Origin of the sequence: Xenorhabdus griffiniae, from assembly GCF_037265215.1 — a bacterium.
Lineage (GTDB): Bacteria > Pseudomonadota > Gammaproteobacteria > Enterobacterales > Enterobacteriaceae > Xenorhabdus > Xenorhabdus griffiniae.
In genome coordinates, this window is sequence record NZ_CP147737.1 from 4,038,507 (window position 1) to 4,095,721 (window position 57,215).

Here is a 57,215-nt window from a genome sequence, read left to right on the forward strand (position 1 = left end):
TAGAAGAGGATTATCTTTAAATGATAAAAAGAGAGTTGCACTTACTATTATGATGTATACCACTCATCTATTTGAAGCGCATCAAGATTCATTTCCCTTTAATTGGTATACAGATAGTGGGTACAGTGGTGAGGATTTGGTTTCAAATCTACTTGGTTTTTATCAGGCTATAAATGGAATTGATTATTTACCTCAGCTTCAATCTATAAGTAAAGAAGATGCACTAAAAAGATGGGATTATTATGGCGCTATAGGAAAGTATAAAAATAAAATGTTTAAGCCTTTATTGTTCCCTGATCCCAAAAAATACCCTAATAATGCTAGACCATATTATTCTTCTTTGCCTACATTTCTTAATACTATATCACCGATCACTGATATAGATAGGAGTCATTTGCTAATACATATTGAAGATAGAACAGGATATAACATACATGCAGTAAGAGATGTGGGGATTGAACTTGAATAAGATTATTAAAATTACATTTATAGCTCTGTTTTTTTTAGGGCTGATTTTTACTATCCCTATTTTATTTGTAGATAACCATTTTTCATATACAAAAAATGACTTTATTAGGTATAATTTATTTACCTTTGATGAAGTTAAAAACATTCCTATCATTTCAAATGATTATATCATATCCTATGACTCACCAGATGGTGTAAAACCAATGGCTAATTCAATTCTATTTTCAAATGTAAATCCAAATAGTAAAGTAGAATTAATAAATTATATTGAAAAATTAGGTTATATAAAAGATATAAACGCATATTGGAATACAAATGGAAGCGAATCTTGGAGTAAAGGGAATTTGTTTATACAGATAAAACAAAATGATACTGACCGTACCATTTTGTTTTTAGTTGAGAAGAATTAAAATACATTCTCTTCTCTTATACTGTAGCCTGATGTGCCAGCGATGTGATGTGTCCATGTTATGCTATCATATGAAATTGTTATACTTTCATATGGTTGCATATCATTATGGCTTAGTGAATTAGGATAATGGCTGGAGATGTTTTTTATAGTGGCATTCGTTAATTTGATAGAGTAAAATTTTTCTAATCCCCCGGCTGAACTATTCCTATATATATCAAGAAGACAGTCTAAATGCTCATTATTTGATATTGAAACTCCTAATAATGGCGATGATTTATCTATTGGCTTTGTTATTATTATAGGTTGGTGATTTACATTCTGTTCTCTACTGATATCGTGATCTATAGAGTAAACCAATATTTTATCTTTATTTTCTTCTTGATATTTATTACCTATTGAATCATAGGTTGAACAACCTGCTGATATCAACCCTTGCTTTTTGCCGTTTAAGGTCATGTAAATAATGTTAGCCATTTCCTTTCCTTATGTTTGTTATTTATTCAATCCGAAATATATAACTATTCTCTTGTTTGTCAATAGCCGCATTCATAATTTACTATAAAACAAAATGACAATGATAAAAAATATAACTTAGAAATCAAAAACACTATAACTTAACAAGAGTTATATATTACTTTGAGTGATTTTGATAATTATTATATGAAATAATATTTTTCCAGATAGTTCTTAGTGAGTTATTTAAACTGATAATTTTAATTATGTGTTGATGTATATCAAGACATAAAAATATTTTTATGCGCTAATTACTCTCTTAAACAAGAACAATGATCACTTAAAATTAGGAAATTTAGTCTTCCTACCAGAGATAGCCCCCTATAAATCTTTTTCATCCTCTCAGTTATGCACCCTGTGCGCAATCCTCTGAAAGCCTTGCTACATCTGGATTTACGGTAATTAATATAATATTCATTCACTGTACCCTCTGTTCACCCCCTTTTTTTACACTAATGAAGAGAATGTATAGTTGATGTATAGCTAAGAAATAACTATACATCTATTATTTTCTTTTAAATACAGATAGATATTTAAAATGGTGCATAGAATGCAGACTTAAACCCAAAAGTTTTATAGAGAGGATTTAAAGCCTCGGCACTCAGGCACTGACGGCAGCCACTCTTCGGCTTCTTCGGACAACTCAACGTTATAAGAATAACCTTTCTTGGTTCGCACTTTCCGATACTCTTTTTTATACTCCAGCATAATTTTGGGAAGAGATTCGCCGAACTTGGTCAGTGTGAGCGGGCGTTCAAAGCCGTGCGCTTCCATAAAAGAAAGATAAGCATGATATAAATACATTCTCGGTGCCCGTGGACTGATATTCTTAGTGCCCATCTTCATCCCAGTTGCATCATTGACAGCGACCAGATAACCGCAAAAGCGATACAACGGATCGGAATTGCTTTTTACCGTTAACGCCTCGTTAGAATCGCGTTGCGCCTGTAGCAGCTTTTTAGCCTCGTTCTGGTCGGCAAATTCGTTTAATAAATGGCGGATAATAATGGGCAGTTCCCGACTGATTTTCTCCGGTAAGTGTGGATCTTTAATAAAATGAAAGCGGTCAGTACCGCCGCAAATCGGGCAAGCGCCGTGTTTGCCTTTTGCCGGAACATCAACACCACAAGCAGGCAACAGGCTTTGCCAGTGATTGATGGCTGATGTTTTCACTGTTCGAATCACATCTAACGGGCGGCTGTTCTGATTATTATTTCCCTGACTCATGATCACTCATCCTCGCCATTAACCGCTGCATAGAGCGAATAGTAAACTTCCTGATTAATATCACAGGCTAGCGACAGCAAATCGTGTAACTCTTCCGAACAGTGTTGGCTTGCCTGTTCAAGAATGACCTCATATAAAGAGGTACATAAACCCGCACGAAATGAAGCCTGACCTAATGGATCGGATTTTCTGTATACAATGCAATTAACTAATTTATTCACTGGATTCTGTGGGGCATATTTCGACAGGTCGCGATAAACCTCCTGATGAATGCCGTGTGCCAATGCAATCAGGTTATTTAAATTGATTTCACAGCGTTCATCTTTGGCTTTTTGGGTAATGAATGTGAAAAGTGAAATACCCAGACCAGCACGATATAGCGCCTGTTTCAGTGAGATAGGGTTATTACTCATGGTATGCCCCCTGAACGGAGGTCAAGCACATAGGGAAGATTTTAGGCAAACAGACTTTGCCCTTTCTGGTTAGAAAGGTATATTGATACATAGCTACCTCGATACTGTTATTATCGTTGGTTGTTAGCCCTCGTTCAGTGTTGGTAGCACTGTTCGGGGGCGTTGATTTTATAGGTTTTACCATGTTAAGGTGGTCACCTATTAAAGATAAAACTAATTCAATAGGTGGTCACTTGTCAACAATAAAACGAGACAAAAGCCCGAAAGGTGATGGGCAATCCCCACAATTTAGAATGCGTATAACTCCAGAACTGAAAGAACAGTTTGAAGATGCAGCCCTAAAATCAGGAATGAGCCTAGCTAATTGGCTTAAAACTTTGGGACGTAATGAACTAGAACGATTAGGAATTAAACCTAAAGGCTGAGCTGAATAAATTTTATTAATTCGGTTCATAGGTCTTTTATCCTAAAAATTAATTATTTCGAAGGTGACTTTTGCAATGTCACCTTTTATTTTTTTATTAGGCTGTCTGAACACGGCGAGTTGAAACCAAATAACCATCAAGATCTGATTTTAAATAAATAACTTTACGGCCTACCTTATGATATGGAATTTTTTCTTTTCCGGTATATGCCCAATTAGCGAGAGTTTGAGCAGTAACACCAAGATAAGCAGCGGCTTCTGCTCTGGTGAATTTATCTAAAATTGCTGAGGTAGGATGTGTTTTCATTTTTATCACTATGTATTATTGATTATCAGTAGTGATAGATTACTTATAACTAACTATTAAAAATAGTAGTCCATTTTGTATAAAATCTTATACAGAAATCGCCACGATCTTGTATATTGATTGCTACTAATTAAAAAAATAGGTAAATGTAAACTAAAACAATCTGATTGACATTTACCTAATCAAAATTCAGAATAATAATTCTGTAAAATTTATCTTTTTTGGTTAATTATTTTGGATAAATCTTTAATTGAAATCATCGGTTCTTTTCTATGTATCATTCTATGACAGTTAGAGCAAACTATTGCTAAATCAGATAGTTCATTTCTAGTTTCACCATCACTTTTATGTAATGGATTTAAATGATGGACTTCACAAAAATTCTCACCAATGTCACCATAAAACTCAAAAAAATTAAAATCACAAACTTCACATCTTAGAACGCCTTTCTCATCTAAAACGCTTTTTTCTTTTTCTTAACAAGGTCGTAGTTTCTTTCTCTTATAATATGAGATCGTAAACGTGGATTACCTTCAATTCCAAAATAATCTAGATCAATATCTGGAATGTTATTATCTACTTTTCTACCATAAATTAAGTCGAGAACTTTTTTAACATGTTCTTCACTCTCAGGCTTATCTGCATACCAAATAAGGCTTTGCCCAATCCCTCCTTCTACTTTTCTAGGTATTAGCAGAGTGCGTTTTTCAACAGGTAATAAAAAAGCATCATCCCATAATGCCTTTATACGAAATATATTTATATCGTTTCTTTTCTGCTTTTCAGAGGGAGTATCTAATTCCTGTGGTTCACGATATACAGTTGCATTTTTATACCAACCAACAACAACCGTTCCGCCACGTTCATGGCGGGCGAGCCAAACAACTGTGATATTATCAATTTTGTTATCAGATTTACCAGCCCTAGCCTCTCTATATTAATGTTACCCGGTGATTGAACATATCCATAGACAAAACCATTCACATTAGTGAAATTACAGACTTCAAGCCCTATGTTCTCTTCATTATAAGAGCCACCATCTCGAAGAGAATCACCATCAATTCCATCATATTGATTCATCCAACCAGTATTACAAAAAATAATCGTCATATATGCCTCTAGTATATTTGATAGATATAGCTAAACAAATTATTTTAATATTTCTTGTATTTTTCTATTCGGATAATTGAAAAAGAATTCTTCTTTTATCTTCTTCATTCATTCCAGACAGCATAGAAATAATTTTTTGATCTAATGCTTTTGTATTCTCCATCAGGCCAGCATGTTCCAGTATAGCTTGCTCAATTTTTTTAGCCGGCTCTTGCAATTCGTCAGCGCCAAAATGCAGATAGCCCTGAGTTACATCAGCACTGCGAAATGTCCGATGATTCAATAGCCGTTTTAAAATATAGCTACCGACTCCATTTAATTCAGCAATTGTACCAAATGTACGGCGGGCATCATGCCATTTGAAAGGTATAGGCTTGAGCATATCCAAATTTGGCTCAGGAACAGTAGCAGCGCTGATACGAGAAATAATGTGGCGACATTCTTTGATAACACCTTTCCGACCGGGGAAAACAAGTTTTTGTTCTCCTTGCTTCATCGTTAAGCGACGACGAAATAAATTCCTTAAAGTGTCAGTAATAGGAAGCTCAAGCGGATCACCATTTTTGGTGGTTTCTATCCAGAAATAACGACCGCCCATGTTTACACGTTCCCAAGTAAGGTTAAAAATCTCTGCTTGGCGTAATCCAGTAAACATAGCCATTTCAACCGCATCACATACAGCCGCTGCGATATCATCTCTTTCATTTTCCGCTTTTACCCGCACAATCGTTATAGCACTGAACCAGCGCTCAAGTTCATGTGTGCGAATACGCTCTATTTTTCTGACTGTGCCATGCCATTTACATTTTGTGCTCAAAACTGCTGTAGGCGGCTCAGGTAGCAAAACTTTTTCTTCCTCATCTCGATAATGGTCATGTGCGAAACGATAAACAGCCCTTAATGCTCTCGCCCATAAGTCAGCTTGTGCTTTGCTACCACTTCCTACACCCTTACGCAAGGTTGCTTTATTAGCTCCAAACCAAACCGTACCATCGGTGATAGCTTTGTGCCTAAGTTCGACACGTTCCCTATTTATTGATACGAGTGATTGTTGCATCCAATCACCAGAAAAGTTTGTGAGTATGGAGCGATATTGATTAGCTGTAGAGGGCTTTAACCGATGCCCTCGATTCGAAATATAAGTTTCTATAACATCCGATAATGTCACTGTGGTTTTTTTACTGACACGTTTAATCACATTTGGATTCTGGCCTGTAGTAGCGACTTCACCAAGAACTTCTAATGCCTTTGCTCTTGCATTATCAATTGTAAGATCAGGAAAACGCCCCAATGTGGCACGGATAAATTTTCCATTTCTCTTTCTGGAGATGCAAAAACTTTTAACACCGCTAATGCCAATACGAATACGTAACCCGTTTACCAGTGTGTCCCCATATTCAACTTGCCCACGTTTTGCGGGTGGTAAGCTCTCTAATTTAGCTTTCGTAAATTTGAAAGTTTCCACGTCTTCCCTCTTTATATTAAAAAGTGAAATTCCACTTTTCTGTGTTTACCAAGCGATTAGAGTATCCTGTGAATCGTTTTCAAGTTCTAGGATACCTATAGGATGCCATAGACAGGTATTTTAGGTTATTTCTGGTTATTTATACAGTTGTTTAATTGTTCATAATTAATTGAAAATTAAGAATAAGTATAAATGAGTAGAGCGTTAATTCCCGCCTCATAATCGCTTGGTCGCTGGTTCAAGTCCAGCAGGGGCCACCAGATTTATCAAGGGGTTGCATCAAAAGTGCAACCCCTTAGTTTTTTCTAGGATACCGTCACGTATTCAACCTGTTGATGATTGCGTATAATCGCCATTTTTTCGGAGAAATCACATGGCGACTGTTGAAGTAAAATGTCGGTTTTGTCAGCAAACTGAATACGTCAAAAAGCATGGCAAAGGTGAGGCCGGACATCAACGCTATCGTTGTTTCTCCTGCAAACGAACCTTCCAACTGGATTACGCTTATCGCGCCTGCCAAGCGGGTATAAAAGAACACTTTATTGATCTTGCCATGAATAATGCGGTTGTCCGTGTTTTAAAAAACTTAAACCACGAGGCGTAACGACACTCCCACTGGATAATGTCAACGTTCAACTCATGTGTGAAGTTGATGAAGTGGGGTCATTTGTCGGGATAAAAAATGCCAACGTTGGTTATGGTATGCCTGGGAGCCTCGTCTAAAACGCATCATCGCTCATACGTTTGGAGCGAGAAGCAAAAAAACACTCAAGAAACGCTGGCTTCGTTCAATGTTGTTTTCTGGTGTACAGATAATTTCAAGGCTGACAATCTATTACCCAAAAGCCAGCATCTTGTCGGAAAAACCTTCACTCAACGTATTGAGCGGGAGAATTTGACATTGCGCAACCGACTTAAGCGACTCAATCGTAAGACGTTGGGTTATTCGAAGTCACCGGAAATGCATGATAAAGTCATCGGGACTTTCATTGAACGTGAATACGATGTTTAACACAAATCAACGGATTGAATACGTGACGACCCCAAATTCGAAGAGATGCATGACAAAGTGATAGGGACATTTATTGAGCGTGAAAACTATATTTAATAAATAATCTAACTATTCAATACATGACCTTCTGTTGAGCAAGCATACAAATATAGAAATGGCGATGTGAATCGCCATTCTAATAATAAAAATCATTCCTTCACTTTTATTGTGTAGGCCTTATTAAATTTACCTACTTTTGTAAACATATTACCATAAACACCACCAGATATTTTTATAGTTATTTCTCCAGCATGTATAGGCGTTCCTTGAATCTGAATACGGCTATAGTCTTTTTCTGTTGCTGGCAAAACAGGGGTTGTATAATCGCTAGGATTCCATGTTAGACCTGAGTTTGAAGGTGTTATTTTGGCTGAAAAACCCATATCTATAACACCCGGTATATTTATTATTTCATTATATGGAACTCCTACCTGAGCATCTTTTAAATAGTTTCCATCGGGATAAATGGAAACAGTTTTTCCTGTACAAGCAGAAACAAGTAAGATAGATATAATGAAAAAAATCTTTCTCATTTTTATTTTATTGGTTTAAAAACCAACCCTCCAAATGTATGTTTTAAAAAATAATTTAAATCATTATTAGGTTTAACCCGCTCACTAATCCCTCCCCAAGTAAACATATTTAAATTAACTATTTCATTTTCACTATCTAGATTTATTGACTTTCCTTTTGAGCTAACTTCACCTTCCCATACAATCCAATGATTTTTACCTGAAGTTTCACCAACTGATCCTTTTAGCATTCCAACCGATATTAAACTTACAACAATATATCCTTTTCTTATATAATTGTTTAAAGTTATTATATCATTGATATTACTATGGGAAAAAACACTTATATTATCAAAAATTTTCTCATAACCTGCTTTCTCAAACCATTCGGTTAATTTCCCCCACATTGTAACTCCAGCTGTTTCAGCTTCAACTTGATTATAGCTAAAAATAGCATTTTCTGAGTCTCTTAAGCTCGCTAATGTTATCCAATCTAAACCTGAAATTGTTGGTTCTTCATTATTATAGAAAGAACCGCTAGGGTGGCGGCAACCATCACCCGGTTTAATTTCTAATCTACCTATTTTAGTCTTGCCATATTTCCATAACTCACGGGCAGATTGCTCATAAATATCTGGCCTATCCTTCTGTAAGCAATAAAAAAATGCCGCAGGGCCACATAAACTAGCCCATCCTTGTCTTGGATAAGTTTTTTTGCAATTCTATCCTGAATTTCCGATTCAATTTTACTTTTTTCAAATGGATCTTTTTCGTGGCCAACTGGATATTCTTTTGCAATAAACACCCTTTCAGGAATAGACAGTTTTAATTCAACAGTATTATCACCTTCGCTGACAGGTTTTGTTTCGATCGTGCTTTCAAAATAACAGGCATTTTCACGTTTGTTATCCGAACAGGCTTTACCTGCTACAAATTCACCAAGCGTATACATTTTTTTAAACGGGGTTTGCAATGCCTGTGTTGTATTCGAACCATGCTTACGGTAAAGCATGATTTGCATAATATACATGACTGAAAGATCATCATCTGTTTCCTGAGTAATATGTTTTTGAGTTTCATAATTACTCTGTAATTGCGCTTTTTCAACATCCAATAATATATGATGATTTCCTTTTGCATCCTGACGAAAAATAATTAAATCGTAAAGTAAGTTTTCAACAGGTACATTCGATTTAATTTGGGTGTAAACGGTATAAGTTGGCATGGTATTAATCCTTTAAAATATGAAATTCAAGTTTCTTTTTGTCATCAGTGAGATGCCATTGGGTATAACCTTGTTTATCCGTCTTTCCTTCTTTTATCTGTCCATCCGGCAGGCAAACCCGATACTTGCATTCGGTTAAAAGATTGCCGTCATCATCCACACAACGATAGCGGGCATGATGTTTAGCGGGTTTTACCGGAGTCTCTTCAACCAGCGGCTTCTTAAGTGGCTTAACATTCGAGAACCCAGACAATAGTGGCCTGCCTTCTTCACGCCTGGATAATTGCGTAATGCTATAACCCGATGTGCCCGCGGTAAGATGTCTGCATGAAATAGACTTATAATCAATCTGCACTGTTTCATACGGGATCTGGTCATTACTGTCTATCAAATGGGGATAATGACAGGAAAAATCAACAATGGTTGCCTCTGTTAGTTTGATTTCATAAAAGGCTTCTAATTGTCCTAACTGGCTGGTGCGATAGCACAAAAAAACAGCTTCTAACAATTCGTTACCATCAATTGCCATCGCTAAGAGCGGCGAGGATTTATCAATAGGCTTGGTAAAGCTAACGGGGTGATGATGTGCGTTCTGATCGCGGCTCACTGAATGACTGATACTCAATATCTGTATTTCGTTTTCCCGACCTGCCTGATAGCGGTTTCCAATGGACTCAGGCGTTGAGCACCCGGCTGAGATTAATCCCTGTTTCTTGCCTTTGAGTGACAAGTAAATAATATGCGACATCTTGTCCCCTGTGATTTGGCTTCCGAAAGTACCGAATAAATGAAGCAAAATACAACAGGATTATTTATCTATTCCAGCTTGAGTGAAAGCGCAGCAATGAATTTGTGATTAATCTCTGTTTTTAAAGTAAATCAGAAGATTACATCACTTAAATTTCTGGTAGCACCAAATCAGGCTGATATCGTATTTTACATCTTTTGATTTATCAGGCTCTTATTTACCTGCCAGAGATACCCCCCTATAAATCTTTTTTGCCTTCTCAACTATACACCTTCTGCACATTCCTTCGAAAACCTTGCTACATCTGGGTTTGCAGCAATTAACACCGTATTCATCAACTGTATCCCCCGTACACCCTTTTAAATGATGTAGAGTATGTATACTTGGTGCACAGTTAAAAGATAACTATACACCTGTTATTTTTCCTTAAATACAGTCAGATAATTAAATAGGTGCATAGTGTGTATACTTCAATGCAAAAGTTTTATAGTACGGACTCAAAGCTATTACGCTCAGGTACAGACGGCAGCCATTCTTCTGCTTCTGCTGATAATTCAACACAATACGAGTAACCTTTCTTGGTGCGTACTTTTCGATATTCCTTGCAGTACTCCAGCATGATTTTAGGCAGTGATGCGCCAAACTTGGTCAGCGTGAGCGGGCGCTCAAAACCGTGTGCTTCCATATAAGACAAATAAGCGTGATACAAATACAGCCTCGGTACACGTGGGCTGATGTTCTTATTTCCCATCTTCTTCATCCCAGCCGAGTTATTGACAGAAACCAGATAACCGCAAAAGCGGTACAACGGATCAGAATTGCTTTTCACCGTTAACGCCTCGTTAGAGTCGCGTTGCGCCTGTAGCAGCTTTTTAGCCTTCTTCTGGTCGGCAAATTCCGTTAATAGATGGCGGATAATGACAGGCTGTTCCCGGCTGATTTTCTCCGGTAATTGTGGGTCTTTCTCAGATTCTTTGACCGGAATATTAAACGGGAATATATCCCCGTGCAAAATATGTTTATAAATGCGATCAGAAATATTACATATCCGTTTTAAGCAAGATAACGTGATTTCAGGTAAAGAATGAACATATTTAACCTCAGCTTCGTTTAAAAATAGCGATATCATTATCCCGTAAATTCAAGCTCGGTTTTTTAGGTTGGAATGTATAAGCAATGAGACCTGCGGCGATTTCCAGCAGAAAACCGAGCGGACTACGATGTCTTGAATGCTCTATCTGAGAAATATTTTTGAGCTGATCAATGACCGTTTCTATCAAAAATCGTCTTCTTAACATCAACCTATCCCAGAGCGATAACGCTTTGGCTTTCATGTTGCTACGGACATTCGTAATTAACGTAACGCCTTCCGCTTCCAGCTCATCGCATAAAGCCTGTGATAAATACCCTTTATCGCCATATAAACATCCCGTTAACCCTCTTGCCAATGCTTTGACAGGGTGACGATCATCCTGATTTCCTGCGGTTAATTTTACGGCCAAAAGTTCACCGCAATCATTGATAACCAGATGAAGTTTAAAACCATAGAACCCGCCTGTACTGGTTTTTCCTCGTTGTGCCATTCCCTCAAATACGCGATGACGGGGGATCCGAAGATGGTGACAAATGGCAATTTTGGTGGAATCAATAAAAGCGATCCCTTGAGTTTTCGCTTTACGTGACGAAAGAAAAGCGCATAAAGGAATCAGTGCCCTTTTCTTCAGGGTGAGGATACGGGTATAGCTGACTAATCCGGGAAAATCTGCGGTAAGATATTGTTTTACACGTTTATTATAAAACGTTTTAAAATCACGATAATGGCTCATATGAAATAAAATAAGGATCATCATGACTTCGCTGAGCGAAAGGGAAGCTTCGCGGTGCCGTTGACGTAATCCGTTTTCAATGAGCTGTTGATGCCAGAGAGGAATAAATTTTTGGCAAAAGTCATCGACGCAGCAGTAAAGTTCTTCTAAATTAGACATGCCTGAGGATCTCCACGATTTTGTTTTATTTAGCAAAAACTTTGATCGTGCCTCAGGCACTTTAGTTCCCTTCTTAAGCGAAGCTCAGGTTAAAAATGGAAAAATCGCGTAAATTCGAGACATTAGGAATGAGGAACATCCGCGTATTAAAAATCATCTGCCCTGAGTGCGACGCTAAGGCCATCATTCGTAAAACCAACCGGATGCATCGCGAGATTGCTGATATGTATTGTTCATGCCCTGATGTTGAGTGCGGCCATATTCTTATGATGAACCTGACGTTCTCGCACACCATCAGCCCCAGCGCGAAAACGGGGAATATTTTGCTGCGAAATGTGATTAATAACCTCAGTTCGCAGCAACTCCAGATGGCGTTAGACTTGCTGCAAGCCAGTGCAGCACGATTTCAGTTTTAAGGAACCACTAAGTTATTTGAGCTTCCAGATCACTTTTAACCTGCTTAATCAACTCACCAAGCCAAAACAGGGCAATCTGCCTGTCATTATCATTTAAATATTCCGAACCTCCCATTTTGCAAATTAATTCAATACGTTCTAAAAGAACGGAGGTGTTTAAAGCGTCTAACATTTTATCCCTACTATTTGAAATACCACACTCAAAATACTGTATATATAAACAGGCTACAATTAATATAATTGCTCTCTGAATTAATTGCATTAGGCAATATCTTATTGTGTGACTTACTCGATATTTCTAGAATTTTTCACTAAAAACATAACACAAATTGATTTTTTATTGGGAAAAAAACTTTTAAATCAATAAGTAATATCAGGTGACAGCTCAACGTGTTTAATGTGTTTTTTACCCTTTGTTAACGTACTCAGATTGCTAATCCTCTGCTGTAACTTGTCGCGGCGTACTTCCTATTATCGTTCCGAGTCCATAGGAATAAAATGCCATTCATCCATAACTTAAAGGGCTGCCCACCAATGCTGATTCTTCCGCCCATGATTAAGGACTTCGCAATAAATCAGCTGAAATCCATACCAATGGAGTCTGCATAATCAATGATTTTCTCAATGAGTCCGTCACTACTGCCAGACCGTACCAGACCCCCTCGAACAGTTATTGGCGGTGCGGAAGCACCGCTAACACCCACCTCTGCTATCATTTCGGCCAACTTCGGCACAATCTTCCAGCTCTTGAGCCTCGTGAAAATTGGGGTACCGTCTGGCAGTAGCGTGAGGTATAACTGATTAACACCGCTACTGTAATGAGCCGTTGTCTTATTTCTCTCTATGGTGTTTATCCAAATCGCTAAAATCGATAATTTTCTGTGTGGTTTTAGAATAGGCATAAATCGGAAACAGCTTGATGCTCACTTCTTCCACTTTCGGCGTGGCAGTCTCACTACGTGCCTGACCTTCTTCCCCGAGAGCCACCGCCGACCAAAACAAGCTGCTTATATTCGTTGCTGCACGTGGTTTTGATGGTACAAATCCAGCGCATGACGGACCCATCAGCCAGTCGCTGCATGATTTGTTTATTCAACTCAGGGATAACGGTATAGCCGCCATCAGCCGGAACGCCTGTAGACAATGAGCGTGTTTCGCTGGTCAGAATATAATTGCGTAGCTCGTTATTGCTGAGCCTATCGCAGGCAGATGTATTCTTGGCCTGACTTCGTTCCTCATCGGATAACACTTCATAACGGGCAATTCGGTACTGAGAGTGCAGTTCGTCGAACTGTTTAGCTTCATCCGTAGTTAAAGCGCGTTTTCCTTCTTCCGCTTTGGTGAGTAATAAGCGCATTTGCTGAGTTAAATCAGCTTTTGGTTGGCGTAATTCGAGTAATTTTTTCATGGTGTTTTTCAGAGTAGTTATTATTTCAGTAAATAAACTTTTAACATCATGAAAATAATAAGGAAGAATTCTGCCTCTGTTGAAGAGGCACACACTTTGTATGCCATATCTACACAATCTGGTAATTAATTCTATATACCAATCTAACTTCAAGATGCGTGTGATTTTATTATATACGTTCAATATATGGGGAAAGGTCTCAGCTATGGAATAGCTATAAAAACAAAATTGAAAGAAAGGAGAAGGTTATCTTTTCCTTATAATATTCCCTTGCCTGATGTTTTAAATACAATAACGCCTATAGGAAATATAAAAACGGAGCAGGACGTAATGCTTATTGAAGAAGCTAGTTGATTAATATAGGTAAAGAATATGCTGAGATTGCGGTTGAATAACTGAACTCGTATATGTATGGTTATAAATAGTTTTCATAATCATGATACACTCATTTTTCTCACTTTGTTGCATATTGATAAATAAATCAGCGTTTTTGTTGTCCTTTTAGACACCAGTCTGCCCCGATTTTAGGATTCAGATCGATATCGACTTCATATAGTATTAAGATTGCCATAAATCGGCGGGCATAATTTTTATCCCAGGCTTTATGAATAAATTTTTTCATCTGACGTCGTTCATTTCGGGGGATTGGTGTTATGATTCGCATCACTCAGTCCATTTTGGGATTTTTTTGATTTGGCGATTAATCAGATCGCAAAAAATTGCGGCTGAGTTCCCTCCAAGTGAACTACTATTTTGAAAGCCTATTTAACACGAGAGAAATAATGAAAACTTCACATAAGCTACTAATCAGTCTGGCTTGCGTCGTTGCCCTTGCAGGTTGCGCTCGTACTACACCCATATTAACGCCACAAACCACCATGATAAAGGAGAATTCACTGGCTCACGTAAGAAAAGCCATTTTTGAAGCAGGTAAGGAACACAAATGGGTAATGACCGAAATTTCTCCTGGGCTTATTGAGGGTTTCCGGAAAAAACGTAATTATGACGTGCAAATACGCATCAACTATACCGCCAAAAACTACGTCATCAATTATGTCGATAGTCATAAATTAAGAGAGAGTGATGGAAAAATTCACCGCAACTATAATCGTTGGGTCGATGACCTGGATAGAGATATTCAGTTAAACATAGCTCTGCTGGCTAATCAATAAACATCCACTTTAAAGCCTATCCCAGTTGATGTAACCATCTGATGTGATAGGCTTTAATTTGTTAATCTGCTTTCTGAACTATAGACATGTCGGATATCTGGATATATGCCTGCTGGATTAAAAGTGTTTGGAGAATGGTCAACTATCTTATCCTGCCTTAAGTCAATACCCGAACCAAACAAGTTGGTTCACATTTAACCATTTTTATTCTGATACCGCCTTTCATGCAGCATTAAAAACGGTTTTCCCCATAAAGCCTAAAGTGATTTATGATATTGGTGGCAATACAGGAAAATGAGCATTGCGCTGTTACCAATATGACAGTAAAGTCAGCGTCACTATTCTGGATTTACCCCAGCACATAAAATTAGCTAAAGAAAATGTACGTAATCCGGGAATGGCTGATCGTATTTTCGGCTATCCTGTTGACATGTTATTGGATAACAACTTACCCACAGAACCTTAATGCCACCTCGCTTGATTTTACTTGTATAGCAAATGGTAATAGTCGTTTTTACAGCATTAATAATTTCACCCAATTTCTCAATAAGACTGGGTTGGTTATAGAAAACCACATTGATCAGTTGGGATTGGGCCACACATTATTGATCTGCAAAAAACAGTAACAAACGGTATTTCATGAAATTGACATTGGATATTACAGACTGGCAAGCCATCGCTCCTGGCCTTTCTCTTACTGAAGATTGGCTAGAATGGTCCGCAACATTACCGGCCACTATTGATAAATCACGTCCATTACAAAAATGTGCCCAATTACCGATGATGACAGCTCGCCGCTTAAGCTCTGGCAGTCGCCTTGGCGTGGATTGTGGTTTGAGTATCCTGCGTCGCAATCAAGTCGGTGCCATTGTCTATACCAGCCGTCATGGCGAGTTAGAACGTAATTATCAAATATTGCAGAACCTGGCGCAAAAAGAGAATGTTTCTCCTACCAATTTTGCCATGTCAGTTCATAACTCCGCTGTCGGCAACTTAACCATTGTCGCGAAGGCTCCTCTGGTTTCTTCTTCCGTTTCGGCCGGTATTGACAGTTTCCAGCAAGGGATATTTGACGCGTTGACACTGCTTCATGCCGGTTATCGTAAAGTCTTGCTTGTCGATTTTGAGGGGGAGATCCCCAGCTTTTATCACAATGTCATCGATGCCAATACCCCAGCCTATCCATTTGCGGTCGCCCTGCTGCTGGAGCAAGGCTCTGGTTTGCGTTGTACAAAACAATCTTCAGCGAAAACAGAACCAAGTCTTCCTCAAAGTCTCCAGTTTCTTCATGGCTGGTTACGAGGTGAACAGAATTTCACTGTTGCAGGGGATCATTGCCAGTGGCATTGGAGCCGATAAGATGATGAAGAGGATTTCCGTCAATATTACTGAACGCATTAACTGGCTCTGGCGTCTGCTCATGACCGGATTTTGTTTTATCCTGTTTGGCGCAGGCGGATTACTGCTCTCTCTTATTTGGTTTAATTTATTGCTGGTTTTCCAACGTAATGACAATAAACGTTGCTACCTTGCACGCCATAGTATTTCATTTAGTTTTCGTTTGTTCCTTTTTTTAACCAGAAAATTGGGGGTGCTGGATTACCATTTCAATGGATTGGATAAAACCAGGGCGGATAAAGGCTGCTTGATTGTTGCTAATCACCCTACTTTGCTGGATTACGTTATTCTGGCATCGAAATTGCCAGACGTGGATTGCATTGTAAAATCAGCATTACTGCGCAATCCCTTTGTCAGCGGCGTCATTCGTTCTGCACGTTACCCCATTAACAGCGATGCAGAAACTTTGCTCCTTGTTTGTCGCGAACGACTGGCTTCTGGTCACAATATCTTAATTTTTCCAGAAGGAACCCGCACGACACCCGGCCAGCCTATTTCACTACAACGTGGGGCCGCCAATATCGCGGTGCGATGTGAATGCGATTTACGGATAATACATATTACTTGCAGCCAGAAAATGCTGGATAAAAAAAGCAAGTGGTATCAAATCCCACCGAAAAAACCGATTTATACGATCACTATTGGTGAACACCTCACCAATGAAAATTTTGCTGTTGATACAGAAAGCGGGCATACCATCGCTGCCCGCCAACTTAATCGCCAGCTGACTCAATTACTAACACCATCAAACTCATAGATGTCGGATAAGATGATGCAAAAGTTACATATTGAAATAAAACAATTAATTATAGATACCCTGAATCTGGAAGATCTTACACCTGCGGAAATTGAAACCGATGCCCCTCTGTTTGGCGACGGCTTAGGCTTAGATTCAATCGATGCTCTGGAACTGGGGCTGGCAGTAAAAAATCGTTATGGCATCGTATTATCCTCTGAAAGCGAGGAAATGCGTCAACATTTCACTTCTGTCGCCACATTGGCCGCTTACATCCAGTCACAGCAAGCATAAGAACAGGTGTCATCATGGAAAAACAAGCAATTTTTCAGGAAGTCTCCCAATTATTGGTTCAGTTGTTTGAACTGTCTCCCGAAGACATTACACCCGAATCACGGCTTTATGAGGATTTGGAACTCGATAGTATTGATGCCGTTGATATGGTTGTACATTTACAAAAGAAAACTGGGCGCAAAATCAAACCCGAAACATTCAAATCTGTACGCACCGTACAGGACGTCGTGGATGCCGTAGAACAATTGTTGCAATAACAATAATCAGAAAACATTTGGGTAGTTAATTGAGTCCGTTGCTTTTATTGCTCCGTATTGCCAATACCGTCATGTTAATCGCCTGGCCTTTCTTGGTCTGGGCGATGGTTAACTATGGGCAATTTCATGCCATGTTGATTGTCATTATTCTGTTTTTTGTTTTGCGCTTATTAGCAAGCAAACATCAGATTCACCGGCAGCAAAAAATTGGCTGGATATTATCCATTGCAGGAATAACGTTGGGGCTAGCCAGCTTATTTCTGCGCAACCACCAACTTCTTATGTACTACCCTGTAGTCGTTAATGCCGTTTTACTGATTCTGTTTAGCAGTTCATTACGTTACGGGCCACCTATCATTGAAAGAATGGCGCGTATCAAAGAACCTGATTTGCCGCCAAAGGGTATTATCTATACACGTAAAGTTACGTATATCTGGTGTCTGTTCTTTCTGTTCAATGGTGCAGTGTCACTGGGAACCTGCCTCTATAACGATATGCCCCTATGGGCATTGTGGAACGGCATGGTGAGTTATCTATTAATTGGATTGCTCATTTCCATTGAATGGCTGGTACGCCAACGGGTAAAAAAATGATGAAAGCACAACCCCTATCTCAATGGCTATCAGAGGATAATTGTCCCAACCGGTTAGTCAGTTGGGGCAATCACGCTATCAGACTGAATAAACTTCGCCAAGATGTGACCGCGTTATATTTACGCCTGAAAAACCTGCACCAAGAAGATCAAAAACACACAGCTTCCCGCTTGGCTCTCTGTTTTGACGATAGTTATGACTTCTGTGTCGCACTACTGGCAACACTTCATGCTGGCAAAACCCCCGTTATTCCCGGTCATTGCCGCGAAGCGCAATTACAGGAGCAGCTGCCTCTGTTTGATGGTGTGTTGACAGACTTACCCCTGACGTTGTCCTGTCCTTGCTGGCAGGTCACATCGTCTAACCCGGGCATTGATACTAGTGAACAAGCTCCATGTCACATCACATTGCCAGCCATTTCATCGGATGCCACTTTGGTGATGTTCACTTCTGGTTCTACCAGTATTCCTCAACAAGTGTCCAAATCCATTGCCGTCATGGATCTTGAATCCCAGTGGCTGGCTTCGCTATGGGGAGATAAGTTGCAATCCTGCGTGATCAGAGCTTCAGTCAGCCACCAGCATTTATATGGTTTGACGTTCCGCATCTGGCTTCCCATGTCATTGGGTTTACCATTCGATCGCAAAATGGTGGAATTTCCTGAGCAACTGACCAATAGCCCACATTGTGCACTGATCAGTAGCCCTGCCTTTCTGCAACGACTAGATGAAAAACTCCCCGCTCCTGATTGCACATTTGTTGTTTCTGCGGGTGGGCCTTTGCATTTTTCCGATGCGAAACGAGCAATGCAGTGGTTCAACACGCCTCCTTATGAAATTTATGGCTGCACCGAAACAGGTATCATAGCCTGGCGAAGCCATAAAACGGACAATGAGGTCTGGACAACATTTGCAGGCGTGTCACTCCAGGAAGATAAAGAAAAGCATGTGCGCGTCTATTCCCCTCTTCTTTCTGAGCCTTTTGGTCTGGTTTTGGACGATCAATTTGCCTTTGATGACCGAGGCAATTTTGCTTTACTAGGCCGTCGGGATCGTCTGGTAAAAATTGAAGAGAAACGTATTTCGCTGTCAGAAATCGAGCGCCGTTTGTGTGAAATTTCTGGGATCACTGACGCTGCTGTATTACCTGTTAATCGAGGTAAACGCAATAACATTGGTGCGGTCGTCGTTTTAGATCATGAAACCGACAAACGTTATCAGCAACAAGGAATTCGTAAACTGTCACAAGATTGGCGTCACCAATTAAAGCCCTGGCTGGAGCCTGTCGCATTGCCACGTTATTGGCGAGTCGTCGAAGCCATTCCCTTGAATGCTCAAAGCAAGCGCTCATGGCCTGCATTACAGGAACTATTTAATGATGAAACCCATTGAAATTCACCGCGAGCAACCTGCTCCAAATGAGGTCGTTGTACAACTGTCTTTAGATCCCGATTTGGATTGGTTTCGGGGACATTTCCCCATTCAACCACTTCTGCCGGGAATGGCTCAAATCGATTGGGTCATGCATTATGCCCAAACCCTGCTGGCACCGGACTGGTCTTTTTCTTCAATTGAAATGGTGAAATTCCAGTTTCCCCTGCAACCAGGCGATAAACTGCTATTGAAAATCAAATGGGACGAAACAAAACACCTGCTGACCTTCCATTATGACGTAACCGCCCAGAACGGAAGCGAAGGCCAAACTGCAAGCCAGGGAAAAATAAAGCTATGTCGTTGAGTGTGAATACGATTACGCCTTGTGTGATTATTCCTTGTTTTAACCACGGCATAACCATGCCTGCGGTATTGGAAAGATTATCCCCTTATCATCTCCACTGTTTTATCGTAGATGATGGCAGTGAAGCTGATACTCAACATCGCCTTGAACATTTAGCTCAGTCCGTTCCTAATGTGACACTTATCCGCCTTGCACATAATCAGGGCAAAGGTGGTGCCGTCATAGCAGGCATTCGGGCAGCCGCAGATTCAGGATATAGCCATGCCTTACAAATTGATGCCGATGGACAACATTGTCTTGACGATATTCCCCTGTTTTTGGCAAAGGCACAGCGGTATCCCGAGCACTTAATTTCCGGCAACCCTATGTATGATGTTTCCATACCCAAATCCCGCCGTTATGGACGCTATATCACCCATTTCTGGGTTTGGGTCGAAACACTTTCCTTGTCCATTAAAGACAGTATGTGTGGTTTTCGTGTCTATCCACTGGCACCAACGCTACAACTGTTGGCTAACAAAGAAGTCGGCCGTCGCATGGATTTTGATATCGAAATCATGGTGCGACTTTATTGGCGAGGAACAGAAAGTGTATTTGTACCAACAAAAGTTATTTATCCTGAAAATGGCTTATCCCATTTCGATGCCTTGAAAGATAACCTCAGCATCTCATGGATGCACACCCGCCTGTTCTTCGGCATGTTACCGCGCATTCCTTCACTATTATGGCGTAAGCGATTATCGCGCAATCACCGTCATTGGTCAGATATCCAAGAACGCAAAGGATTACTTGGCATGAAGTTCATGCTAGCGATCTATCGATGGTTCGGACGCAAGCCTTTTGAATGGTTGCTCTACCCTGTTGTTGGTTATTTTTGGGGAACGGGTGGTCCACAACGTCAGGCATCCAGCCAATACCTTGAACGGCTAAAACAGACCTTGCAGCATAAAGGCATGGCTATTCCTCAAGGTCTTGATAGCTATCGCCACTACCTGCGTTTTGGCAAAGCTATGTTGGATAAAATTGCAAGCTGGCGTGGTGATCTGAAATGGGGAAAAGATATTGAATTTGCGCAGGGTGCAGAACAAACGCTTTTGGATGGCGACTCAGGTGGGAAACTGCTGCTGGTTTCACATTTAGGCGATATTGAAGTCTGCCGGGCACTGGCGCAACAAGCGGGTAAACAGACGATCAATGCACTGGTTTTTACCGAACACGCTCAACGTTTTAAACAGATTATTGCAGAAATTTCACCACAAGCAGGGATCAATTTATTACCTGTCACGGATGTAGGCGCTGATACCGCCATTATGCTGAAAGAAAAAATTGACGCTGGCGAATGGATTGCCATCGTCGGTGATCGAATTGCCGTTAATCCCTCTAGAGGCAACACTCAACGCGTTGTCTGGAGTCAATTTCTTGGTCATCCTGCCCCCTTTCCGCAAGGGCCGTTTATCCTCGCTTCCGTGTTACGCTGTCCAGTGCTGTTGATGTTTGCGCTTTGGCAAAATAACCAATTCAAAATTTATTGTGAGCACTTTGCCAATCCTCTGGAACTGCCTCGTAAACAAAGAGAACAAGCGTTACAGCAAGCTGTAGATCGCTACGCTTCCCGACTGGAACATTATGCTCTGCAATCCCCGCTCGATTGGTTTAACTTTTTCGATTTTTGGCAATTACCGTCTGCCCGAACCAATAAGGAATAAAAAATGCTGACTGATCCTCGTTTTACCGCCGAGGTTGAACTCACTGTGCCATTTCATGATGCTGATCCCATGGGCGTTGTTTGGCATGGAAATTACTTTCGCTATTTTGAAATTGCCCGTGAAGCACTGATGAACCAACTCAATTATGGTTATCAAGCAATGCGTGAGTCCGGCTATGTTTGGCCTATTGTTGACGCCAAAATCAAATACCGTGCCCCTGTGCTATTTGAACAAAAAATACGCATCAGAGCGTCCATCGAAGAGTTTGAAAACCGTCTGAAAATTGCCTATCAAGTTTTTGATGCAGCCAGCGGCGAAAAAACAACCGTCGGCTATACCATTCAGGTTGCCGTTTCTAAAGAAACACAAGAAATGAGCTTTGTCAGCCCGAATATTCTATTCGAACGTATGGGAGTCAAGCCGTGAAAAAATGGCGCTGGATACTGCTGTCTCTGACAACAATTTTCATTATTATCAATAATACGTCATATGCTGTTACCCTTGAGGAATTACAACAGCGGTTTGCACACCAACCTATTGTGCGGGCGAACTTCACACAAATAAGGCAAATTCAGGGTATTCCTCACCCCCTGTCTTCCAGTGGCCAAATGCTGGTTTCACAGCATAAAGGGCTATGGTGGCATCAACAAAAACCGTTTCCACTGACGCTGTTACTGGATGACAACCATATGGTGCAAGTCATGCCTGGGCAAACACCCCAGGTGATCACCGCTGATTCCAATCCACAACTGTTTCAGTTCAACCACTTGATGCGGGCTCTTTTTCAAGCTGATCGGGCTGTACTGGAAGAAAATTTCAACATCGAATTTAGCGATCTTGGGCAGGAAAAATGGCGCTTAATACTGACGCCGAAAACGTCGCCTTTGGATAAACTGTTCACGGCAATTACGCTCAACGGCCAAACTCACCTTGATGCTATTTTACTGACTGATCGCCAGAGTGATCGTACAGAGCTCTCTTTTAGCCACCACCAATTAACACCAGAGACGCTGAGTCATGAAGAAGAGCAATACTTCAAATTCTGAGCCACGTCCGCTGGCACTACTCTGGCTGTTAACATGCTCTATCCTGCTGATATTTTTGGCAATCTTGTTACCTCAATCTCGCTTGTCTACCAGCGTATTAGCGTTATTGCCTGCACAAAGTACCGGAAACATGCCACCCGCCTTGCAAGAAGAGTTTATGCAACGTCTTGATCGCCAATTAGTGTGGATGGTCAGCCCTACAAAAAACGAGGATATCGCCCCCGCTGAATACTGGCTGGAGCAGTTGCAAAAAACACCATTTTTAACCAATGTCAAAGGACCAATGACCGCAGAGCAACAGCAAGCATGGGGGCGTTTTTACTATGAACACCGTAATGCAATGCTCGATCCTGCTACCCGTGACAGACTGAAAGAGGGTGGCAATCAACAGGCAAACTGGATCTTGTCTCAGGTTTACTCCGCATTCTCTGGTGTCAGCGGGCAAGAACTCAATAATGATCCCCTGATGCTAGTCAGAGGATCACAACTGGCACTCCAGCAGACAACCAGCCAATTGAGACTCCAGAATGGCTGGTTAGTTGCCAAAGATAATGCTGGCAGAAGCTGGTATTTACTTCACGGGGAGCTAAAAAGCGCTTCTTTTGATATGCAGCAAAGCCATCATGCTGTCACTGAATTGAGTCAGTTACAGCAGTCTCTGGAAGCCCGATTTCCTGGTAGCGAAGTGATTTCACGGGGCACTCTGTTTTACAGCGATTACGCCACCCAGCAGGCAAAACACGATATTTCAACATTGGGCAGCGCCACAGTGCTCGGTGTATTGCTACTCATCTATGGTGTTTTTCGCTCCCTGAAACCTTTATTGCTGTGTGTGCTATCCATCAGTATCGGCGCCCTGGCAGGTACTGTCGTGACTTTGGGGATCTTTGGCGAACTTCATTTCATTACGCTGGTAATGAGCATCAGTATCATCGGCATTTCTGCTGATTACGCTATTTATTATCTCACAGAGCGCATGGTACATGGTCAGGAAGTGACATCATGGCAAAGTATGCGAAAAGTTTTGCCTGCTTTATTAATGGCATTGGCAACAACCGTCATTGCCTATCTCATCATGATATGTGCACCTTTTCCAGGCCTGCGCCAATTGGCTGTATTTGCTGCCGCAGGTTTAACCGCATCCTGTTTGACTGTCGTCTGTTGGTATCCGCAACTTGCGAAAAACCTGCCCGTGCGCCCGATTCCGGCGATGTTCATACTCATGCGTTGGCTAGCAATATGGAGACACAATCGGCTCTTTTATATGGGAATTCCTACAATATTGGCGATTTTTGCCGTACTGGGAATTTCCCGTTTGCAAATCAATGATGACATTGCCCAATTACAGGCTTTGCCACAGGAGATCCATCAACAGGAAAACCGCATTGCAGTGCTAACCGGACAGCGAAGTGATCAAAAATGGTTTGTTATTTACGGTGATAATGCAGAACAAACATTGCAACGACTGGAATCCTTTATTCCCAAATTAGATGCAGAAAAACAGCAAGGGAATATCAGTCATTACCAACGATTCCCTCTCTCCTCTCTTGCTCAGCAACATAAGGATCTGGCTCTGCTCAAGGCGGCTACACCCAATATCGTTACTCGCCTGACAGAAGCCGGTTTAATAGTGAAACAACCCGATATTCACGCTATGACTGTCACGCCGGCTGACTGGCTCAATAGTGTCGTCAGTGAAGGTTGGCGTTTGATGTGGATAACTCTGCCAAATGGTCACAATGGCGTTTTGCTTCCCGTCAATGGCGTTAAAAACAGTGTATTGATGCGCCAATTAGCAGAAAATCAGGAAGGAGTGAGTTGGGTTGATCGCAAACTGGCTTTCGATGAGATGTTTCAGTTTTATCGAACCCTACTTGGCTGGTTGCTGACAGGTTCAGTCATACTGATCACTCTCAGTTACATAGCGCGGCTTGGCCCGCGTCGTGGTGTCATCAGCATATTGCCATCACTACTGTCCCTTGGCTGTGGACTGGCCGTTCTCGGTTTTAGTGGTCATAGCCTTAACTTATTTTCAATATTAGCTCTGGTTCTCGTGCTTGGCATTGGCATCAACTATACCCTGTTTTTCAGCAATCCTCGTGCTACTCCGCTGACCTCTCTATTGGCGATCAGCGTAGCAATGTGTACTTCCTTACTCACACTAGGCATGTTGATGTTTAGTAGCACCCAGGCAATCAGTAGCTTTGGTATCGTGTTATGCAGCGGGATCTTAACGGCTTTCCTGCTATCACCATTGGCAATAGCGAAACGCCAAAAAAGGAAAAAACAATCATGATACGGTTATTCATCCTGTCTCTGGCCTGCCTGCTGACAGCTTGTACAAACGCTCCGCAAAACGGTACACCCAGTGCTTGGCTGAAACCCGATGTACGTGTTTTATTGCCCAAACCGGCCATAACGCCAGCCATTAGTGAACAGCAACTGTTAACAGCCACAGTAAAAGGCAAACAGCAATCATTGATTGTGCTGCTTACTGCCAATGAACAGCATCTGTCACTGGCTGGGTTGTCTTCGCTGGGTATCCGGTTGTTCAAATTAGATTACGATAAAAATGGCATTCATACTGAACAATCCATTATCTTGCCGGAACTTCCCCCTGCCAGCCAAGTCCTGGCCGATATTATGCTCAGTTACTGGCCGACTTCCGCCTGGCAGAGCCGTCTACCCGATGGCTGGCGGCTCAAAGACAGCGGTAATTTCCGCCAACTGAATGATAAAAAAGGAAAATTAATCACAGAAATTCATTATGATACCCAAAATGGCAAACGACGCCCGATTCGCATCCAACAATTCGTTTTCGGTTACGACATCGCCATTCAGCATCTGGAAGAGTAAAACATGATTTATATTTCTGCCGTGGGTATGCTCAATGCCTTAGGCAATAATGTGGATGAGATTGAGCAGAATCTTTCGCTCAACCAAGCACCTGGCATGTATGATCGCACAGGCTGGTTACAACCTGATAAAACCTGCTGTCTGGGCGGCGTTGACGGTGAGCTTCCCGTCATCCCTGACAGCCTGTTGCAACATAACAGCCGTAATAACCGGTTGTTACTGGCTGCCTTGAGGCAAATAAAACCACAAGTAGACGAAGCCATCGTCCGCTATGGACGAGAACGCATTGCTGTCATTATGGGAACCAGCACATCCGGCCTCGACGAAGGTGATCAGCATGTCAGCCGCACAATTCATCAGCAATCCGATGAGCATTACCATTATTACCAACAAGAATTGGGCGATCCTTCCCGTTTTCTTGCTAGTTACCTGCGTATTGATGGGCCAGCATTTACCCTCTCTACTGCCTGTTCATCCAGTTCACGGGCGATTATCAGTGGCCAACGTCTAATTGAAATGGGACTGGTGGATGTCGCCATTGTTGGTGGGGCGGATACATTGAGTCGTATGCCAATTAATGGGTTCAATAGCCTGGAATCCATTTCTCCAACCTTATGTGAACCCTTTTGTGAGGATCGCCAGGGCATTACCATTGGAGAAGCCTCAACATTGCTGCTGCTAACACGGGAACCCCAGCCGATAGCCTTACTTGGCGTAGGCGAATCAAGCGACGCTTGGCATATGTCAGCCCCTCATCCTGAAGGAAAAGGCGCCATTGAAGCTATCACTATGGCACTGGGAAATGCCGGACTCTCTCCAGCCGATGTCGGTTACATTAATCTGCATGGGACAGGCACGAAATTGAATGATCAGATGGAAGCAATGGTTATCCATCAGATTTTCGGTGAAAACACACCATGCAGTTCTACGAAGTTTTTAACCGGTCATACCCTTGGCGCCGCAGGTGCCTGTGAAGCGGGACTTTGTTGGTTACTGTCAACACGTAATTTACCACTGCCTGCACAAGATTTTTCACGCTCCAGTATTGATAGCTCATTGCCTGCTTGTGGCTTGCTAACCCAATCACAGCCACTAAAAAAACCGATTGTCATGTCAAATTCTTTTGCCTTTGGTGGCAACAATACCAGCCTGATATTGGGAGTAGTATAATGTCTGACTACTTACCGATAGATCGTTATCTCCCGCATGAAGCCCCCATGGTATTACTGGAAAAAGTGATCAACGTATCCAGCAATCATGTCCATTGTCAGGTCACGGTCAGCCAGGATGGGGTTTTATCTCCTTTTCTCAATGCAGAAGGCCATATGCCGGCTTGGTTTGCCATTGAAATCATGGCCCAGACCATTGGTGTCTGGTCTGGCTGGCATCGCAAGGAAAGAAAAGAAGAAGATTCCACATTGGGTATGTTATTGGGAGGGCGTGCGATACGGTGCCAAGTCCCTACTTTCACACCAGGTAGTGTATTAGATATTCAGATGAATTTATTACTGCAAGATGAAAAATTTGGCAGTTTTGAAGGTGAAATCAGTTGCAACGGCACCGTACTGGTGACAGGCCGACTGAATACCTACCAACCTAACAAAACAGAACTCACACAACTCATAAATAAACAGGATGGAGTAGCATAATGCGTTCAGTTCTAGTGACCGGTGCCAGTAAAGGGATTGGCAGGGCAATTGCCTGCCGACTGGCAGCAGATGGTTTTACTATCATCGTGCATTATCACCGCGATGCTAAAGGTGCAAAAGAGACACTGGAACACATTCAGGCAAATGGAGGCAATGGCCGTATCCTGAATTTTGATGTTGCGGATCGAATGAGCTGCCGTGAAAAGCTAGAAAAAGACATCAAAACCCACGGCGCTTACTATGGCATCGTCTGCAATGCAGGGATTGCCAAAGATGGTGCATTCCCAGCCCTCGAAGGCAATGACTGGGACAGTGTCATTCATACCAATTTAGATGGTTTCTACAATGTTATCCATCCTTGCGTCATGCCAATGATCGGCTTACGTCAGGGAGGACGTATCCTCACCTTATCATCCGTATCTGGTTTGATGGGTAACCGCGGACAAGTCAATTACAGCGCAGCTAAGGCAGGAATTATCGGCGCAACAAAAGCGCTGGCAATCGAATTAGCGAAAAGAAAAATCACTGTGAACTGCATTGCACCCGGCCTGATTGGGACAGATATGATTCAAATGGAAGAAGTGGCTTTGAAAGAAGCGATGAACATGATCCCAATGAAACGTATCGGACAAGTGGAAGAAGTGGCTGGTCTTGCCAGCTACCTGATGTCTGATATTGCGGGATATGTCACCCGTCAAGTTATCTCAATCAACGGAGGAATGCTATGAACCACAATGCGCTATTCCAGCCCCGCAGGGTAGTGATTACAGGAATGGGTGGCATCACCGCATTGGGGCACAATTGGCAATCTGTTTCCGCGGGATTGCAAACGGGCATTAATGCCGTGCAACAGATGACTGCGTGGGCAGAATATGATGGGCTTAATACCCATCTTGGGGCGCCGGTTACGGATTTTATTTTACCCGAACATTATACCCGTAAACGCATTCGTTCTATGGGACGTGTTTCCCTGATGTCAACGCGCGCCACAGAGCTCGCTTTAGAGATGGCAGGCTTGCTTAATGATCCAATACTAACCAATGGGGAAACAGGGATTGCCTATGGTTCTTCTACGGGCAGCACCAAACCTGTCAGCGAATTTGCCACCATGCTGACGGAAAAACACACCAATAACATCACAGGCACAACCTATGTGCAAATGATGCCCCATACCACAGCAGTCAACACAAGTCTGTTCTTTGGCTTGCGCGGCCGCGTGATCCCAACCTCAAGTGCCTGTACATCTGGTAGTCAGGCAATTGGGTACGCGTGGGAAGCCATCCGCCACGGTTATCAAACTGTTATGGTCGCAGGTGGCGCGGAAGAGTTATGTCCATCCGAAGCGGCAGTATTTGATACGCTGTTCGCTACCAGCCAGAAGAACGAAACACCGAAGAACACACCATCTCCATTTGATGTTAACCGCGATGGATTAGTGATTGGTGAAGGTGCGGGGACATTAATCCTTGAAGAATTGGATCACGCCAAAGCACGTGGTGCCAAGATTTATGGCGAAATTATCGGATTTGCCACTAACTGTGATGCTTCCCATATCACCCAACCAAAATCGGAAACCATGCAGATATGCATTGAAATGGCACTGAAATCCGCGGGCTTACAGCCAGCCGACATCGGTTATATCAGCGCTCACGGTACTGCAACCGATCGAGGAGATGTGGCAGAGAGCCAAGCGACTGCCAATATTTTTGGCAACCAAACACCTATCTCTTCACTGAAAAGCTATTTCGGCCATACGCTGGGGGCGTGTGGTTCCCTTGAAGCATGGTTAAGCCTGGAAATGATGAATGAAGGTTGGTTTGCTCCAACAATCAATCTCAACGAAATTGATCCCGCTTGTGGTGAGTTGGATTACATCATGCACCAACCTCGTAAAATCCAAACCGAATTTATCCAAAGCAATAATTTTGCCTTTGGTGGAATTAATACCTCGATGGTGATCCGTCGTTGGAATTAATTTAAGCAACTTAAGGCCACTATCTGGGGGATGGGTGGCCTCATAACCATTTCGCTTTTCCATAAATCTTTTCATTCATAAGTATCAGTTTTTCTCGTTGTATCTCTTTGTAAGAAAGGTCTATAGTCCGCACCATTCAAGGTCATTGAGTGACTTACCTACTGCTTAAATCATCAAGATATATTCCAGTCCTTGGCCTATATCGTGACCGCCATTCGGCAAAAACGTGATGAAAAGCAGCGCATCTGGCTGATTTTTTTATGTGGAGACGACAGTAGTGAAACTGCTGCGCAAGAGTGACAGTGCATTTGTACCTGTCGCCGGCTTGACTGTTTTTGCCATTGCTTCTGGTTACCTAATGAGCTTAATTCCGCTGTCGATGGCAAGTTTCAGCATTGATACGGTTTATGCCAGTTGGTTAGCCAGTGCTTATTATGCCGGTTTATTAATTGGCTCAATGATGATTGAGCCTGTTATCGCCAAAATAGGTCACCGCCTTTCATTCATTGTTTTTTTGTTGCTTTTATCAACGACAGTTATCGTCTTGCCTTTTTTTCCAAATAAAGAAATTTGGTTAGTTGTACGGTGTATTGCTGGTGTGGCCGTTGCCGGTATCTTTGTTGTGGTCGAATCCTGGTTATTGATCGGTGACAACGCCAAAGAACGTGCCAGACGTCTGAGCTTTTATATGACGTCTCTTTACGGTGGAACAACTTTAGGACAATTATTGATCGGGCCTATTGGCACACAGGGAATGATCCCCTTTATGGTCATTTCGGCACTGCTGTTTGTCGCAATTTTGCCTCCATTATTCGTGCGTCATGGTCAACCTCCTGCGCTCCACCACCAAAGTCTATCGCTAAGAAAAATGGCTGAATTCAGTAAACCTGCGATCGTTGGTTGCATGACATCGGGTATTGTTATGGGCACTATCTATGGTTTGATGCCTTTATCACTCAGCCAAAGTCATTTCAGTGCCGATCAAGTCGGTGTATTAATGGCAGCCATTATTCTAGGCGGAATGGTCATACAACCCATTATCAGTAAACTGTCCGTCATCATGAGCAAAACTTTTTTATTGGCAATAGTTTCATTACTGGGTGTATTTGCCGTAGGAATGACCTATCTCTTTGAACATTATATTGTCATGATAGTGTCACTGGCTCTTTTGGGAATGTCATCTTTTGCGTTGTATCCCATTGCGATTACCCTTGCTTGTGACAAGCTGGATGCGTCCTATATTGTAGCGGCAAGCCAGGTTATGTTGTTAAGTTACAGTGTCGGTTCTGCCGTTGGGCCACTGGTAGCAGGGCATTTTATGCTACAACACTACTTTAAGGTGCAACACAATGGATTGATGAGTTTCTTTTTCATTGTGTTATTAGCTACCGCGATTTATATGCTGCTGGCGAGCTTGTACCGTAAAGACCGTGTACTGGTAAGCTAGTTACAAAATAAGCTGGATTTATATGAAAGCGTCGCAACTTGCGGCGCTTTTTTATTTTTCATCTCTTAATTTACCCTGATCAAACAACAATTATTTTGGTCTATTGCCAATCTCAGTGGCAGGCATTTTCTTCCTGAGGAGAACGTTATGACGTTTCACAATAAATAGGTCGATTTTTATATGAGTCAACGTCATCAAGATCTTACACAACAGATCACTTCAGCAGCCATCTTTATACAAATTAAGCGCATTATTTTCTGATTTTAAAGACTAAAAAGATTGTTTTTCGCGAAGTGCGAAGCATTAGATTTTTTTGATATGGAGTAAAATTGAATCAATCTGATATTTACGTAAGACAATTCTACATTAAGTTTTTTCATGAGCTATTTGGAGAATAATATGAAAATTGCCTTCCTTTTATATCCCGCAGTCACTCAGCTTGATTTTGCTGGCCCCGCGCAAATTCTAACTCGCCTTAAAGATGCTTCAGTGCATTTTGTCGCCAAAACAAAAGAGCCTGTTGCCACAGATGCTGGATTTTCAGTCATACCAACAGATTGTTTTAGCGATATACACTCTGCCGATATTTTATGTGTCCCTGGTGGCTTGGGCAGTACTGAAGCAATGGAAGATGAAGAAACCCTAGCTTGGGTTGCTAAAATTGGTGAACAAAGCCAATGGGTTACAAGTGTTTGCACAGGTTCTATGATTTTAGCTGCCGCCGGACTTTTAAAAGGATATCGTGCAACATCACATTGGGTGGTACGTGATGATCTAGCATTTTTTGGAGCAATTCCAACACAGGAACGTGTTGTTTTTGATCGCAATCGTGTAACGGGGGGTGGCGTCACTGCAGGTATTGATTTTGGTTTTGCGCTTTCTGCTACCATTCAGGGGGAAGATCACGCCAAGCTGATACAACTTGAATATGAATATGACCCCGCAATGCCTTTAGCTGGAGGTACACCTGAAACTGCCAATGCGCATATTTTAGCTCAAGCTAACAACAATTTAGCATATATGTTACCAAACCACCGTGAACGCATTGTCAAGATCGCTGAACGCTTTGGATTTCAGTAATAGTTTTATGTCAATAACCAGTTCACATGATGATGCAATGGTGCGGCTTCTCAGTACACATCTCGGAGTTCAATATGTCTGCGTCAAACATTTGTTGTTCTGGTCGCATTAATGGCTTAATTCTGCCAAGTTATCATCGAAAACCGTCCGATTTGAGATCACCGACGGTTTTCAAGCCCCATGTTATGCATCACTTAGGATGTGGTGTATATTGATTATCTTAACTGACGTAAACAAGAACAATTATTCTGCCAGTGTTGGTTTCGTTGAGGTTGGTATTGATTGCTGGTCATGAGTACACACCATCCGTGCTTAAGGACCAATTGTCAGCGTATTGTATTACATCATTTTTAACTTCAAGATAGCTGAAAAAAACATTCTGTCTGAAGCCGAAAACTACAGAAAAATTTAGGGTTATGAAATGCAAATACAACAAGCCACCAAAGCAGATTTTTCGACACTAATTCAAATTTGGGAGGCATCTGTACTTGCTACTCATGATTTCTTGCCCAAGTCTATGATAGAGATTTTACGCCCACAAATCCTTAACGATTATTTACCCCATCTCACTGTTTATAAGGCGGTAGATGTACAAGATAATATCGTAGGATTTATTAGTACCGATCAACATCGAGTAGAAATGTTGTTTATTGCGCCACAAGCGCGAGGAACAGGAATCGGTAAGATGTTATTACAATTTGCTATTAACGAATTACAGATCAATGAGTTGGATGTCAACGAGCAAAATACACAGGGCGTCGGCTTTTACCAATATATGGGATTTCAGGTATTTTCTCGTTCAGAGCTTGATGGACAAGGGAATCCATTTCCTCTATTACACATGAAACTAAATAGAGTTTTAAAATGAGATGCATGTGATATCTCCCCTTTTCGCGGGGGGAGATATAAGACTCATCTTGAAAAGCGATTGGTATAATCCATAAATAAGATAACTATATATACCAATCTAACTTCAATATGCGTGTGATTTATTCCCGCGAAGCGGGAAAAAATCAGGTTTCATAGAGTATTGTAAATTGCAACTTGAAGTTTAATGTGTATAGAATAAAATAAAAATATTATTTAAAGCGTTATTTATTAAATAATAATAGGTATTATTTAATAAAAATGATATACCAATCTAACTTCAAGAATAACACTCTTTACTATAAATAAAATTAAAGTAAATGCATATTTTGCAAACATATGGGTGGAATTTGATAAATCAATGATATAATGCCATCTTGTCTATTCCCATCACCTTTCAAGTTACAGCTTTGCTGGCTACGTCCATATCTCTTAGTCACGTAGTTATAAACACAGAGTTCGCTCTGCTCTTGGGGATTTACCCTTTTGCCACTGTGCTGCAACTTGAAATCTAGTGGATATAAATATTTTTTACTTTTGTTGAGCTTGAGTTAATGAGTTACTTACAGCAACCTACGTCTTCAGGAATAAAGCTATTTACTGATCTTGTCGGAAAACGTATTATCCTAGGGGAACTCTGGTATTCTTCCGGTACCCGCACTAAATTTGCACTACGCAGCCTTCTGACTCCCATTTCAACATTAAAACTGTTGAATGGCATTACCAGAACGCCTCATTATCTAGATATTCTGAAAAAACAACCCAGTTGGCCTTGTAAATTACATCGTCCATACTTAAGCATTAATTTTAAGCGCAACCAGATTGTCGGCGCTCTGAATGATCATTATCAAATATTATTCAAACAGTTAGAATCTACTGTTATTAATCGGATTTTTTCTGTTCATACTTATTTACTGGCAACCATTCAAGGGAAAAATGAAACTTTTCTGATATATATTGATGCACTGGACAACCTGAATAAAGAAGGTGAACTCTCTCTCTATATTACTACTGCGGAGAATGTTACTCTGGCCAAGTGTGCATTCACTTTATTAACGATTGATGGCAAACAGACACTCTTTATTGGTGCACTACAAGGGCCAACTAAAGGAGATAATTCTCTGGAGATTATCCGCCATGCAACTAAAGAGTGTTATGGCTTATTCCCTAAACGCTTGTTGATTGAGGCTATTTGTCGTTTTGCTGATCATATGAATTGTGAACAGATCCAAGCAGCCAGTAACGAAACTCATATCTATCGTAGCATCCGTTATTGGCATAAAAAGAAAAATAAGATGGTGGCCGATTACAATTCTTTCTGGGAATCGCTAAATGGCATCAGAAAGGAAAATAATGATTTCCATTTGCCATCATGCATAGAAAGAAAATCGTTGGATGAGATCCCCAGTAAAAAACGCGCCGAATATCGCCGCCGCTATCAATTACTGGATGATCTGGAAAACGATATCAAGGCATCCCTGACAACCGACTGATTTCCTGTCAAAAAATATCAATTATGCCCTCAACGTGGCTTCGTCATTAACCATGTAAGATGCGTTTTAATGGCGGGCCATTCATTGAACAGAATGCTATAAACGCAAGTATCCCTTATTGAACCATCTTTGGCTCGCAGGTGATGACGCAAAATCCCATCCAGTTTTGCTCCCAATCGTTCAATCGCCTTGCGGCTTTGATGGTTTAAAAAATGGGTACGGAGTTCCACGGCAACGCATTCCAGTTCCTCAAATGCATACTGCAACAGTAAAAACTTGGCTTCCGTATTAATCGCTGTGCGTTGGACAGAATGCGCATACCATGTAGAACCAATTTCCAATCTGGGAATATTCGCATCAATATTCATATAAGTTGTCATGCCAACCGCTATCCCCGTTGCATTGTTGATGACAGCAAAAGGTAACATGCTGCCCTTGCCATGCAGGGTTAAACGACGTTCAATTTCCGCCTGGACATTTGCAGGATCAGGCACACTGGCATACCACAGCTTATGTAACTGCCCATCCTCAATAGCACGAACAAATTCATCATGTCTGTCATGTGATAAAGGTATTAAAGTCACACTTTTTCCGGTTAACGTCACCCAATCTGTTATTTTTCCCATAATTACATCTCTCCCCACTTATTTCTCTCACACCTGTTTCCTGCCAAGGCTTAATTATTCATCATTCCGTAAGAATATATTCACAGTATGCACCGTTAAAAACATGAGACAATCATAAATAAGAGGAATTTCTCGCCTCAATAGATTTTCATTAAGGGACGATTGAAGCTCTATTTCATGATATTTGTCACAATCAATTAACAAAGTGGTTCCAATAATGGCGGAACTGTCTACATTTAATCATCATCTCATCCGACCACTTAGCCTATTTAGATTCATACGGAAAACAATAATATTTCTTGAGCTACCAAATATTTGATGGAGAATGCAATGAGCAATTACCCTCACCTGCTTGCACCGCTGGATTTGGGCTTTACCACATTAAAAAACCGTGTATTGATGGGTTCAATGCACACGGGGCTTGAAGAACATCCCGACGGTGCCCAACGTTTGGCCCAATTTTATGCAGAACGGGCAGCGGGAGGCGTCGCACTGATTGTGACCGGCGGTATCGCACCAAACCCGCAAGGCGTTGTTGCGGCGGGAGCAAGTATCCTGAATAGTGAAGCTCACCTGCCTCATCACCAGCTTATTACAGAAGCGGTACATCAGGCAGGGGGAAAAATTGCTTTACAAATCCTGCATGCCGGACGCTACAGCTATCAGAAAAATTCTGTTGCACCTTCAGCCATTCAAGCTCCGATTAACCCCTTTATGCCGAAAGAAATGTCTGAGAATGACATCCGGCAGACAATCAAGGATTTTGCCTACTGTGCGCAACTGGCACAACAAGCCGGCTATGATGGCGTGGAAATCATGGGCTCAGAAGGTTATCTCATCAATCAGTTTCTGGTCACTCGCACCAATCATCGACAGGATAAATGGGGGGGAACTTTCGAAAATCGAATGCGCTTTGCACTAGAAGTTGTCAAAGCGGTCCGTGCTATCACGGGAGAGCGTTTTATCATCATCTATCGCCTTTCTATGCTGGATTTAGTGGAAGATGGCTCCAATTGGCAAGAGATAGAACAACTGGCACGGGAAATTGAAAAAGCAGGGGCATCCATTATCAATACCGGCATCGGCTGGCATGAAGCCCACATCCCAACGATTGCTACGATGGTACCCAGAGCCGGATTTAGCTGGGTTACGCAAAAGTTGATGGGGAAAGTCAGCATTCCTTTAATTACAACCAACCGCATCAACAGTCCCCAGGTTGCTGAACAAGTGCTCAGTGAAGGCTGTGCCGATATGGTTTCGATGGCGCGTCCATTTCTTGCTGATGCCGAATTTGTATTGAAAACCGCACAGGATCGTGCTGATGAAATCAATACCTGCATAGGCTGTAACCAAGCCTGTCTGGACAGGGTCTTTGTCGGCAAGCTAACGTCTTGTCTGGTCAATCCACGCGCCTGCCATGAAACGGAATTCATTGCCACTCCTGTAAAAGCCCCCAAAACCATCGCTGTTATCGGTGCCGGACCGGCGGGATTATCCTTTGCTGTCACAGCAGCCAGCCGAGGACACCATGTCACACTGTTTGAACGGGAAAACCAAATCGGCGGGCAGTTTAATATCGCCAAACAGATCCCTGGCAAAGAAGAATTCCATGAAACTTTACGCTATTTTGAACGCCAGTTAGCATTGAACGGCGTCGAAGTATGCCTCAACCATACGGCAACTGCCGACCAACTTTTATCGTTTGATGAAATTGTCATTGCAACAGGGATCATGCCACGCATCCCCAATATCGATGGTATTGAACATGAAAAGGTGCTGACTTACCTTGATGTATTGAAACATAAACGGCAAGTTGGAAAACGCATCGCCATCATTGGTGCTGGAGGCATTGGTTTTGATACTGCTGAGTATTTGAGCCAAAGCGGACAAAGCACCAGCTTAAGCAGCCATGCTTTTAGCCATGAGTGGGGAATTGATCGGACAATTACGCATAGAGGAGGATTACGGCCAGAAGGTGCACAGGTCGAGCGTTCTCCTCGTAAAATCTATCTGCTGCAACGCAAAGATACCAAAGTCGGGGATGGCTTAGGAAAAACCACAGGTTGGGTGCATAAAACCAGCCTGTTAATGCGAGGCGTAACCATGTTAAACAGCGTTCAATATTTGAAAATTGATGATCAGGGATTGCATATCCGTCGTGGTGATAAACAACAATGCCTGGAAGTGGATAATGTGATTATTTGCGCAGGACAGGAACCCTTAAAAGCACTCTATCAACCATTACAGGCAATGGGAAAAAATGTGCATATCATTGGTGGAGCAGATATTGCTGCCGAACTGGATGCGCGCAGAGCAATCGCTCAAGGAGCCCGATTGGCACTTAACATATAACGCCAATTCTAAGAGCAAGAACGGTGATAATTATACCCAACTCATTATCACCGTTTTATTCCCGCTATTCTTACAATTAACGCTGCGCCAGCCGATTCGCCGCAATACGAGACTCTTCGGCCTGACAAGCGGCGGCGGTAAACAGCACATCGGTGGAAGAATTCAGGCCCGTCTCAGCAGAATCCTGCAATACCCCAATAATAAAGCCCACAGCAACAACCTGCATGGCAATTTCATTGGGAATACCAAACATACTACACGCCAGAGGGATCAATAATAATGAGCCACCAGCAACCCCTGATGATCCACATGCAGCAATAACAGAAACGACACTCAGTAATATCGCGTTAGGAATGTCCACCACCATACCTAGTGTATTCGCCGCCGCCAGTGTCAATACAGTGATCGTGACGGCCGCGCCCGCCATATTAATGGTAGCGCCCAAGGGAATGGAAACGGAGTAAGTATCCTCATCAAGATTCATACGGCGGCACATTGCCATATTCACCGGAATATTGGCGGCTGAACTACGAGTAAAGAACGCCATTACGCCACTTTCACGCAAGCAAGCAAATACCAGAGGATAAGGGTTGCGACGGATTTTCCAGAAAACAATCAATGGATTGACAACCAGTGCAACGACAATCATGCAACTAATTAGCACGATTAACAGGTGGGCGTAGCCGAACAAGGTTTCAAAACCTGTCGTCGCAATCGTTGAGGAAACCAGGCCGAAAATACCAATAGGTGCCAGACGGATAACAACACGTACAAGCTGTGTCACTGCCCCTGACAGGTCTTGAATCAATGTCTTCGTTGATTCATTGGCATGACGTAAAGCAATACCCAAACCAATTGACCATGCCAGGATCCCAACGTAGTTTCCTTTTAATATCGCATCAATCGGGTTAGCAACGATATTGAGCAGTAATCCTCTTAACACTTCAACGATATTTGAAGGGGATGACACATGAGTGTCACTCGTCACCAAAACCAAGGTTGATGGGAACAACAAACTGCCAATGACAGCCACAACCGCAGCGCAGAATGTGCCTATCAGATACAAGACCAGAATGGGGCGAATATTGCTTTTCTGGCCTATTTTATGGTTGGCTATCGAAGACATAACCAATACCCACACCAGAACAGGAGCTACCGCTTTTAACGCCCCGACAAAGAGTGTCCCTAGCAATTCAACGGATTTGGCCGCGGAAGGCACCAGCCATGCCAGCAATATCCCCAGTATTAACCCGACAAGGATTTGTTTTACCAGGCTTCCTTGTACAATAAATTGCACAAAGTTTGTTTGTTGTTTTTTCATAGCCTACCCATCAAGAAACGACAAATAATAATTCATTGCAATATTACAGAGAACCCAACAATTTATAACAATTCAGTTACATTTGTGTGATCGAAACTGCAATTTTCTCATCCACGACATTCTTAAAGTATTCATGATGTATACGCATTAAACTTCAAGTTGCAATTTACGACACGATATGAAACCTGATTTCTCCCCGCTTTGCGGGAGAGAAATCACTTTCCACCATTAATCAAATAGCAAGCGTGAAATAAACTGACAAAAGATATAAATTCAGCCCATCCACATGAAAAATTGCTTATTAATGGTATTTTGTAAAATTTCACCTCTCGATTAATTCATTGAGATATCTGAATGAATTAATTTTTACATTTAGGTAAATGTTCAATTGATCAACAAAATTTTCTGTCTCGATACAGCTGATTTTGTTAAAGTGTGCCAGTCGATCTTTAGGCCATCTTGAAGGGATTTCGAGATCATTTTATGACAACTGATATTAATTACTTTTTATTACAAAGTATTTAATAGAAATTAACCATAAATGCACCATAAAAGTAAGATGTAATCCTTAATCCGTGTTTTAGGAACATTTGATGGAAATTGTAACAGACCTTATTTATGCACTCTGGCACCAAGATTACGAAACATTGGCTAATCCGTCGTTGGTATGGGCAATCTACATACTGCTATTTACCATCCTGTTTCTGGAAAATGGGATATTACCTGCGGCCTTCCTACCGGGCGATAGTCTGCTCATATTAGTCGGTGTTTTAATTGCAAAAGAGGCCATGAGTTTTCCTATAACATTAGTCATTCTCACCACTGGCGCCAGCCTCGGCTGCTGGATCGGATATCTTCAAGGAAGGTGGCTTGGCAATACAAAATTAGTTCAGGGCTGGTTGTCACATCTTCCTGCACATTATCATCAACGCGCACATAACTTATTCCATCGTCATGGCTTATCTGCCTTACTGGTAGGGCGTTTTCTCGCTTTTATCAGGACATTACTGCCCACACTGGCAGGCCTTGCGGGGCTAAAAAATGGACGATTTCAAATATTCAATTGGCTTAGCGGGTTCCTGTGGGTCATTATTCTAACAACATTGGGTTATGCCCTTGGTAAAAGCCCTCTGTTCCGCCAGTATGAAGAATATCTGATGAGTTTTTTGGTGCTGCTACCTGTAGGTCTATTACTCATTGGCTTAATTGGCAGCCTGACTGTTATTTGGCGCAAAAAGCGCGCTAATAAACCTCTATTATAACGTTTTATTTTTCCTTTAGTTTCCCTGTGGTATGGTCGCGAAATATACCACAGGGAATTGATCTTCTGGTTCATCTAACTTTATCTATTCATCTTTGTCTCACAGCGACAGTACTACTGTACTGCAGAATGCTTACTTGGATATCTCAACCATATTACTTAGTCTATCGTTCGGGAGTATTATGTTCTCCTTTTTGATGGTAAACTGAATTTTTTCACCTATACATTTTGCTCTTCGCAGAATCCGATAGGAGCAGAGAGGAATATCGGTCCAGTTTTGGCTGGCACCGTTGGTTTGCTGGTAGGTCTGGTACATCACGAACTCTACTTCGTCGGAATCTCTAAGTTTCAGCACATCAGGAGAAAATAGCCTGACTGCATCATGGCTATCGCTGCTTCGACCAACCCAACCTTGCGTCTCGACAGCATTACCCACACCATAGTGCTTTCCCTGCCTACGGTAATCCTCGATCACATAGGGTTGTACACTATCGTCAGGGGCTTTCCAGTAAACCTTTTCGCGCACACGAACGTTTTTATGTCTTAGGTCCTCCAATACACCAGTACTGCTCGTCCAGATCAAATCGTGAATAATGTGGCCACCGGCACCTTTTCTCATGTTGAGTGTATGGAATTCGATTATCTTGGGAGCTAATAGTTCAAGCAACCTAGGGCATTCTCTGATCAAATAGCTCCTCGTTTTTGAGTACTTCTTCCACCGCTCGGGTGATACTTTACTCATCACTGATACCAACTGTTCCACCCGGAAAGTATTCCCCCTACTGACCAGATTGACGACATCATGTAACTCACTATGTCGGATACGCTCATAGTGGGGGTTATCAGTTCTTAAAACTTTTTCAAATTCGGTAACCTGGAACATATGTTTCCTCCTGCAAACTCGTCTGGTTCACTGTCATTCAGCCAAAAAACATTATCACTTAATGTAAATCCGTGACAATTTTTCACCCACTTCACTTTCATCTCTTGATAAAAACGTCTATGTTTGAAATTCATCCATCGTATATTTAAGGAGACAGGCAATGCCACAAAGGAAAAGCTCTGAAGATCTACGTGCTGAATTACAATCTCTTGCGGATACGCTAGAAGAAGTCCTCAATAGCTCCGGTGATAATTCAAAAGCGGAACTGGAAAAACTACGCAGCAAGGCAGAAAGAACGCTGAAAAACGCGCGTACTACGCTCAGTGAAGCGAGTGATAGACTGGTAGGTCAAACCAAAGAAATTGCAGGTCATGCGGATAATTATGTTCGTGAAAATCCGTGGGCCGGTGTCGGTATAGGTGCAGCAATTGGCGTTGTATTGGGCGTTTTGCTTTCAAGGCGCTGATATGACTCAATCCCCTCACCCAAAAGGCCCAGGAAAAGGACTCTTTGATACTGTACGGCGAGTAGCAGCCATTGCTGTTCACATAATTGAAACTCGTATCCAACTCGTTGCTGTTGAGCTGGAAGAGGGAGCGGCAACACTGGTACAACTGCTACTGCTGGTAGGATTGACATTACTATTCGCGGGCTTTGGCCTGATGTGCCTATTGGCACTAATATTCTGGGCCATCGATCCAGCCCACCGGATAATAGCAATAGCTGTCACTGCCGGAATATTACTGCTCCTCGCCGTATTTAGTGCAATATGGACGATAAAAAAGGCGCGAAAACTGACCTTTCTTAACGCAACTCGAACACAATTGCATGTTGATCGCAAAATGCTGGAGGATGATTCTCATGAATAAATCGGGGTATCACCAACGGAGTTTGCGCAAGCAGCAGCTATTAAAAGAGATCCAGCAACAACGACAGTTACTAGCGACTTATAGCCAAAACTGGCTTGACGTGACACAGCCCTATGATAAAGGCTGGCAAACCCTCATGGCTTTCAAGCCTTATATCGCCATTGGATCTGGCCTTGCCCTGCTTTATGGACTCCGCCATCCCAGGCAGCTTCATCGCTGGTCACGTCGTATCATCAACATCTTCGGGATTATAAAAATCGTACGAAATACACTATACAAAAATTAATACCTACAAATTCCTTCAAAAAAACTGCATGAAATAGTTAATATTCCTTACTATCAACTCATGATACCTCTCCATAGAATACTTCCCATCAGATAATGACTAACAAATCGTGCTATTCAGTCCGTTTTTTGAACAACAAAAGCTAAACAGATAGTTTATTTATCGCGACCAGCGGTATTTGTGGAGACAATCATGAAAAAATTTGAAGATAGTGGCCTGTTGGTTGCCCGTATTTTAATATCCGTTCTTTTCATTATCGCAGGATATGGAAAACTAGGTGATGCCTATGCAGGAACGCAGCAATTTATGGAAGCCATGAAAGTGCCAGGAATTCTATTGCCACTGACCATCTTACTTGAACTGGGGGGCGGACTTGCTGTGATGTTCGGCCTGTTGACCCGCACCACGGCGGTGTTTACATTTATTTTCTGTATTCTGACCGCGCTCCTGTTCCATAGCGATTTTTCAAATGACCTGAACCTGACTATGTTCCTGAAAAACGTCTCCATCAGCGCAGGCTACCTGCTACTGGCTATGATGGGACCAGGAAGATTCAGTATTGACCATGTAATGAAGAAAAATTGGTAATCAAAGAAAAACAGCTTATTTCCCGTTCTTTTTATCGCCCCTTTCTGTATTCGCAACAAGGGGCGTTATGATATTCACTATACGTATTAAACTTCAAGTTGCAATTGACAACACGATATGAAACTTGATGTCTCCCCGCTTTGCGGGGAGACATCAGACGCATCTTGAAGTTGGATTGGTATACACGCTTTTTATCTTGCAGCATGAACCTGAATTATTTTTTCTTACATGTTATTGCTTTGCAAATAATTTAGGGATTTCACGCAAGCACCAGGATTTGGCTTCGCCCATGCTATCACGCCGCCATGCCATGATAATGGTGGTTTCATGGCTGTATTCCGAACCAATAACCCGTAAATGACCTTCGGCAATATCTTGTTCCACCATAGGGTATGGCATGGTTGCCACGCCTAACCCAGCCAAAAGTGCCCGACGTTTATCTTCCAGTGAACTCACGGTCAAGCGCGGTTGTTTATCCAATAATTTAACCGTCAACACCGGACGTTCTCTTGCCGTATCAGCGACAGCTATTCCACGATATTTCACCCGTGTAGCATCAGACAAGGGTTCGGGTTCATGATGAATAGGATGATCTGCACTGGCAACATAGACATTGTTAACAGAATAAAGCACCCGCGAATTCACTTCGGCTGACGCCCTGAAATGCAGATCAGGTGCAATCACAATATCAGCATATCCTGTTTCCAGACGTTCCCAAGCGCCTGCTAATACTTCCGTCATTAGCGAGAGTTGCGTATTCGATTTAGCCGCCAATTTATCCACAAGAGGAAACAACGATGCTATTGGGAACAACGCTTCACACACAATAGTCAGGTGGGTTTCCCAACCACGGGCGAGCGCTTCTGCATCTGCGGCCAATTTATCTGCAGCTTCAAGTAGTAACCGTCCTCGTTCCAGTAGCATCCGGCCAACATTGGTAAATTTTGTGCGGTGGCCAGAGCGATCAAACAGCACAACATCCAATTCATCTTCCAATTTCTGCATAGTGTAACTCAACGCAGAAGGCACCCGACCCAACTCATCCGCTGCCGCAGCAAAACTTCCCCGTCGGTCTATCGCATCCATTACCCGCAGGGATTCCAAAGTAAGCGCACGTTCTTTACCCATATTTTTCTCAATCAGGAATTTTGAATATAGCCACCAGATTAACTGGCTAACATTTCAACGTCCAGATAATTAAGATCGACAGTCATAGATCTATAGTTAAAGAGATAACAGCATGATAACAATGAGAACAGCAAATCAATGCGGAAAAGCCGATTATGGCTGGTTACAGGCTCGCTATACTTTTTCATTTGGTCACTATTTTGACCCAAAATTTTTGAACTATAGGACATTGCGTGTTCTTAATCAGGAAGTTTTGGCACCGAAAGCCGAGTTCCAACCCAAATCTTACCCACATGTTGATGTCCTGAATATTATCCTGCAAGGAGAAGCCCAATATCGAGACAGTGAAGGCAATAGCTTCCATGCACGCCAGGGAGATTGTTTGTTATTTTCGGCGCGTCAAGGGATCCGTTACAGTGAACACAATACCAGTGACACACGCTCATTGACACGACTGCAACTCTGGCTCAATGCCTGCCCTCAGCAAGAAGCACGGCCATTACAGCATATAACTTTGCCAAACAAACCACTGACCTTACTGGCCTCTCCTACGTCAGAAAATCACAGTATGCATCTGCGCCAACAAGTATGGATAAGCTATCTCGTACTTAAACCTCATGACAGCCAAATTTTGGCTTTACGTGGCAAACATGCTTACCTGCAATCCATCAGTGGCAATGCAATAACTCACGGCAACCAAAGCAGGGATGTAAAGATTAACTGTGGGGATGGTGTATTTATTCAGGAAGAGCAGGAGGTGTTGTTACAAGCGGAGACGCCATTTCGGGGCCTGCTGATTGATTTAGCTGATTGATAATTTCTTATTTATAAAGAAAAAGCCCTATAAAGCATCTGCTCTATAGGGCAAAATCTGTGAAGTTGACCGATAAGCCGGGTTCTGTCTTGGACAGCCATTCATCTAGGCCAGCACTTGCGCACTGGCTCAAGCAACCTACCCGGGTTCGGTACGGGCCGTACCATGCGAACCCCTATTTGGTCTTGCTCCGGGTGGAGTTTACCGTGCCACGAACTGTTGCCAGTCGCGCGGTGCGCTCTTACCGCACCCTTTCACCCTTACCTGATCCCAAACAAAGCTGGGCCATCGGCGGTTTGCTCTCTGTTGCACTAGTCGTAGGCTTTCGCCTCCCAGACGTTATCTGGCACCCTGCCCTGTGGAGCCCGGACTTTCCTCCCCTTTACTTCTCCCGAAAGAGCGGTAAAGCAGCGACTGTCTGGTCAACTCCGGCGCGGATTATAAGAGGTTTAATACCCAATGTATAGGGTTTTCACGCGTCTTCTTCAATTTGTCCCAAGGCCGTGTTTTGATCGAGCGAATAACGGTACAAGGCATTTTTCTTCACACCGTGGATCTCTGCCGCCAATGCCGCCGCCTTTTTCAATGGCAGCTCTTTTTGCAACAATGCCAGTGTCCGCAAAGCTTCCTGTGGTAAGCTATCCTCGGCGGGCTTCTGATACCCTTCCACAATCAGAACCATTTCGCCACGGCGACGAGTTTCATCTTCCTTAACCCATGCCAGAAGCTCACCTGCGGGCATTCCTTGAATCGATTCCCACGTTTTGGTTAATTCCCGAGCCAACACGATATAGCGATCGGCTCCCCACACTTTCACAATATCTTCTAAACTGTCTAACAGACGATGTGTCGATTCGTAGAAAATCAGCGTACGCGGCTCTTGCGCTAATTCACGCAAGGTATCCTGACGTCCCTTACTTTTAGCCGGCAAGAAGCCTTCATAACAAAAACGATCTGAAGGCAAGCCGGCAGCAGACAATGCTGTAATGGCCGCACAAGGACCTGGTAGTGGAACCACATTGATACCGGCTTCACGGCAACGGCGCACCAGATGATAACCCGGATCGTTAATCAACGGTGTACCGGCATCAGATACCAATGCGATACTCGCCCCTTGTTCAAGTTTCGTAATCAATTGATCTGCTTTTTGCTGTTCATTATGATCGTGAAGTGCGAACATGCGCGCATTAATGGCAAAATGTTGAAGCAACAAGCCAGTGTGTCGCGTATCTTCGGCAGCAATCAGATCGACATGTTTAAGAACTTCAAGAGCCCGCTGAGTAATATCCCCCAGATTTCCAATAGGGGTTGGCACAACATATAGCGTGGATGTCGTAACCACTGCTCGATTGGTTTGATTCATTGTTTCATCCGAATGACCGATTTAAAATTGAGCATCTATGAAAAAAACATCACTGGATACAGTATGCTTCCCTCAATTTTTGTGCGTTTAAAAACTGGTTTAATTTATACAGCGTTGCTGTCAACTATCATTATTGCAGGATGTACCATGCCCGAACAGCAAGGGCAACCAACTTCTAAGCCTCAGGATAAGATCAGCGCAGAGATTAACCGCTACCAAGCTATTATTGACGCAGCACACAATCAACCATCGTTGGATGTGATCCGTGCTTACATTGCATTGGAATCTTTCGCAACAGATGAAGCTGCCCGCCAGAAAAACTTTGATGAAACCTGGCAATTACTGACGCAACTTTCCCCGCAGCAAATGAATGAATTGGTGATTAATGCCAATGAGTATACGTTGCAGGGCTGGCTTGATTTACTCAATACCTATCAGACCAATAAACAGGATCTCGATAAATTGCGTCTCGCTATTCACGATTGGCAAATCCGTTATCCAAATAACCCTGCGGCCCACAGTTTACCCACAGCTCTGCAACACATGTTGCAAGAAACTGAAAACAGCCATGCCACAATTGGGTTATTTCTGCCTTTGAGCGGCCAGGCCAAAATATTTGGTGACGCCATTCGCCAGGGTTTCCTTGATGCTCAAAAAGGCCTGCCAAAGCCATCGTTGCCAGAATCACCATTGCCAACAAATGCTACCGATCCAAATGGTATTATTAACGCCGAAGAACCCTCTACCAACCTTGAAAATGCCAACACGGCAAATTCAGGGAATGCTGATACCACCACAATTGAATCAGAAATGGGGGCGATTAATGATATACCTACCAATGATCAAACCGTAAAAATCTATGATACCAACAGCCAGCCTCTTACCGAACTGCTGGAACAGGCTAAACAAGATGGTGTCACTCTGGTGGTTGGGCCATTACTGAAGCCCAATGTGGAACAATTAGCTCAAATTGAAACGCCACTGAATATTCTGGCGCTCAATGAACTCGATATGCCACAAAAACGGCCGAATATTTGTTATTTCTCACTCTCTCCTGAAGATGAGGCGAAAAATGCCGCCATGCATATCTGGCAACAGCAAAAGCGCAGCCCTTTGGTGTTGATACCTCGTACTGACTTAGGCACGCGAGTTGCACAAGCCTTTGCACAAGAGTGGCAAAAACTGGGAGGTCAGACGGTATTACAACAATCTTTTGGTACGCCGGCAGAAATGAAGCAATCCATGAACCGTGGAATTGGCATTCGTTTGTCGGGTACGCCGGTTATTTCCACCAATCCGGCCACAGATCCTGTTGATGCCGTTTATATCGTTGCGACAGCAAACGAACTGACAATGATCAAGCCCATGATCGATATGGCAATCAGCTCCCGTAAAAAGCCAGCACTTTATGCCAGCTCGCGTAGTAATAAAGCCGGTTCAGGCCCTGACTTCCGCCTGGAAATGGATGACATGCAGTTTAGTGATATCCCACTGCTGACTGGTGTAAATGTGCCGTTAATGCAGCAAGCAGCCAAAAAATTCACCAATGATTATTCCCTGATGCGCCTCTATGCAATGGGCATTGATGCATGGTCACTGGCCAATCAATTTACGCAAATGCAGCAAGAGGTGGGATTTCATCTGAGTGGTGCTTCGGGGGAACTCTCCGTGCTGGATAACTGCACTATCTTGCGTCAGTTACCCTGGATGCAATTCAATAATGGTCGCATAATCCTTGAAAATACCAACACCACCGAAAATACCAAGAGCACGGAAGGTATCGATAATGCAGAAAATACCCATAACATAGAAAACACCGATAGCACTGTTCAGGGAGATCATCCCGGAATTGAATAATTTTCTGTGATTAAAGGTATCGTGGTCATTTCAGGATGAAAAAACCAACAGGCAATCACTACGCGCTGGGGCGCCATTATGAACATCAGGCTAAACTGTTTTTACAAAAACAAGGGCTTGTCTTTATTGCTGAGAATGTAAAAATTCGCGGCGGGGAAATCGATCTGATAATGCGTGACGGGCATATCTGGGTTTTCGTTGAAGTTCGTTTCCGCCGACATGCACAATATGGTAGCGCCATTGCTACAATTACCCACAGTAAGCGCAGAAAGCTTTTGTATACGGCTGCTGTCTGGCTGTCCCAACGCAATGAATGTCTGGAAACAGCATCATGCCGCTTCGATGTTTGTGCAATAACAGGACAGAAATTTGAATGGCTGAAAAATGCCTTCACCCTGAATGAGAGTCTATTTCAATAGATTCTCAATTTTCTCGCTAAGTAAATAATTCCAATATACATAGGTCATAACGTGCTGGATAGAATTAAAGTCTGTTTTACAGAAAGTATTCAAACTCAGATCGCAGCAGCAGAAGCATTACCCGACGCAATATCACGCGCTGCGATGATGATGGTTCAATCACTGCTGAGTGGCAATAAAATTCTTTGCTGTGGTAACGGTGGCTCGGCCGCAACAGCACAGCGTTTTACTGCCAGCATGATCAATCGTTTTGAAACGGATCGGCCAAGTCTGCCAGCTCTGTCATTGAATACTGATAATGTAGTGATCACCGCTATCGCCAACAGTAAACAGCCTGACGAAATTTACGCCAAACAAGTCAGGGCACTGGGGCAAGCAGGGGACGTCTTGCTTGCCATTTCTACGCATGGAAACAGTCGGGATATTATCAAAGCGGTGGAAGCTGCTGTTACACGTGATATGACGATCGTTGCGCTGACGGGTTACGATGGCGGTGAACTGGCGGGCTTACTGGGGCCTCAGGATGTTGAGATACGTATTCCCTCACATCACAGCGTCAGAATACAAGAAGTTCATATGTTGACAATCAACTGTCTGTGCGACTTAATCGACAACACGTTATTCCCTCATCAGGATGAATAAGGAGCCAACTCATGCGGTTATTTTCTCTATTACTGGTCTGTTTCAGTGCAATGCTATTACAAGGATGTATTGGTGCCGCCGTCGTGGGCTCCGCTGCAATTGCTACAAAAGCCGGCTCAGATCCACGAACCATTGGGCAACAAGTTGACGATACTACGCTGGAAGCTCGTGTCAGCAATGCTATCAGCAAGGATCCACAAATTAAGGCACAAGCCCGTGTGTCAGTGACTGTGTATCAAGGCAAAGTTCTTTTAACCGGACAAAGCCCCAATATGGCTCTGGCTGAGCGGGCAAAACAGATTGCGGCAAAGGTTGAAGGCACAGACGTGGTATATAACGAAATCCGCCAGGGCAGTCCCGTGACATTGGCGACGGCCTCTGCTGATGCCTGGTTGACGACCAAAGTACGCTCCCAAATTTTAACCAGTGATGAAGTGAGATCATCGAGCATCAAAGTGGTAACAGAAGATGGTGAAGTCTTTTTGTTTGGCATAGTCACACGGCAAGAGGGAGCTGCGGCGGCGAAAATTGCCAGCGAAACTAGCGGCGTAAAACGTGTAACCACTGCATTTACCTACCTCAACTGAGAACCATCAAGGCGGCGTTAGTCAATGCCGCCCAGCCTCACACTTTGTATTTAACGCCCATTCCAACTTATTTTGCTTTAAGTAATTCACGCCCCCCATTAACTGCATTTGCCGCAAAATCCATTGCTGGCGTTGTAATACATACCTGGAGGGAGCATTCACTTTATAGCGATGAGGATTTGGCAATACAGCAGCAAGTAATGCAGATTCAGTCGCTGTCAATCGGCAGGCAGGCTTGCCAAAATAATGCTGGGCTGCTTCCTCGGCACCAAAAATACCATTGCCAAACTCAGCAATATTGAGATAGACCGTTAAAATACGTTTCTTTGACCAGAGTAATTCCAGTACGACAGTCATTCCCGCTTCTAATCCTTTTCTTAGCCAACTACGCCCTTCCCATAGAAATAAATTTTTGGTTGTTTGCTGGGAAATTGTCGATGCTCCCCGAATTCGCTTCTCATATTTTTTGTTATATGCCATAGCAGTTTCGATAGCCTCAAAATCAAATCCCCAATGTTTTGGGAATTTTTGATCTTCTGCTGCAATGACGGCTAACGCCATATAGGGTGAAATGTGATTCTGTTCCTTCCATGAAGAATGAGAAACATAAGACAAATTAATTGACATTAAGGCAGCGAGTTGTTTCTCTATCATTATCATAGAAAACGGCACTGGCAAAAATGAGAAGGCAATTACAGCAACGAACCACAAAACCGTGATCGACACGACAATTCTTTTCAGCCAGCGCCACAATATTGAAAAAGGATTTCTCATCCGATTACTCAATCATTTCCAATATTTTTCTAACCAACTTATCAATTCCTTTTTCTGCCTGCGCCAAAGATTCTGCGAGCATATAAGCCGGCGTTGTTACAATTTTATTTTCAAAATCAACGACAATGTCATCAACCGGACACTCAACATGTACCCCTCCCATTTTTGCTATTTGAGCCGCAGTTTCTGGATCATTACCGATAGTTACTTTTATCGGTTTGTCTAATATTTTAGGCACCATAACAGGAGCAATACATATGAATCCCATCGGCTTGCCCTGCTGGTGCATATTTTGCACTATACTTAATAGTTCTTTATTTATTTCACAATCTGATCCTTTGAATGCGAAATTACATAAATTCTTGGCCACGCCAAAACCACCAGGAATAATTAGCGCATCCAACTCATCAATATTAACTTTAGATAAAGGCTGTATATTTCCCCGTGTTATACGGGCAGATTCTTCCATTATGTCGCGACTCTCTTGTTTCTCTTCTCCGTTAAGGTGATTAATAACATGATGTTGTACCTCATCAGGCGAAAAAAAAGACACTTTAGCGCCAAGACGACTTAAAGAGAGCATAGTGAGAACTAATTCGTGAATTTCACTTCCATCGTACACTCCACATCCACTTAATATAATGGCAACAGATTTCATATTCCTCTCCATTTGTAGTAGATTAATGCTTAACCCCTTAGAGGGTTAAACACCAATCTTCATCACAGATTTTAATGAATCTTGTAACAAAAAATCTTATCTTTGCTATGTTGGTACTTGAGTTAGGTATAAAAGAATTCTTTAATTACTCGCATCGAAAATAAACCTTAGATAAGCGGGTAAACAGATTTCCCTGGTGTTGGCGCAGTATTAGCGCACCCCAACTTCGGTTGGGGTTATTTTTTTGTAACGCTTGATAACCAATTTCTTAATATTTCTATATCTTGTTTCCACTCCAACTTTAACTCGTCCACCCATTCCTGAACATTATCCCACCATGCAGGTAAATCCGGTGACTGAATCTGCTGAGCCAATTGCTGCAAATGGCGTAAACCGACTGAACCCGCCGCACCTTTGATTTTATGCGCCTCTTCTGTAATGCCTTTTTGATCTTTGGCGGTCATATTGGAGTCCAGCAAAGCAAGATAATTTGGCATCATGGTTTCAAAAATAACCAGGTTGTCTGTGATCATTTTTGGTCCAACCAATTCGATATATTGATTAAGCATCTCCGTATCCAGCCGTTTTTCATCCTGACTGACAAGATCAACGTCCACTAAAGCAGTGTCCGATTCAGAGCCTTTACCCCAATATTTTTCTATCACGGCAGTCAACGCCTTGACAGATAATGGCTTATTGAGCACATCATCCATGCCCGCATCTAGGTATTCTTTTTTATCCTTTAATACATTAGCTGTCAGCGCGATCAAAGGCGGCAAGGAGTGGGAGGAGTAACGCTGGTGCAATTGACGGGCAATATCTAACCCCGTCATATCCGGTAATTGGATATCCAGTAACACTAAGTCATATTCATCAGGATCAAACATTGCCAATGCATCACGGCCATTCATGGCAACATCCACACTGTTTCCCAACTTCTCCAGAACAGAACGGGCTACAATGACGTTCAATTCAATATCTTCTACCAGTAAGATATTAAGCACCGGCAATGGCAGAGTCTCTTGTTCAGCCTTACCTGCCGGGTGTTCAGCAATGGCTGGCGCGACGACAGACAAGGTAAAGCAAGAACCTTTGCCCAATGTACTTTTCACCACAATGTCCCCTCCCATACTTAGGGCAAGACGCTTCGAAACAGCAAGACCAATCCCCGTTCCGGTGGCAGGACGCCCACCAGCGCTGTCTTTCACCTGATAATACATGGCAAAGATTTTTTCCAACTCGTCGGGAGGAATACCAATACCGGAATCCGTCACTTCGAAGAATAGGCGTTCCTCTTCTTCTTCACGCCAGATACGAACCTTAATTTCACCTTCAGGCGTAAATTTCACAGCATTACTAATCAAGTTCCACAAAATTTGGCGCAAACGGGTTCCATCGGTCAGCACTTTTGCAGGTAGTGGCTGCTCTGGTTCCAGAACAAATTTAATCCCCTTCGGCTGCGCTAATAGAGCTGAAATATTTTCTAAATCTGTCATGAAACCGGTGAAATCAACTGGTTGGTTATCAAGCTGAACTTTGCGACGCTCAATTTTATCTAACTCAATAATATCATTAAAAATATTACCCAAAGTAATGGCGCTGACATGGATTGTTTCCAGGTACTTACATTGCTCCGGTGTTAAGTCGGTATCCATCAGAATGCGACTCAAGCCCACAATGCCATTTAAAGGCGTACGAAGCTCATGGCTAATCGTAGAGATAAAAGTCGTCTTATCCCTGCTGGCGTTCTCTAATGCGTCCTGATAGCGTTTACGCTCCGTTATATCGCGCCCAAACCCCATTAATCCGTGTCGCTTACCAACGCGATCATAAAAAGGCACTTTCCTGAGTTCAAAACAGGCTTTGCGTCCATCAGGGTAAACTAACCATTGCTCATAGGTCAGGGATACATTGTGGCGAAATACTTTTTCATCGGTTTCCATCACCTTGCTGGCAATTTCTTTATCGTAAACATCTGTCGGCGTCAGGCCGATGAGCTGTTTTTCGCTTTTGCCCGTCAGCAATTCCATTGCTCGATTACAACCGGAAAATTCATTATCTTCATTGCGGTAATAAACCAGATCTGGGGAAGCATCCAGAAATGAACGCAATAGTACCGATTGCTGCTCAAGCTCAATCTGGGTTTTTTCACGCTGCTCCATTTCCAATTTGAGTTTATCCAACAGAACCAAATGGGCTTTTTCCGCCTTCTCCCTGTCGCTAATCTCTTGGTTTAATTGGTCAATGTTTTCTTTGAGTTGCAGGTTTAATTTCGCATCACGCTGGCGCATTTCTTCAAGTTTTGCGACCAGGCTTGATAAACGCTGGCGAGATTCTTCAAGCTGTTCTACTACGATGGAGAGAAAATAAACCGCCCAGGGGGTAATTAACAAACCAAAAAAAATGGAGCGAATTAAATCAATACCCCGTACTTCTCCATGCAGGACAAATGTCACTGCCATCTGCATCGCCATCGCAAGAATAACTAAAGCTGATGCAAGTAATATAGAAAAACGCACCAGCCCCAGCTTCATCATCAAATCGACATAATATTGGGCAAGCCCTCGAATCAGCTTCATAACAACTCCCAGTGAAATCTTTTCCAGTAAAGTTACTAAATTGAATCATAACGTAAAAAAGTCCCAACTTCGTTACGGGATATCACCCATAACTTTTCACGAAGAATAAAAATGAAAATAATAAGAATGATTATGCAAAAAAATGTTCCCACACCTCTTTAGATTAAAAAAGCAACTAATCACTTCTTCTTACAAATTAAAAAATACACAATATAAATCCAACTTAAATAAAAAATTAAGAATAAGATATTAATATAGAGGAATTTCAAAGCACATCACAAATAGATCATGCGGTGATTTTAGTGATATAACTCACATCATTTAAGCGGAATGATCTTCGTCACAAAATACAAAAACTCGCCGTTTACTATTAAAAATCAACAAAATAGATAAAAAATATCAACAAAAAACGTGATTTAACACGATTTGACCAACTCAGTTTTTACCGTTAAGTTGGGAATTCGCTGAAAGTCGCCTGTCAGAGGATCCTCTGACTCATATTTATGCAGTGACAGATAACATAACATCATTTTGACTCACCGCTTGTTAATGCCAACAACACAAGTGGCGCTTAACTGAGGGCGCAAATTAGACGCCTGTAGAAAAAATATATATCGATACCCTCTCGCGAGTGATGTGAGAGTCGGACAGAACTTGGGGAGCTTTACCATGTTGTATGACAGATTGCAGGAAAAAGATAACTGTGGCTTTGGATTAATTGCACATATTGAAGGAGAGCCTAGCCACAAAGTGGTGCGCACAGCCATACACGCACTGGCTCGGATGCAGCACAGGGGCGCAATTCTGGCGGATGGAAAAACAGGTGATGGCTGTGGTTTGTTAATGCAAAAACCAGACCGTTTTTTCCAAATGATCGCTAACGAGCAATCATGGCGGCTCGCTAAAAATTATGCTGTCGGCATGTTGTTTCTAAGCCAGGATGCCAAAATCGCCCAATTATGCCGTGATATTATCGAACAGGAATTACAACACGAAACCCTATCCATTGTGGGTTGGCGGGAAGTTCCTATCAATCGCGATATCTTAGGTGATATTGCCTTATCAAGCCTTCCTCGTATTGAGCAAGTTTTTATCAACGCACCCGCCGGATGGCGAGCGCAAGATCTGGAACGCCGCCTGTTCGTTTCCCGACGCCGTATAGAAAAACGTATTACCGATAATGACTTTTATATTTGCAGCCTGTCCAATTTGGTCACGATTTATAAAGGATTGTGCATGGCTGCGGATTTACCGCGTTTCTATCCCGATTTGGCTGACCTGCGCATGGAATCTGCCATCTGTTTATTCCATCAGCGCTTTTCAACCAATACCATTCCCCGTTGGCCGCTGGCACAACCCTTTCGCTATCTGGCTCACAATGGAGAAATCAATACCATTACGGGAAACCGTGAATGGGCTAAAGCCAGGGCCTATAAATTCCGCACGCCACTGATCCCAGATTTACATACTGCGGCTCCTTTTGTTAATGAAACCGGCTCCGATTCCAGTTCATTGGATAACATGCTGGAGCTGTTTCTCAATGGCGGTATGGATTTAATCCGCGCAATGCGTTTGCTCGTTCCACCGGCATGGCAGAATAACCCTGATATGGATGATGATCTGCGTGCATTCTTCGATTTTAACTCCATGCACATGGAACCCTGGGATGGGCCAGCCGGCATTGTGATTTCCGATGGACGTTATGCCGCCTGTAATTTGGATCGCAATGGCTTACGCCCTGCCCGTTACGTGATTACCAAAGATAAGCTGATTACCTGCGCTTCTGAAGTGGGTATTTGGGATTACCAACCCGATGAAGTTGTCGAGAAAGGCCGTGTCGGGCCAGGTGAGCTAATGGTTATCGATACCTATGAAGGGCGTATTCTTCACTCAGCGGAAACTGACAATGATCTAAAAAGCCGCCACCCTTATAAAGAATGGCTAGAAAAGAACGTCAAGCCTTTGATTCCGTTTGAAGAGCTGCCAGAAACACAAGTCGGGCAACGCGGGTTAGATGACCGCCTGTTGGCAACTTATCACAAGCAGTTCGCCTACAGTAATGAAGAGTTGGATCAAGTTATCCGTACCCTCGGTGAAAATGCTCAAGAAGCGACGGGTTCAATGGGCGATGATACACCGTTTGCCGTGCTTTCCAGCCGTCCGCGCATTATCTATGACTATTTTCGCCAGCAATTCGCCCAGGTGACCAATCCTCCCATCGATCCATTACGTGAATCTCATGTGATGTCGCTGGCTACCCGCATTGGGCGAGAAATGAATGTCTTTTGTGAAGCGGAAGGGCAGGCTCATCGGTTGTGCTTTCAATCGCCCGTCCTGCTCTATTCTGATTTCGTGCAACTAACAACACGGCAGGAACCCTATTATCGCGCTGATACATTGGATTTGACCTTCAATCCACAGGAAATATCCCTGAAACAAGCGGTCTTAACTTTATGTGAAAGAGCCGAGGAACTCGCCCGCAATGGTGCTGTATTGTTGGTGCTATCCGATCGCAATATTGCACCAGAAAGAATTCCCATCCCCGCACCAATGGCTGTCGGTGCTATCCAGCACTGCCTGGTTGAGAAAAACTTGCGCTGCGATACCAACTTGATTGTAGAAACCGCCAGTGCGCGTGATCCGCATCATTTTGCGGTATTGATGGGGTTTGGCGCTACCGCTGTTTACCCTTATCTGGCCTATGAATCACTGGGAAAAATGGTGGATGATGGCACAATCAATGCGCCATATGCCCGCGTGATGCTTAATTATCGTAATGGCATCAATAAAGGGCTGTATAAGATTATGTCCAAAATGGGCATCTCCACCATTTCCTCTTATCGCTGCTCTAAGTTATTCGAAGCCGTTGGTTTGCACCAGGATGTAACAGCGATCTGCTTCAATGGTGTTGTCAGCCGGATTGGGGGAGCGGATTTCAGCGATTTTGAACAAGATCTGCGTAATCTTGCCAAACGAGCATGGTTGCATCGCCACCCCATCGATCAAGGGGGACTGCTGAAATATGTCCATAATGGGGAATATCACGCTTATAACCCCGATGTTGTCAAAACATTGCAAACCGCTGTTCACAGTGGCAATTACAGTGATTACCTGAAATATTCCGAACTGGTCAATGGGCGCCCCATCACCACTTTGCGGGATTTGCTCGCCCTTGCGCCTAAAGATGAACCTATCAGCATTGAAGAGGTTGAACCCGCAGAAGCACTGTTCAAACGATTTGATACCGCAGCCATGTCAATTGGCGCACTCAGCCCAGAGGCCCATGAAGCGCTGGCAGAAGCAATGAATACGTTAGGCGGCTTTTCCAACTCTGGCGAAGGTGGCGAAGATCCCGCCCGTTATCGTACCAAGAAAGTTTCCCGCATCAAGCAAGTTGCTTCCGGTCGATTTGGCGTTACACCCGCGTACTTAGCCAGTGCCGATGTGATCCAGATAAAAGTCGCCCAAGGAGCAAAACCCGGGGAAGGGGGTCAACTGCCAGGAGATAAGGTCACGCCTTATATTGCCAAATTGCGCTACTCCGTTCCGGGCGTTACCCTGATTTCTCCGCCTCCACATCACGATATTTATTCAATTGAAGATCTGGCTCAATTGATTTTCGATCTTAAGCAGGTGAATCCACAGGCGCTGATCTCCGTCAAACTGGTTTCAGAACCTGGTGTAGGAACCATTGCCACCGGTGTCGCCAAAGCCTATGCCGACCTGATCACCATCGCCGGTTATGACGGCGGAACAGGTGCCAGCCCGCTCTCTTCGGTCAAATACGCAGGTTGCCCGTGGGAATTGGGGCTGGTGGAAACCCAACAAGCGCTGGTCGCCAATGGATTACGCCATAAAATCCGCCTTCAAGTTGATGGGGGATTAAAAACAGGAATGGATATCATCAAAGCGGCGATTTTAGGCGCAGAAAGTTTCGGTTTCGGCACTGGTCCAATGGTTGCTCTTGGCTGTAAGTATTTGCGCATCTGTCACTTAAATAACTGTGCGACGGGTGTCGCTACACAAGATGAAAAATTACGCCAATCGCATTATCACGGCTTGCCAGAAAGAGTCATTCACTATTTCCACTTTATTGCGCAGGAAACTCGTGAACTGATGGCGCAATTAGGGGTGAAAAGACTGACCGATTTGATTGGACGCACAGATTTACTGGAAATACTTGAGGGAATTTCTGCCAAGCAAAGCAAGCTCAATCTC

General features: G+C 42.8%; 60 protein-coding genes, 1 other RNA gene and 7 pseudogenes (2 of these 68 cut by a window edge). 41 read left to right on the plus strand and 27 right to left on the minus strand.

The window, feature by feature from the left end; genetic code table 11:
- Window positions 1-469, plus strand: partial view of a hypothetical protein gene (locus tag WDV75_RS18305; RefSeq protein WP_273570539.1) — the 3' portion only. Its footprint begins 218 nt before the window's first position; only the last 469 of its 687 coding nucleotides appear in the window; the start codon falls outside the window, past its left edge; the stop codon is at window positions 467-469.
- Entirely contained in the window at window positions 462-878 is a 417-nt protein-coding gene (locus WDV75_RS18310; protein ID WP_273570537.1) for a hypothetical protein, read from the plus strand. The genes WDV75_RS18305 and WDV75_RS18310 overlap by 8 nt, the downstream gene beginning before the upstream one ends.
- Here WDV75_RS18310 and WDV75_RS18315 read toward each other — a convergent pair.
- The 4 genes and pseudogenes from WDV75_RS18315 to WDV75_RS18330 form a co-directional block, all read right to left on the minus strand.
- On the minus strand, window positions 875-1,354 hold the full coding sequence (locus tag WDV75_RS18315) for an Hcp family type VI secretion system effector (protein WP_187653758.1): 480 nt from the start codon (window positions 1,352-1,354) through the stop codon (window positions 875-877). The two genes, WDV75_RS18310 and WDV75_RS18315, sit on opposite strands and share 4 nt — an antisense overlap.
- 612 nt (window positions 1,355-1,966) lie before the next feature.
- Window positions 1,967-2,443: pseudogene (locus WDV75_RS18320) on the minus strand (primase-like DNA-binding domain-containing protein); the annotation flags it as partial.
- Window positions 2,444-2,464: 21 nt separating this feature from the next.
- Window positions 2,465-2,620: pseudogene (locus WDV75_RS18325) on the minus strand (hypothetical protein); the annotation flags it as partial.
- A gap of 2 nt (window positions 2,621-2,622) precedes the next feature.
- Window positions 2,623-3,033, minus strand: a complete 411-nt coding sequence (locus WDV75_RS18330) for a hypothetical protein (protein WP_081988972.1) — start codon at window positions 3,031-3,033, stop codon at window positions 2,623-2,625.
- A 182-nt stretch (window positions 3,034-3,215) separates the two neighbouring features.
- Here WDV75_RS18330 and WDV75_RS22210 point away from each other — a divergent pair, with 182 nt between their 5' ends.
- On the plus strand, window positions 3,216-3,458 hold the full coding sequence (locus WDV75_RS22210; protein ID WP_420497538.1) for a toxin-antitoxin system HicB family antitoxin: 243 nt from the start codon (window positions 3,216-3,218) through the stop codon (window positions 3,456-3,458).
- A 96-nt stretch (window positions 3,459-3,554) separates the two neighbouring features.
- Here WDV75_RS22210 and WDV75_RS18340 read toward each other — a convergent pair whose 3' ends face one another.
- From WDV75_RS18340 to WDV75_RS18350, 4 genes are all read right to left on the minus strand, one after another.
- A complete protein-coding gene (locus WDV75_RS18340; protein ID WP_273570532.1) occupies window positions 3,555-3,764 on the minus strand; it encodes a helix-turn-helix domain-containing protein in 210 nt (69 codons plus the stop codon).
- 212 nt (window positions 3,765-3,976) lie between these two features.
- Complete coding sequence (locus WDV75_RS22215; protein ID WP_420497540.1) at window positions 3,977-4,156, minus strand: HNH endonuclease; 180 nt, start codon at window positions 4,154-4,156, stop codon at window positions 3,977-3,979.
- A gap of 403 nt (window positions 4,157-4,559) precedes the next feature.
- Complete coding sequence (locus WDV75_RS18345; RefSeq protein ID WP_273570530.1) at window positions 4,560-4,874, minus strand: hypothetical protein; 315 nt, start codon at window positions 4,872-4,874, stop codon at window positions 4,560-4,562.
- A gap of 64 nt (window positions 4,875-4,938) precedes the next feature.
- Window positions 4,939-6,339, minus strand: coding sequence for an integrase family protein (locus tag WDV75_RS18350; protein WP_273570528.1), 1,401 nt, complete (start codon window positions 6,337-6,339; stop codon window positions 4,939-4,941).
- Window positions 6,340-6,712: 373 nt separating this feature from the next.
- Between WDV75_RS18350 and WDV75_RS18355 the strand changes: the two genes are divergently transcribed.
- From WDV75_RS18355 to WDV75_RS18365, 3 genes and pseudogenes are all read left to right on the plus strand, one after another.
- Complete coding sequence (locus WDV75_RS18355) at window positions 6,713-6,943, plus strand: IS1 family transposase (protein WP_273570526.1); 231 nt, start codon at window positions 6,713-6,715, stop codon at window positions 6,941-6,943.
- 61 nt (window positions 6,944-7,004) lie between these two features.
- Window positions 7,005-7,055, plus strand: a pseudogene (locus WDV75_RS18360) (hypothetical protein); the annotation flags it as partial.
- Complete coding sequence (locus WDV75_RS18365; protein WP_338861212.1) at window positions 7,037-7,351, plus strand: IS1 family transposase; 315 nt, start codon at window positions 7,037-7,039, stop codon at window positions 7,349-7,351. The pseudogene WDV75_RS18360 and the gene WDV75_RS18365, both read left to right, overlap by 19 nt.
- A 188-nt stretch (window positions 7,352-7,539) precedes the next feature.
- On the opposite strand, the gene WDV75_RS18370 is transcribed toward WDV75_RS18365, so the two are convergent.
- The 6 genes and pseudogenes from WDV75_RS18370 to WDV75_RS18395 all read right to left on the minus strand — a co-directional run bounded on the left by WDV75_RS18370 (window position 7,540) and on the right by WDV75_RS18395 (window position 11,860).
- Window positions 7,540-7,923 (minus strand): hypothetical protein, encoded by a 384-nt coding sequence (locus WDV75_RS18370; protein ID WP_273570524.1) that lies wholly within the window; start codon window positions 7,921-7,923, stop codon window positions 7,540-7,542.
- A gap of 2 nt (window positions 7,924-7,925) precedes the next feature.
- A complete protein-coding gene (locus WDV75_RS18375) occupies window positions 7,926-8,309 on the minus strand; it encodes a hypothetical protein (protein ID WP_273570522.1) in 384 nt (127 codons plus the stop codon).
- A 173-nt stretch (window positions 8,310-8,482) separates the two neighbouring features.
- Window positions 8,483-9,127, minus strand: a complete 645-nt coding sequence (locus tag WDV75_RS18380; protein WP_273570520.1) for a hypothetical protein — start codon at window positions 9,125-9,127, stop codon at window positions 8,483-8,485.
- 4 nt (window positions 9,128-9,131) lie between these two features.
- Entirely contained in the window at window positions 9,132-9,875 is a 744-nt protein-coding gene (tssD, locus tag WDV75_RS18385; RefSeq protein ID WP_273570518.1) for an Hcp family type VI secretion system effector, read from the minus strand.
- A 484-nt stretch (window positions 9,876-10,359) separates the two neighbouring features.
- Window positions 10,360-10,875 (minus strand): annotated as a pseudogene (locus WDV75_RS18390) (primase-like DNA-binding domain-containing protein); the annotation flags it as partial.
- A gap of 100 nt (window positions 10,876-10,975) precedes the next feature.
- A complete protein-coding gene (locus WDV75_RS18395) occupies window positions 10,976-11,860 on the minus strand; it encodes an IS982 family transposase (protein WP_338860152.1) in 885 nt (294 codons plus the stop codon).
- A gap of 95 nt (window positions 11,861-11,955) precedes the next feature.
- Here WDV75_RS18395 and WDV75_RS18400 point away from each other — a divergent pair, with 95 nt between their 5' ends.
- Window positions 11,956-12,276, plus strand: a complete 321-nt coding sequence (locus tag WDV75_RS18400) for an ogr/Delta-like zinc finger family protein (protein WP_273559626.1) — start codon at window positions 11,956-11,958, stop codon at window positions 12,274-12,276.
- Window positions 12,277-12,283: 7 nt separating this feature from the next.
- Here the strand turns inward: WDV75_RS18400 and WDV75_RS18405 are convergent, their stop codons facing one another.
- From WDV75_RS18405 to WDV75_RS18420, 4 genes and pseudogenes are all read right to left on the minus strand, one after another.
- Window positions 12,284-12,538: a hypothetical protein gene (locus WDV75_RS18405; protein ID WP_273559532.1), complete on the minus strand. Its 255-nt coding sequence runs from the start codon at window positions 12,536-12,538 to the stop codon at window positions 12,284-12,286.
- A gap of 313 nt (window positions 12,539-12,851) precedes the next feature.
- Window positions 12,852-13,010, minus strand: a complete 159-nt coding sequence (locus WDV75_RS18410) for a hypothetical protein (RefSeq protein ID WP_273559534.1) — start codon at window positions 13,008-13,010, stop codon at window positions 12,852-12,854.
- A 118-nt stretch (window positions 13,011-13,128) separates the two neighbouring features.
- Window positions 13,129-13,684 (minus strand): annotated as a pseudogene (locus tag WDV75_RS18415) (phage major capsid protein); the annotation flags it as partial.
- Window positions 13,685-14,168: 484 nt separating this feature from the next.
- A pseudogene (locus WDV75_RS18420) lies at window positions 14,169-14,348 on the minus strand (hypothetical protein); the annotation flags it as partial.
- A 118-nt stretch (window positions 14,349-14,466) separates the two neighbouring features.
- On the opposite strand from WDV75_RS18420, the gene WDV75_RS18425 reads away from it, so the two are divergent.
- From WDV75_RS18425 to WDV75_RS18530, 22 genes and pseudogenes are all read left to right on the plus strand, one after another.
- Complete coding sequence (locus WDV75_RS18425; RefSeq protein WP_273559535.1) at window positions 14,467-14,856, plus strand: hypothetical protein; 390 nt, start codon at window positions 14,467-14,469, stop codon at window positions 14,854-14,856.
- Between the two features lie 108 nt (window positions 14,857-14,964).
- Window positions 14,965-15,482: pseudogene (locus WDV75_RS18430) on the plus strand (SAM-dependent methyltransferase); the annotation flags it as partial.
- A 13-nt stretch (window positions 15,483-15,495) separates the two neighbouring features.
- Window positions 15,496-16,215: a beta-ketoacyl synthase chain length factor gene (locus WDV75_RS18435; RefSeq protein ID WP_273559536.1), complete on the plus strand. Its 720-nt coding sequence runs from the start codon at window positions 15,496-15,498 to the stop codon at window positions 16,213-16,215.
- 4 nt (window positions 16,216-16,219) lie between these two features.
- Entirely contained in the window at window positions 16,220-17,011 is a 792-nt protein-coding gene (locus WDV75_RS18440) for a lysophospholipid acyltransferase family protein (protein ID WP_273559627.1), read from the plus strand.
- A gap of 15 nt (window positions 17,012-17,026) precedes the next feature.
- Window positions 17,027-17,284 carry a phosphopantetheine-binding protein gene (locus tag WDV75_RS18445; protein ID WP_273559537.1) on the plus strand — a complete coding sequence of 86 codons (258 nt, stop codon included), beginning with the start codon at window positions 17,027-17,029 and terminating at the stop codon, window positions 17,282-17,284.
- A 14-nt stretch (window positions 17,285-17,298) separates the two neighbouring features.
- Entirely contained in the window at window positions 17,299-17,541 is a 243-nt protein-coding gene (locus WDV75_RS18450) for an acyl carrier protein (RefSeq protein ID WP_420497518.1), read from the plus strand.
- A gap of 29 nt (window positions 17,542-17,570) precedes the next feature.
- The gene (locus WDV75_RS18455; RefSeq protein ID WP_223281611.1) at window positions 17,571-18,134 is read left to right on the plus strand and encodes a hypothetical protein; all 564 of its coding nucleotides are present in this window, start codon (window positions 17,571-17,573) and stop codon (window positions 18,132-18,134) included.
- Window positions 18,131-19,525: an AMP-binding protein gene (locus WDV75_RS18460; protein WP_273559539.1), complete on the plus strand. Its 1,395-nt coding sequence runs from the start codon at window positions 18,131-18,133 to the stop codon at window positions 19,523-19,525. The genes WDV75_RS18455 and WDV75_RS18460 overlap by 4 nt, the downstream gene beginning before the upstream one ends.
- The gene (locus WDV75_RS18465) at window positions 19,512-19,871 is read left to right on the plus strand and encodes a hydroxymyristoyl-ACP dehydratase (protein ID WP_189758700.1); all 360 of its coding nucleotides are present in this window, start codon (window positions 19,512-19,514) and stop codon (window positions 19,869-19,871) included. Before WDV75_RS18460 ends, WDV75_RS18465 begins: the two co-directional genes overlap by 14 nt.
- Window positions 19,862-21,577, plus strand: coding sequence for a glycosyltransferase family 2 protein (locus WDV75_RS18470; RefSeq protein ID WP_273559542.1), 1,716 nt, complete (start codon window positions 19,862-19,864; stop codon window positions 21,575-21,577). The genes WDV75_RS18465 and WDV75_RS18470 overlap by 10 nt, the downstream gene beginning before the upstream one ends.
- A gap of 3 nt (window positions 21,578-21,580) precedes the next feature.
- Window positions 21,581-22,003, plus strand: a complete 423-nt coding sequence (locus WDV75_RS18475; RefSeq protein WP_273559544.1) for an acyl-CoA thioesterase — start codon at window positions 21,581-21,583, stop codon at window positions 22,001-22,003.
- A 14-nt stretch (window positions 22,004-22,017) separates the two neighbouring features.
- Window positions 22,018-22,623, plus strand: a complete 606-nt coding sequence (locus WDV75_RS18480; RefSeq protein ID WP_420497519.1) for a LolA family protein — start codon at window positions 22,018-22,020, stop codon at window positions 22,621-22,623.
- Window positions 22,595-24,919 (plus strand): MMPL family transporter, encoded by a 2,325-nt coding sequence (locus WDV75_RS18485; protein WP_273559548.1) that lies wholly within the window; start codon window positions 22,595-22,597, stop codon window positions 24,917-24,919. Before WDV75_RS18480 ends, WDV75_RS18485 begins: the two co-directional genes overlap by 29 nt.
- Window positions 24,916-25,479: a DUF3261 domain-containing protein gene (locus WDV75_RS18490; protein WP_273559549.1), complete on the plus strand. Its 564-nt coding sequence runs from the start codon at window positions 24,916-24,918 to the stop codon at window positions 25,477-25,479. Before WDV75_RS18485 ends, WDV75_RS18490 begins: the two co-directional genes overlap by 4 nt.
- A gap of 3 nt (window positions 25,480-25,482) precedes the next feature.
- Window positions 25,483-26,649: a beta-ketoacyl-[acyl-carrier-protein] synthase family protein gene (locus WDV75_RS18495; RefSeq protein WP_273559551.1), complete on the plus strand. Its 1,167-nt coding sequence runs from the start codon at window positions 25,483-25,485 to the stop codon at window positions 26,647-26,649.
- The gene (locus WDV75_RS18500) at window positions 26,649-27,128 is read left to right on the plus strand and encodes a hotdog family protein (RefSeq protein WP_273559553.1); all 480 of its coding nucleotides are present in this window, start codon (window positions 26,649-26,651) and stop codon (window positions 27,126-27,128) included. The genes WDV75_RS18495 and WDV75_RS18500 overlap by 1 nt, the downstream gene beginning before the upstream one ends.
- Window positions 27,125-27,856 (plus strand): 3-ketoacyl-ACP reductase FabG2, encoded by a 732-nt coding sequence (locus tag WDV75_RS18505; protein WP_273559631.1) that lies wholly within the window; start codon window positions 27,125-27,127, stop codon window positions 27,854-27,856. Before WDV75_RS18500 ends, WDV75_RS18505 begins: the two co-directional genes overlap by 4 nt.
- On the plus strand, window positions 27,853-29,103 hold the full coding sequence (locus tag WDV75_RS18510; RefSeq protein WP_273559555.1) for a beta-ketoacyl-ACP synthase: 1,251 nt from the start codon (window positions 27,853-27,855) through the stop codon (window positions 29,101-29,103). The genes WDV75_RS18505 and WDV75_RS18510 overlap by 4 nt, the downstream gene beginning before the upstream one ends.
- A 277-nt stretch (window positions 29,104-29,380) precedes the next feature.
- Window positions 29,381-30,550, plus strand: a complete 1,170-nt coding sequence (locus WDV75_RS18515; RefSeq protein ID WP_273559557.1) for an MFS transporter — start codon at window positions 29,381-29,383, stop codon at window positions 30,548-30,550.
- 399 nt (window positions 30,551-30,949) lie between these two features.
- Complete coding sequence (locus WDV75_RS18520) at window positions 30,950-31,630, plus strand: DJ-1/PfpI family protein (protein WP_273559559.1); 681 nt, start codon at window positions 30,950-30,952, stop codon at window positions 31,628-31,630.
- A 421-nt stretch (window positions 31,631-32,051) separates the two neighbouring features.
- Window positions 32,052-32,498 carry an acetyltransferase gene (locus WDV75_RS18525; RefSeq protein ID WP_273559561.1) on the plus strand — a complete coding sequence of 149 codons (447 nt, stop codon included), beginning with the start codon at window positions 32,052-32,054 and terminating at the stop codon, window positions 32,496-32,498.
- Between the two features lie 553 nt (window positions 32,499-33,051).
- Window positions 33,052-33,990, plus strand: coding sequence for a VirK/YbjX family protein (locus WDV75_RS18530; protein WP_273559563.1), 939 nt, complete (start codon window positions 33,052-33,054; stop codon window positions 33,988-33,990).
- Between the two features lie 29 nt (window positions 33,991-34,019).
- Here WDV75_RS18530 and WDV75_RS18535 read toward each other — a convergent pair whose 3' ends face one another.
- Entirely contained in the window at window positions 34,020-34,616 is a 597-nt protein-coding gene (locus tag WDV75_RS18535) for a GNAT family N-acetyltransferase (RefSeq protein ID WP_189758712.1), read from the minus strand.
- Between the two features lie 330 nt (window positions 34,617-34,946).
- On the opposite strand from WDV75_RS18535, the gene WDV75_RS18540 reads away from it, so the two are divergent.
- Window positions 34,947-36,968 (plus strand): FAD-dependent oxidoreductase, encoded by a 2,022-nt coding sequence (locus WDV75_RS18540; protein WP_273559566.1) that lies wholly within the window; start codon window positions 34,947-34,949, stop codon window positions 36,966-36,968.
- A 76-nt stretch (window positions 36,969-37,044) separates the two neighbouring features.
- Here the strand turns inward: WDV75_RS18540 and sstT are convergent, their stop codons facing one another.
- Window positions 37,045-38,289, minus strand: a complete 1,245-nt coding sequence (sstT, locus tag WDV75_RS18545; RefSeq protein WP_273559567.1) for a serine/threonine transporter SstT — start codon at window positions 38,287-38,289, stop codon at window positions 37,045-37,047.
- A gap of 593 nt (window positions 38,290-38,882) precedes the next feature.
- Here sstT and WDV75_RS18550 point away from each other — a divergent pair.
- A complete protein-coding gene (locus WDV75_RS18550; protein ID WP_273559568.1) occupies window positions 38,883-39,551 on the plus strand; it encodes a DedA family protein in 669 nt (222 codons plus the stop codon).
- Between the two features lie 132 nt (window positions 39,552-39,683).
- On the opposite strand, the gene WDV75_RS18555 is transcribed toward WDV75_RS18550, so the two are convergent.
- Window positions 39,684-40,433 (minus strand): hypothetical protein, encoded by a 750-nt coding sequence (locus WDV75_RS18555; protein WP_273559569.1) that lies wholly within the window; start codon window positions 40,431-40,433, stop codon window positions 39,684-39,686.
- Window positions 40,434-40,593: 160 nt separating this feature from the next.
- Between WDV75_RS18555 and WDV75_RS18560 the strand changes: the two genes are divergently transcribed.
- The 4 genes from WDV75_RS18560 to WDV75_RS18575 all read left to right on the plus strand — a co-directional run bounded on the left by WDV75_RS18560 (window position 40,594) and on the right by WDV75_RS18575 (window position 42,176).
- On the plus strand, window positions 40,594-40,899 hold the full coding sequence (locus WDV75_RS18560; protein WP_273559570.1) for a DUF883 family protein: 306 nt from the start codon (window positions 40,594-40,596) through the stop codon (window positions 40,897-40,899).
- Window position 40,900: 1 nt separating this feature from the next.
- A complete protein-coding gene (locus WDV75_RS18565) occupies window positions 40,901-41,302 on the plus strand; it encodes a phage holin family protein (protein WP_189758719.1) in 402 nt (133 codons plus the stop codon).
- Complete coding sequence (locus WDV75_RS18570) at window positions 41,295-41,588, plus strand: YqjK-like family protein (protein WP_273559571.1); 294 nt, start codon at window positions 41,295-41,297, stop codon at window positions 41,586-41,588. The genes WDV75_RS18565 and WDV75_RS18570 overlap by 8 nt, the downstream gene beginning before the upstream one ends.
- A gap of 192 nt (window positions 41,589-41,780) precedes the next feature.
- The gene (locus WDV75_RS18575; RefSeq protein WP_273559572.1) at window positions 41,781-42,176 is read left to right on the plus strand and encodes a DoxX family protein; all 396 of its coding nucleotides are present in this window, start codon (window positions 41,781-41,783) and stop codon (window positions 42,174-42,176) included.
- Between the two features lie 231 nt (window positions 42,177-42,407).
- Here WDV75_RS18575 and WDV75_RS18580 read toward each other — a convergent pair whose 3' ends face one another.
- Window positions 42,408-43,304 carry a LysR family transcriptional regulator gene (locus tag WDV75_RS18580; RefSeq protein WP_189758722.1) on the minus strand — a complete coding sequence of 299 codons (897 nt, stop codon included), beginning with the start codon at window positions 43,302-43,304 and terminating at the stop codon, window positions 42,408-42,410.
- Between the two features lie 112 nt (window positions 43,305-43,416).
- On the opposite strand from WDV75_RS18580, the gene WDV75_RS18585 reads away from it, so the two are divergent.
- On the plus strand, window positions 43,417-44,118 hold the full coding sequence (locus tag WDV75_RS18585) for a pirin family protein (protein ID WP_273559573.1): 702 nt from the start codon (window positions 43,417-43,419) through the stop codon (window positions 44,116-44,118).
- A 57-nt stretch (window positions 44,119-44,175) separates the two neighbouring features.
- Here WDV75_RS18585 and rnpB read toward each other — a convergent pair.
- Both rnpB and rsmI read right to left on the minus strand, forming a co-directional pair.
- Window positions 44,176-44,548, minus strand: an RNA gene (gene rnpB, locus WDV75_RS18590) — RNase P RNA component class A.
- Window positions 44,549-44,590: 42 nt separating this feature from the next.
- Window positions 44,591-45,481, minus strand: coding sequence for a 16S rRNA (cytidine(1402)-2'-O)-methyltransferase (gene rsmI / locus WDV75_RS18595; RefSeq protein WP_273559574.1), 891 nt, complete (start codon window positions 45,479-45,481; stop codon window positions 44,591-44,593).
- A gap of 63 nt (window positions 45,482-45,544) precedes the next feature.
- On the opposite strand from rsmI, the gene WDV75_RS18600 reads away from it, so the two are divergent.
- From WDV75_RS18600 to dolP, 4 genes are read left to right on the plus strand one after another with little or no spacing between them, the layout of a single operon-like run.
- Window positions 45,545-47,338, plus strand: a complete 1,794-nt coding sequence (locus WDV75_RS18600) for a penicillin-binding protein activator (RefSeq protein ID WP_273559576.1) — start codon at window positions 45,545-45,547, stop codon at window positions 47,336-47,338.
- Between the two features lie 35 nt (window positions 47,339-47,373).
- On the plus strand, window positions 47,374-47,757 hold the full coding sequence (locus WDV75_RS18605; protein ID WP_273559578.1) for a YraN family protein: 384 nt from the start codon (window positions 47,374-47,376) through the stop codon (window positions 47,755-47,757).
- A gap of 51 nt (window positions 47,758-47,808) precedes the next feature.
- Complete coding sequence (diaA, locus tag WDV75_RS18610) at window positions 47,809-48,399, plus strand: DnaA initiator-associating protein DiaA (protein WP_074023390.1); 591 nt, start codon at window positions 47,809-47,811, stop codon at window positions 48,397-48,399.
- Window positions 48,400-48,410: 11 nt separating this feature from the next.
- Window positions 48,411-48,986 carry a division/outer membrane stress-associated lipid-binding lipoprotein gene (gene dolP, locus WDV75_RS18615; RefSeq protein WP_273559581.1) on the plus strand — a complete coding sequence of 192 codons (576 nt, stop codon included), beginning with the start codon at window positions 48,411-48,413 and terminating at the stop codon, window positions 48,984-48,986.
- A 21-nt stretch (window positions 48,987-49,007) separates the two neighbouring features.
- On the opposite strand, the gene mtgA is transcribed toward dolP, so the two are convergent.
- The 3 genes from mtgA to arcB all read right to left on the minus strand — a co-directional run bounded on the left by mtgA (window position 49,008) and on the right by arcB (window position 52,997).
- Window positions 49,008-49,760, minus strand: a complete 753-nt coding sequence (mtgA, locus tag WDV75_RS18620; RefSeq protein ID WP_273559584.1) for a monofunctional biosynthetic peptidoglycan transglycosylase — start codon at window positions 49,758-49,760, stop codon at window positions 49,008-49,010.
- Between the two features lie 4 nt (window positions 49,761-49,764).
- Window positions 49,765-50,418: an isoprenoid biosynthesis glyoxalase ElbB gene (gene elbB, locus WDV75_RS18625; RefSeq protein WP_273559585.1), complete on the minus strand. Its 654-nt coding sequence runs from the start codon at window positions 50,416-50,418 to the stop codon at window positions 49,765-49,767.
- A 236-nt stretch (window positions 50,419-50,654) separates the two neighbouring features.
- Window positions 50,655-52,997 carry an aerobic respiration two-component sensor histidine kinase ArcB gene (gene arcB, locus WDV75_RS18630; protein ID WP_273559586.1) on the minus strand — a complete coding sequence of 781 codons (2,343 nt, stop codon included), beginning with the start codon at window positions 52,995-52,997 and terminating at the stop codon, window positions 50,655-50,657.
- A 669-nt stretch (window positions 52,998-53,666) separates the two neighbouring features.
- On the opposite strand from arcB, the gene gltB reads away from it, so the two are divergent.
- A protein-coding gene (gene gltB / locus WDV75_RS18635) for a glutamate synthase large subunit (protein ID WP_273559587.1) crosses the window boundary here: on the plus strand, window positions 53,667-57,215 show its 5' portion. 909 nt of this gene lie beyond the right edge of the window; the window shows 3,549 of its 4,458 coding nt (coding positions 1-3,549); it begins with the start codon at window positions 53,667-53,669; its stop codon lies off the right edge, out of view.

Excerpts from the sequence above, each read along its gene's own strand:
- WDV75_RS18315 (WP_187653758.1), bottom strand. The coding sequence starts at position 1,354 with ATGGCTAACATTATTTACATGACCTTAAACGGCAAAAAGCAAGGGTTG.
- WDV75_RS18330 (WP_081988972.1), bottom strand. The coding sequence starts at position 3,033 with ATGAGTAATAACCCTATCTCACTGAAACAGGCGCTATATCGTGCTGGT.
- WDV75_RS22210 (WP_420497538.1), top strand. The coding sequence starts at position 3,216 with ATGTTAAGGTGGTCACCTATTAAAGATAAAACTAATTCAATAGGTGGT.
- WDV75_RS18340 (WP_273570532.1), bottom strand. The coding sequence starts at position 3,764 with ATGAAAACACATCCTACCTCAGCAATTTTAGATAAATTCACCAGAGCA.
- WDV75_RS18345 (WP_273570530.1), bottom strand. The coding sequence starts at position 4,874 with ATGACGATTATTTTTTGTAATACTGGTTGGATGAATCAATATGATGGA.
- WDV75_RS18355 (WP_273570526.1), top strand. The coding sequence starts at position 6,713 with ATGGCGACTGTTGAAGTAAAATGTCGGTTTTGTCAGCAAACTGAATAC.
- WDV75_RS18365 (WP_338861212.1), top strand. The coding sequence starts at position 7,037 with ATGGTATGCCTGGGAGCCTCGTCTAAAACGCATCATCGCTCATACGTT.
- WDV75_RS18370 (WP_273570524.1), bottom strand. The coding sequence starts at position 7,923 with ATGAGAAAGATTTTTTTCATTATATCTATCTTACTTGTTTCTGCTTGT.
- WDV75_RS18375 (WP_273570522.1), bottom strand. The coding sequence starts at position 8,309 with ATGTGGGGGAAATTAACCGAATGGTTTGAGAAAGCAGGTTATGAGAAA.
- WDV75_RS18380 (WP_273570520.1), bottom strand. The coding sequence starts at position 9,127 with ATGCCAACTTATACCGTTTACACCCAAATTAAATCGAATGTACCTGTT.
- tssD (WP_273570518.1), bottom strand. The coding sequence starts at position 9,875 with ATGTCGCATATTATTTACTTGTCACTCAAAGGCAAGAAACAGGGATTA.
- WDV75_RS18395 (WP_338860152.1), bottom strand. The coding sequence starts at position 11,860 with ATGTCTAATTTAGAAGAACTTTACTGCTGCGTCGATGACTTTTGCCAA.
- WDV75_RS18400 (WP_273559626.1), top strand. The coding sequence starts at position 11,956 with ATGGAAAAATCGCGTAAATTCGAGACATTAGGAATGAGGAACATCCGC.
- WDV75_RS18405 (WP_273559532.1), bottom strand. The coding sequence starts at position 12,538 with ATGCAATTAATTCAGAGAGCAATTATATTAATTGTAGCCTGTTTATAT.
- WDV75_RS18425 (WP_273559535.1), top strand. The coding sequence starts at position 14,467 with ATGAAAACTTCACATAAGCTACTAATCAGTCTGGCTTGCGTCGTTGCC.
- WDV75_RS18435 (WP_273559536.1), top strand. The coding sequence starts at position 15,496 with ATGAAATTGACATTGGATATTACAGACTGGCAAGCCATCGCTCCTGGC.
- WDV75_RS18440 (WP_273559627.1), top strand. The coding sequence starts at position 16,220 with ATGAAGAGGATTTCCGTCAATATTACTGAACGCATTAACTGGCTCTGG.
- WDV75_RS18445 (WP_273559537.1), top strand. The coding sequence starts at position 17,027 with ATGCAAAAGTTACATATTGAAATAAAACAATTAATTATAGATACCCTG.
- WDV75_RS18450 (WP_420497518.1), top strand. The coding sequence starts at position 17,299 with ATGGAAAAACAAGCAATTTTTCAGGAAGTCTCCCAATTATTGGTTCAG.
- WDV75_RS18460 (WP_273559539.1), top strand. The coding sequence starts at position 18,131 with ATGATGAAAGCACAACCCCTATCTCAATGGCTATCAGAGGATAATTGT.
- WDV75_RS18465 (WP_189758700.1), top strand. The coding sequence starts at position 19,512 with ATGAAACCCATTGAAATTCACCGCGAGCAACCTGCTCCAAATGAGGTC.
- WDV75_RS18470 (WP_273559542.1), top strand. The coding sequence starts at position 19,862 with ATGTCGTTGAGTGTGAATACGATTACGCCTTGTGTGATTATTCCTTGT.
- WDV75_RS18475 (WP_273559544.1), top strand. The coding sequence starts at position 21,581 with ATGCTGACTGATCCTCGTTTTACCGCCGAGGTTGAACTCACTGTGCCA.
- WDV75_RS18485 (WP_273559548.1), top strand. The coding sequence starts at position 22,595 with ATGAAGAAGAGCAATACTTCAAATTCTGAGCCACGTCCGCTGGCACTA.
- WDV75_RS18490 (WP_273559549.1), top strand. The coding sequence starts at position 24,916 with ATGATACGGTTATTCATCCTGTCTCTGGCCTGCCTGCTGACAGCTTGT.
- WDV75_RS18495 (WP_273559551.1), top strand. The coding sequence starts at position 25,483 with ATGATTTATATTTCTGCCGTGGGTATGCTCAATGCCTTAGGCAATAAT.
- WDV75_RS18500 (WP_273559553.1), top strand. The coding sequence starts at position 26,649 with ATGTCTGACTACTTACCGATAGATCGTTATCTCCCGCATGAAGCCCCC.
- WDV75_RS18510 (WP_273559555.1), top strand. The coding sequence starts at position 27,853 with ATGAACCACAATGCGCTATTCCAGCCCCGCAGGGTAGTGATTACAGGA.
- WDV75_RS18520 (WP_273559559.1), top strand. The coding sequence starts at position 30,950 with ATGAAAATTGCCTTCCTTTTATATCCCGCAGTCACTCAGCTTGATTTT.
- WDV75_RS18525 (WP_273559561.1), top strand. The coding sequence starts at position 32,052 with ATGCAAATACAACAAGCCACCAAAGCAGATTTTTCGACACTAATTCAA.
- WDV75_RS18530 (WP_273559563.1), top strand. The coding sequence starts at position 33,052 with ATGAGTTACTTACAGCAACCTACGTCTTCAGGAATAAAGCTATTTACT.
- WDV75_RS18535 (WP_189758712.1), bottom strand. The coding sequence starts at position 34,616 with ATGGGAAAAATAACAGATTGGGTGACGTTAACCGGAAAAAGTGTGACT.
- WDV75_RS18540 (WP_273559566.1), top strand. The coding sequence starts at position 34,947 with ATGAGCAATTACCCTCACCTGCTTGCACCGCTGGATTTGGGCTTTACC.
- sstT (WP_273559567.1), bottom strand. The coding sequence starts at position 38,289 with ATGAAAAAACAACAAACAAACTTTGTGCAATTTATTGTACAAGGAAGC.
- WDV75_RS18550 (WP_273559568.1), top strand. The coding sequence starts at position 38,883 with ATGGAAATTGTAACAGACCTTATTTATGCACTCTGGCACCAAGATTAC.
- WDV75_RS18555 (WP_273559569.1), bottom strand. The coding sequence starts at position 40,433 with ATGTTCCAGGTTACCGAATTTGAAAAAGTTTTAAGAACTGATAACCCC.
- WDV75_RS18560 (WP_273559570.1), top strand. The coding sequence starts at position 40,594 with ATGCCACAAAGGAAAAGCTCTGAAGATCTACGTGCTGAATTACAATCT.
- WDV75_RS18565 (WP_189758719.1), top strand. The coding sequence starts at position 40,901 with ATGACTCAATCCCCTCACCCAAAAGGCCCAGGAAAAGGACTCTTTGAT.
- WDV75_RS18570 (WP_273559571.1), top strand. The coding sequence starts at position 41,295 with ATGAATAAATCGGGGTATCACCAACGGAGTTTGCGCAAGCAGCAGCTA.
- WDV75_RS18575 (WP_273559572.1), top strand. The coding sequence starts at position 41,781 with ATGAAAAAATTTGAAGATAGTGGCCTGTTGGTTGCCCGTATTTTAATA.
- WDV75_RS18580 (WP_189758722.1), bottom strand. The coding sequence starts at position 43,304 with ATGGGTAAAGAACGTGCGCTTACTTTGGAATCCCTGCGGGTAATGGAT.
- WDV75_RS18585 (WP_273559573.1), top strand. The coding sequence starts at position 43,417 with ATGATAACAATGAGAACAGCAAATCAATGCGGAAAAGCCGATTATGGC.
- rsmI (WP_273559574.1), bottom strand. The coding sequence starts at position 45,481 with ATGAATCAAACCAATCGAGCAGTGGTTACGACATCCACGCTATATGTT.
- WDV75_RS18600 (WP_273559576.1), top strand. The coding sequence starts at position 45,545 with ATGCTTCCCTCAATTTTTGTGCGTTTAAAAACTGGTTTAATTTATACA.
- WDV75_RS18605 (WP_273559578.1), top strand. The coding sequence starts at position 47,374 with ATGAAAAAACCAACAGGCAATCACTACGCGCTGGGGCGCCATTATGAA.
- dolP (WP_273559581.1), top strand. The coding sequence starts at position 48,411 with ATGCGGTTATTTTCTCTATTACTGGTCTGTTTCAGTGCAATGCTATTA.
- mtgA (WP_273559584.1), bottom strand. The coding sequence starts at position 49,760 with ATGAGAAATCCTTTTTCAATATTGTGGCGCTGGCTGAAAAGAATTGTC.
- elbB (WP_273559585.1), bottom strand. The coding sequence starts at position 50,418 with ATGAAATCTGTTGCCATTATATTAAGTGGATGTGGAGTGTACGATGGA.
- arcB (WP_273559586.1), bottom strand. The coding sequence starts at position 52,997 with ATGAAGCTGATTCGAGGGCTTGCCCAATATTATGTCGATTTGATGATG.